This is a genomic window from Sinomonas soli, from assembly GCF_054782415.1.
The window spans coordinates 273603-331273 of sequence record NZ_BAAGSN010000004.1 but is presented as its reverse complement, the minus strand read 5'-3'; the positions used below and the strand labels follow the sequence as shown (position 1 = coordinate 331273).

Genomic DNA, 57671 nt, shown 5'->3' with positions numbered 1-57671 from the left:
GTTGTTCGGGTACCACGCGAAGTACTGCTCGGCGAAGTCATAGTGGGTTCCCTGTGCGAAGGCCGTCGCGGTGTCGAGCACCGCGCCGGCGTCCCAGCCGGGCGGCACGCGGACGGCCAGCCCGATGACCGCGGGGACGAGCGTGAGGACCAGCAGGCCGACGGCCGCCAGCGCCCACCGGCCCCGGCGGGGCACCCGGTCCAGCACAGCGGCGCACCAGGCGGCGGCGCGATGGAGCAGCGGGGTGAGCGCGAGGAGGCCGGCGGCGGCGGCAACGACGAGCGGGGTGCTGTAGGGGACGAGGGTGGGCGGCGGGTCCGCCACCACGTTGACGAGGACGAGCAGGACCAGCGCGGACAGGACCGTGGCGACGACGACTGCCCCCCGCGGCCTGCGCTCGTCCTCCGGAGCCGTCGCCTCCTGCGGCTCAGCCGTGGACCGCAGCATCGAACCTCCGGCTGACGAGCGGGACGAGGGACTTGATGTAGGTCCGCGAGACGTGGTCCCTGTCGAAGTAGACGTGCGCGCCGCCGATCACCGCGTAGCACGTGGTCCCGGGACAGAACTGGTCGGACAGGTCCAGGACGCCGAGGCGCCGGTCGTGCAGGGCACGGACGCCCTCGGCCAGCGGGTCCGGAGGGAGCGCCGCCGAGCGCGGGTTCGAGCACCTGCGCGGGTCGTCGGGGTTCTGGGCGACGCAGTCCGGGGTGGCGTGGTCGAGGGTGAGCGGGGTATCGCGGATCACGAGCACGCGGGAGCCGGCGGCAGCCCAGGGCACGAAGCGGCGGCTGACGGCGGAGCGGTACTGGTCCAGCTGCGGCCGGCCGGTGCCGTCGTCGATGGTCTCGCCGCTGCCGAAGGTCGAGGCGATGACAAGGTTGGGCCGTTCCGCGGTGATCCGCGCGGCGAGGTCGCGGCTCCACGTCATGCACTTCTGCTGCAGTCCCGGGTTGTCCGAGGGGACGCCCATGAAGGCCACGCGCTTGGCGTCGACGAGGGGGCACCCACCGACGAGGCTCTCGTAGAGGACCCAGTGCCGCTGCCGGGCGAGTTCGTGGATGGCCGCCTTCCACTGTTCGGCGTGGGAGTCGCCGATCAGCCAGACGGTCTCGGAGGCGGGCCTGCCCTGGGTGAAGTCGCAGCGCAGGAGGGCCCGCTGCTGGCCGGCCATCACGGGGTTGGGCGCCGGGCTGCATTCCGGGGCGTTGAACCAGGGCGCCTCGCTGTCACCCACGTTGGCGACCTCCGCGGGGCCGAAGGGATCGGCGCACCCCTGGGGATCGGCGAGGCTCGCCGCGCCGAAGCAGGCTCCGCTCGCCAGCAGGGCCGCGCGGTGCTCCTGGGCGGTCTGCTCGGCAGCGGCCGCACCGGTCAGGGAGAGCCCGGCGACGGCCACGGCGCTCATCGCGGCGACTGTCGCGAGCAGGACCTTCCGCGGCGACGAGGAGCGCAGCAGCCGGGTCCTGCCCGGGTCCTCGACGAAGCGCTTGGTGACCGCCGCGAGCAGGAGCGAGAGGACGACGATCCCCAGCCGATCGGCGGTGCCGAGGTCCCGTGCCAGGGCCGACGGGGCGAGGATGATGAGCGGCCAGTGCCAGAGGTAGAGCGAGTAGGAGATGTCCCCCACATACTGGACCGGCCGGTTCTCGAGGAGGCGCACGGGCGACCATCCGGGCCGCTCGGGCCCGGACGCGATGATGAGCACCGTCCCGGCCACCGGGACCGCGGCCAGATAGCCGGGGAAGAGGGTCGTCTCGTTGAACGCGAGCGCCGAGACCGTGAGGAGGCCGAGTCCCGCCGTCTGGAGGATCCCCCTCACCGGCATCGGCAGCGGTGCCGCGCCGCGCTCGCGGAGGCGGTGGCCGACGACGGCGATGAGGCCTCCGGCCGCGAACTCCCAGGCGCGCCCGGGGGTCACGAAGTACGCGGGGCTGCGGTCGGTCATGGTGTACCAGATGCAGAACGCGAAGGAGGCGGCCCCCACGAGGGAGAACGCCAGCGTGAGGCTGCGGTGGTGGCGGATGCGGAACCTCGTCGCCAGGGCCCAGGCCGCGAGGAGGAGGAGGGGCCACAGCAGGTAGAACTGTTCCTCCACCGACAGCGACCAGTAGTGCTGGACTGTCGAGGCCCCCTCGCTGTGGGCCGAGTAGTCGACCGACTTCGCCGCCAGCACCCAGTTCTCCGCGTAGAAGGCCGCCGCGATCGTCTCCTGGGCGATGACGGCCCAGCGGTTGAACGGCAGCCAGACGTAGGCCGCCGCCAGGGCCACGAGCCCGACCAGCAGCGCCGCGGGGAGCAGCCTCTTGGCGCGGCGGGCGTAGAACGAGCCCAATCGGACCGTCCCCGTCCGGCGTACCTCCGCCAGGAGGTGGTTGCTGATGAGGTAGCCGGAGATGACGAAGAAGATGTCGACGCCGACGTAGCCGCCGGGGAGGTGCCGCGGCCACACGTGGTTCACGACGACGGCCGCCACCGCCAGGGCCCGGAGGGCCTGGATGTCCTTCCGGACCGGGCGTGGGGCGGCGGGGGCCGCGGCTGCCGGCTCTGCGGAGCGCCGCTCCCCCGGCTCGGTCTGGGTCACGGCGGGCGCTACTTGCCGGTGCGCGCGAGGTACGCGCAGCGGGCGAGTCCGGGCATGACCGTCTGGATGGCCCACTTGATGGAGGTGGGCGACGCGGCGACGAGCGCGAGGAAGTCCTGGTCCGTGTTCAGCAGGAGGGTCGACCCGCGCCGCTGGGCGGGGATGCCGGACAGCACCTTCCCTTCGGCGATGTCCTTGTGCTCGTCGGGGCGGACGCCGACGACGACGACGTCGGCCACGAGCTCGGCGGCCCGGTTGGCGTCGAGGTAAACCGTCTTGGGTCCGGCGGGCTGCCCATTCGGCTGGCCGTCGGCCACGATCTTCGCGAGGGCGGGCGCGGGCTTGAGACCGAAGTCGGCGAGCACGCGCATGGCATTGGAGTCCGGGGTGTGGACCTCGAAGGAGGCCCCGGGCACGGAGCGCGCCTCCAGGCACAGCACCGTGGCGCCCGCGAGGTCCTTGTACGCTCCCGCGGCGTCGCGGATGGCGCCCTCGGTCTCGGTCACGAGCGACCGGCCGGCGTCCTTGCGGCCCAGCGCCTGGGCGACCGTCGTCGTCGTCGTCCGCCAGTCCGTGTCCTTCGGGCGGCCGGGCCACGCGACCGTGGGCGCGATCTTGGTCAGCTGGGTGTAGATGTCCGCCGTCTCGGTGGCGTCCTTGCCGAAGGCCGCGTTGACCGCGAGGATCAGGTCGGGCTTGATGTCCTGCAGGTCGCCCCAGGGCACGCCCGCGTCGTCGTGGTAGTTGCGGGGCAGGAGGGCGTCGAGCTGGCTCACGGCCTTGGAGAACCAGGGCGGCGTCCCGTAGCCGCGCAGCGCCTCCACCGGGTAGCCGGCCGGCAGCACGCCGAGTTCGACGCAGACGTCCGCGCTCGACCACCCGAGGGTGGCGACGATGCGCGGCTCCTTGTCGATCGTGGTGGACCCGAGGGCGTGCCTGATGGTCGTGGGGAAGGAGTTGTCCTCGACCGCGGTCCGGTCGGCGCTCTTCTTGTCGAGGCACCCGGTCAGGAGGAAGGGCAGCGACACGCCGCCCGCCAAGAACGCCCGTCGGCTCCAAGAGCTGGTCGACGTCGTCTGGGGCTTCGGCATCCGCTTCCTCATCCTTCATTCCTCGAGCGCCGGAAGGGCCGGCGCACCCAGTCAATGGTAGCGGTCAGGGCTTGACGAATTTGACGATCACGTGACCGGGGCCGCTCCAGCGCCCCTCCTCCGCGAACCCGCGGCTGCGGAGGAACTCCTCCTCCTGGGGCTTCTCCACGGGCCGGATCGCGAAGACGACCTTCTGCCGGTCCACGAGCGCCGATCGGCTCTCGAGCGGGAACCTCTGGTTGAAGATCAGGCCCCACTGTGCGGCGCTGATGCCGCGCGTGAGGTCCACGAGCCCCTCGAAGGGCCTTGGGTAGGCGGCGATGAACAGGTCCTCGCCCGCCGCGACCGCGAAGGACTCCCCCGGCCGGGCGTGGTCCCGGATCGTGTCGGCGACGAAGCGGAAGTCGTCGGAGGGGCTCCGGGCGAACTCCGTCCGCTGTCCGGCGATGGCCAGGAGCGCGCCGCCGGCGAGCGTCAGCGCGGCGGCCCCCGCAACCCAGCGGGCGGCCGCGGGCCGGTTGAGGGACACTGCTCCGTTGGCGGCGAGCAGGCACAACCCGGGCGCGGTGAAGGTGAGGTAGCGCGGAAGGTAGTAGGAGCTGCCCATCAGCGCCGAGCCGACCAGGAGGACGGCGAGCGGGACGGTGATGAGCGCCAGGCCGAGCACGGTCGAGAACGAGCGCGGGCGGCGGACCACGCCCCAGACCGCGAGAGCCAGGACGGCAACGGCGGTCATCACCATGCCGGCGACGAGCGGCGCCGAGGCCGCCGGGACGATGCCGGTGTCGGTCCACATCGCCGCGTGCGAGAAGTACTGCAGGAAGATGATCTCGCGGCCCACATGCCAGTCGAGGGGCGGGATCCACGCGACCTGGAACGTCTGGTGCGAGGCGGCGGCCGCGACCCAGGCCGCCACGCCGGCGGCCGGGACGCTCGCCAGCGCCACCCTCCACCAGTGGGGGCGGAGGCGCCGGTCGGCGACTGCCGCGAGCACCGCGACGGGGGCGAGCAGGATGCAGTAGAAGGACAGGCCGGTGGACACCAGGAGCGCGGCGCCGAAGCCCGCGGCGGCGCGCCACCGTCCGCTCTCCCGGAGGGCGCCCAGGGCCGCGATGCAGAGGGATGTGCCGAGGACCGTGAGGGCGTACGAGCGCGCGTCCGTCGCCGCGAACTGGAACCTCGGCAGCAGGACCAGCACGACGGCCGCGGCGAGCCCCGTCCGCGGGCCGCCGAGCCGCCGGGCGGCCACGGCGAGGGCGGCGGCCGCCGCGGCACCCGCGGCGATGCTCGGTGCCCGCAGGCTCAGCTCGCTCACGCCCACCGCGTCGGTCAGCGACTTGACGAGCATGTAGTAGAGGCCGTGGACGACGTCGACCTTGCCGAGCATGAAGAACAGCTCGGGCCAGGAGCGGCGGACGGCGCTGGCGGTCGCCGCCTCGTCGGTCCACAGGCTGGGGACCCAGGAGGCCGGCACGAGGGTGACGAGGGCGAGGGCTGCGGCCGCCAGCGGGAGGAGCAGGCGCCCGCGCGGGGAACCGTGGGTCCCCTCGACGGCGCGGCCACGGGTCCCCCGCAGGGGGCCTGCGTGGCTCACGCCTCCGTGCCCGCGGACTCCGAGCTGCGGCGGCGGAGCTCCTTGACGACCTCGTGCACCTCGCCGTCCATGATCACCCTGCCGTGCTCGAGCAGCACTCCGCGCTCGCAGATGGTCGAGACGAGGTCGAGGTCGTGGCTCACCACGAACAGGGTCTTGCCCGCCGCGGCGAGCTCCTTGATCTTGGAGATGCACTTGCGCTGGAAGGGCTCGTCGCCCACGGCGAGGATCTCGTCGATGAGGAAGACCTCGGGATCCGTGTGGACCGCGATGCTGAAGGCGAGGCGCAGGTACATGCCGGAGGAGTAGAACTTGACCTCGGTGTCGATGAACTCGCCGATCTCGGAGAACTCGACGATCGAGTCGAACATCGCGTCGATCTGCTGCTCCGACATGCCCAGGATCGCGCCGTTGAGGTAGACGTTGTCGCGCCCGCTGAGGTCGTGGTGGAAGCCTGCGCCCACCTCGATGAGCCCGGCGACGCGGCCGCGGGTGCGCACCGAGCCGGCGTCCGGCTGGAGCACGCCGGAGATGAGCTTGAGGAGGGTCGACTTGCCCGAGCCGTTCAGGCCCATCAGGGCGACGGTCTCGCCCTCCTCCACGTGGAGGGAGACGTCCTTGAGCGCGTCGAACTTCTTCGAGATGTCCCCGCGGCGGCCGCGGAGGACCCACATGACCGCTTCCTTGAGGGAGCGGGTGTGGCGGAGCACGAACTCCTTGCGCACTCCCTGGACGGTGATGGCGGTCTGCATCGTGACGGTGTGCTCAGCCATTCACAGCTCCTGCGCGAACTTGACCGACAGGCGCGAGAACGTGAACTGCCCCACGAGGAGGATGGCCACCGTCACGACGCCCGCGAGGGGGAACCACAGCTCGAACAGCCCCGGCACAGTGGCGGTCGACGGCGCGGCGAGCTGCGCGCCGTCGAGCGTCGGGCGCCAGAACGCCCAGTGGAACACCTCGACGGCGACGGTCATGGGATTGAGCTGGTACAGCGGGAAGAACGGCCCGAGCACCCGCTCGACCTGGCTCCAGAGATAGAGGACGGGAGAGGCCCACGTGACCATCATGATCAGCAGGTCCACGAGGTTCTCCGAATCGCGGAAGTAGACGTTGATGGCACCGAAGAACAGCCCGAGGCCGATGGCGAGCACTGCCAGCATGACGAAGGCCGCGATCAGGGCGAGCACCGACCACAGGGTCGGCAGCCAGCCGAAGAACAGGCAGACCACCAGGAGGATGAGGACCTGGGGCAGGAAGTGCGCCGCGGACACCCACACGCTCGCCACCGGGAACAGCTCGCGGGGCAGGTAGATCTTCCGGATGAGGTCCCGGTTGTTCACGATCGACCGCGTGGCATTGCCCAGGGCCTCGGTGAAGAAGTTCACGAGGACGATGCCGGCGAACAGGTAGATCGGGTAGTTCGGCGTGGAGCCCTGCGCGTTGAGGAAGAGCCCCAGGGCGATGTAGAACACCAGGAACTGCATGCCCGGGCGCATGTAGGACCAGACGATGCCGAGGACCGACCCGCGGTAGCGGACCTTGATCTCCTTGCGGACCAGGAGCTTGAGCAGGAAGCGGTTCCGGTAGACGTCCTTGAGGCCGCCGCTGCGCCCGGGCTGGGTCAGGCCCGCTTCGACGTCAGTGCTTGCCACGGTTCCTTCCTCCATCGCTGCGGGTGTGCTCGGCGAACGTGGCGCGCCAGGCGTCCATGCTCGTCACGCGTGCCGCCGCCTCACGGTAGCGGGCGGCGAGGGCGTCCCAGTCGCGCCACAGCCCGGCGTGCACCGCGGCGGACTTCGCGATCCCGGGCTTGAGCAGCTCCGGGCGCCGGCGGTACCAGGACGAGGCCGTGCCCTCCGCGTTGGTGATGACCACGGAGTCGTAGTTCGCCAGCCGCCACCACTTGTTGTCCTTGTGGGCGAGGTGGGCCTGCGGGTGCTCGGCCGCCTCGGGCGCCACCGCGCGGGTCAGCTGCCGGGCGAAGGCCTTGGCGGCCCACGGGATCAGCTCCTTCTTGGTGGGCGAGCCGGCCGCGTCGATCCCGCGGGGCGCCTCTGCGCTGTGCGGCGCGGGGAACTCGTCGACGTCGTCGCGGAACTGCGCCTCGCTGTACTGGGAGCGGAGCGCGACGGCGTTGGGCAGCTTCGAGGGCAGGTCGGCGTGGAGCACGTCGGGCCCGCGCTGGACGTCGGCAAGGGCGATCGACCGCAGTGCCTCCGCGTAGTACTGCATGGAGAACAGGTGCTTGACGTCGACCTGGAACGACTCCCGCAGGACGCGGCCGCCGTGGGCGAAGGGACTGTGCAGCAGCGCGGCGACCAGCCGGTTGCGGGCGTAGAAGTAGGCCTGCCAGCCGATGTCGTCCTGCTTGTCCTCCCACGAGACGTGCCAGAGGCCCGCTCCGGGGAGGGAGACCGTGGGGAATCCGGCCTTCTTGGCCCGCAGCCCGTACTCGATGTCGTCCCACTTGATGAACAGCGGCAGCGAGAGGCCGACCTCGCGGATCACGGCGGTCGGGATGAGGCACATCCACCAGCCGTTGTAGTCCGCGTCCGCCCGGCGGTGCAGCCAGGGGGTCTGGCGGAGGTTCGAGTCGACGAAGTCGTGCCGCAGGCGCATGTCGACCCGGGGGATCTCCGGGGTGATGCGGTACGGATCGACGACTTCGGCGTAGGCGTGCAGGATGGTGCGCGCGTGGAGGTCGAACATGTGGCCGCCGACCAGCGTGGGCTTCTTGCAGTGGTCGGCGAAGGTCACGAGCCGCACGATGCTCTCGGGCTCCACGACGACGTCGTCGTCCAGCAGGAGGACGTAGTCGTAGCCGCCCTCGACCGCCTCGAACATGCCGCGGGCGAACCCGCCGGAGCCACCGAGGTTGGACTGCTCGATCACGCGCAGGCGGCCGCCCAGCGCAGCCTCGACGGCGGCGAACTCGGGATGGTCGCGCACGTGGTCGGTGCCCTGGTCGACGATGAGGATCTCGCTGATCCGCTCGAGCACCTCGGGGTGGGCGGCGAACTGCTTCGCGTTCTCGATGCAGTATCCGGGCTTGTTCAGGGTCGTGATCTCGACCATCACCGACCCGCGCCGGGCGCTGTCCCCGGTGTGGGCCTGCCCCGGGCGGGCGTCCCAGTGGGCGCGGACGAGCTCGACGCCGTCGCGGCTCGCGTTCAGGTCGAACCAGTACCAGCCTCCGTCGCCGAACGGGGAGAGGTCGAGCTCGAACTCCGCCCGCTGGCGGCCGTCGACGGCGCGGGAGGCCACCCGCTGCAGGTGGCCCCTGGCGTTGGAGCGGTACACGACGACGGTGCCGCGCCCTTCGGTCTCGACCACGAGGCGCACGCGGCGGACCGCGGTCCACCTGCGCCAGTAGCTCGCCGGGAAGGCGTTGAAGTAGGTGCCGAACGAGACGTGCTGGCCGGGCCGCACCGCCATCGACTCCCGGGAGAGGAAGTCCTCGTAGTGCGCCTCGGTGGGCTGGGACGAGACGAGGTTGAGCTTCTCGTCTGGCTTCCGCGGCTTCCGGTACAGGGTGTCGTCCTCCACGAGCCGGACGCCGTGCGACGAGCCGGCGTCCACGTAGAGGGGGACCACGTCCTCCTGCCCGGTGGCGGGCAGGACGACACGCTGGATCTCCTGCCACTCGGACGCGGCGTCGGGCGAGCCGGCAGCGACAGCGGTCTCCGCCGTCGTCACTCGTCCACTCCCCCGCTCACGAGGGCCTGGCCGCCCTCGAAGTGCGGCTTGATCCTGTTCTCGTACATCGACAGCGCCGAGCCGATGGCCATGTGCATGTCGAGGTACTTGTAGGTGCCGAGCCGGCCGCCGAAGAGGACGTTGTCCTCGGCCTTGGCCAGGTCGCGGTAGGCGAGCAGCTTCGCGCGGTCGGCCTCGGTGTTGATCGGGTAGTAGGGCTCGTCGCCCTTCTCCGCGAAGCGCGAGAACTCGCGCATGATGACCGTCTTCTCGGTCTGGTAGTTGCGCTCGGGGTGGAAGTGGCGCGGCTCGATGATCCGGGTGTACGGCACCTCGGCGTCGTTGTAGTTCACCACCGACGTCCCCTGGAAGTCGCCCGTGGGGAGGACCTCCTCCTCGAAGTCGATCGTGCGCCAGGACAGGTCGCCCTCGGCGTAGTCGAAGTAGCGGTCCACGGGGCCGGTGTAGACGACCGGGATGTTGCCGACCACGCTGCCCTTGCTGATGGGCTGCGACTCGTCGAAGAAGTCCGTGCTGAGCCGGACGTCGATGTTGGGGTGGTCCGCCATCCGCTCGATCCACGCGGTGTAGCCCTGGGTCGGGAGCCCCTCGTAGGTGTCGTTGAAGTACCGGTTGTCGTAGGTGTAGCGCACCGGCAGGCGGGAGATGATCCCGGCGGGCAGATCCTTCGGGTCGGTCTGCCACTGCTTGCCGGTGTAGTGCTTGATGAAGGCCTCGTACAGCGGGCGCCCGATGAGCTGGATGCCCTTGTCATTGAGGTTCTGCGGGTCGGTGCCCGCGAGCTCGCCCGCCTGCTCGGCGATGAGGGCTCGTGCCTCGGCCGGGGTGTAGTTGGCCCGGAAGAACTGGTTGATCGTGCCGAGGTTGATCGGCAGCGGGAAGACCTCGCCCTTGTGGACCCCGTACACGCGGTGCACGTAGTCGGTGAAGGTCGTGAAGCGGTTGACGTACTCCCAGACCTTCTCGTTGGAGGTGTGGAAGAGGTGGGCGCCGTAGCGGTGGACCTCGATCCCCGTCTGCTCCTCGGTCTCGCTGTACGCGTTGCCGCCGATGTGGTGCCGCCGGTCGATCACGGTGACCTTGAGGCCCAGCTCGCTGGCTGCCCTCTCGGCCACGGTGAGCCCGAAGAATCCGGATCCGACAACGACGAGGTCTGCAGTCAAGGTGTCTCCCTGTGAGAAAAGCCGAGCGCCGCCGCGCGTGGGGCAGCGACCCGAGATGTCCGGGGTTCAGATTACCCGAGCGGCTCCGGCTTCCCTGAATCGCTCCCGGCCGGGGGTTGTCCACAACGGCCATCCTGCCCGTGGTGGCGCCGCCGGCCAGCCGCCTAGCGTTGATGGACGGCGGTGCCGACGGGGGGAGGGCCATGGAACTGCACTGCACACTCATCTCGCCGGACGCCGGCAGCGCCCGGGCGGGGTGCGTGCGGCGGGAACTGGTGGTCCACGCCGCCGACGGTTCCCCGGCCGCCGAGGTCGCCGCGGCCCTGGAGGCCGCCTACGGCAGCGGCGACTGCACCGTGGAGGGCGTCCCGCTGGCCCTGCTCGTGGTGGGCAGGGCTCCGCTGACCAGCGGTGCGGTCATCGTTGCCTCCGGCGCTGACCGCGTCCCCAGCCGGGCAGCGCCTCCCCCGCTCTCGCTCGTGGTGCACACGGGGCCCGCGGCCGGCACGGTGGTGCCGCTCGGGCGGGGCACGCTCAGGCTCGGCCGCGCCCCGGGCGGCGGAGGCCCCCGCCTGGCCCTGCCCGATCCCGAGCTCTCCCGCGAGCACGCCCTGATCGAGGTGACGGACGCCGCGGCCGCCGTCAGCGACCTCGGCAGCGCCAACGGCGTCTGGGTCGGCGGCCGGCGGGTCCAGCGCGCGGAACTCCGCGCGGGCCTGGCCTTCCGGCTGGGATCGTGCACGTGCACCCTCGTGTTCGGGGCCGAGGAGGCCCTCCTCGATGCCGCCGCCGGCTCCGGCCCGGGCGCTCCCCTGCGGGTGGTCCGCCACACGCCGCCGCCGCGTCGGGCGGCGATCATCACGATGGCCGTGCTCCCCCTGGGCGTGGGGGTGGCGCTGGCGCTGGCGACCGGCCTGTGGATGTTCCTGGCGTTCACGGCCGTCTCCGCCGTCTCGGTCCTCGTCCCGCTCATCGAGGGGCGGTCCGCGCGCCGTGACTTCGAGCGGCGGCTCGCGGCAGCCGCCGACGACGACGGCGCACGCCGGCGAGCGAGGGCACCCGATCTGGGGCTCCTCGCGAGGTCCTCCGGCCCCGCGCGCGTCCGCGACGGCAGCGACGCGGACCCCGCGGGCACGCCGGTCCACGTGCGCCTCGGCACCGCCGACCAGCCGGCGGACGTCGCGATCCAACCCGAAGGAGCGCGTGCCGAGCCGCCCCTGCTCGCAGCCGCCCCCTTCACGGCCCCGCTCCGAGGAGTCCTCGCGCTCGACGGCGGCGCGGAGTCCGTCAATGGCCTCATGCGCTCGCTCCTCCTCCAGCTCGCCCGGCTGCCGGCCGCGGCAGACCTGGGCGTCGCCGTGGTCGGCGGCGCGGACGAGCTGCGGCTGGCGGCGCGGTTCCTCCCGCGGCTCAGGTTCCTCCCTGCGGGCCTCCCGCGGGGCTGCCCAGACGCCGCCCTTCCGGGCTGCCTCCGTGGAATCCTCCTCGTCCTTCCGGGCACCCCCGCGGAAGCCTGCGCGGCCTCCGTCGAGGCGGCGCATGGTCGGGGCTGGCCCGTGGTCGCCCCCGTGGACAGCCTGCCCGTGCCCCCGGACGCCACCGTCCGCCTCGGCGGCAGCAGCTCGGCCCTCAGCCGCGGCGGGACCACGGCCTGCTTCCTCCCCGACCTCATGACGGCCGAGGCCTTCGAGAACGCCGCGCGGCGCGCCGGCCGGTCGGCCCAGGAGACGGAGCCGGCCGGGATCCCGGACCGGTGCGGGCTCGACGCACTCGTGCCGCTCGGCTCGGCCGGGATCGCTGCGGCGTGGGACAGGACCGCGCAGGAGCCCGGCGTCACGGTCCCCCTCGGATGCTCCGCGGCGGCCACGGTCATGCTCGACCTCGTGGCCCACGGCCCGCACCTGCTCGTGGCGGGCACCACCGGGTCGGGCAAGTCGGAGTTCCTGCGCACCCTCGTCGCCGCAGCGGCCGCGACGCACTCGCCGACTCGCCTCACCTTCCTGCTCGTGGACTTCAAGGGCGGCTCGGGCCTCGCTCCGCTCGCCGGGCTCCCGCACTGCGTGGGGCTCGTCACCGATCTCGCCGAGGGCGGCATGGACCGCACGATCGCGTCGCTGCGGGCGGAGCTCACACGACGCGAGCGGCTGCTGGGCAGCGTGGGTGCGGCAGACGTGGTCGACTACGTGCGCCTCGGCGGCGACCTGCCCCGGCTCGTCCTGGTCGTGGACGAGTTCAGGGTGCTCGTGGACGAGGCGCCGGCCGCGCTCGCAGAGCTCATGCGCATCGCGACGGTCGGCCGGTCGCTGGGCATGCACCTCGTCATGGCCACGCAGCGCCCGCAGGGTGCCCTCTCCGCGGACATCCGCGCGAACGTGACCACGAGCATTGCCCTGCGGATGCAGCACGACGCCGAGTCCTCGGACGTCCTGGGGTCACCGCTGGCCGCCCGCATCCCCATCGGACTCCCGGGCAGGGCCTACATGGCCATCGGGGGCGATGATCCTCTGGCGTTCCAGTCCGCGTCACTCGGGCTTTCCACCGCGCGCCCCGCCGCCGTGCGCGTGACCGATGCCGGCCGCTGGTCTGGCGCCGGGCACGGCGCCGCCCGGGAGGCCCGACCGGCGCCGGCCGAGGCCGCGGCGCCCCTCGTCGAGGCCGCGCGCCGCGCGTGGGCTGCGGCCGGCTGTGCCCCTGTCATGAAGCCGGTGGCCGCTTCCCTGCCGCCGCGGCTGACGGTCGAAGAAGCGGCTGCGTGGTCCGCGAGCCTCGCACCGGTGTCCCCGGACACGGCGCCGCCGCCGGGCGCCGGACCCCACGCTGTCCACCGCCTCATCCACCTCGGCCTCGTCGATGTCCCGCACGAGCAGCGGGTCGCCCGGCTGGACTGGGATCCCGGGCCGGACGGGCATCTCGCGCTCGTCGGGCCGTCGGCGGCAGGAACGGCGGACGCCCTCGCGGCGGTCGTCGCCCAGCTGGCCGACGGGGACGCCATCCGCCACCTGTACCTCCTCGACGGGGACGGCTCCCTCGGCCCATGGCGCGGCCATCCGCGGGTAGGGGCGCATGTCAGCCTGGACGACCTGCGGCGGGCCGCGCGCGTCATCGCGAGGCTCGACGAGGAGTGCGCCCGCCGCCTCGTCCCGGGGACCGGCGGGCCCCCGCCGGTCCCGCTCGCCATCGTCGTCTCGGGGTGGGGGGCCTGGGTCTCGGCCCTGCGGCAGAGCCCGCAGGCCTGGGCGGAGGAAGGACTGGGCGACCTCGTCAGGAACGGCCGCGCGGTCGGCCTGAGCGTCGTCGCGGCCGGCGAGCGCGAGCTGGTCGGGTCACGGCCGTTCGCGGGCATGGCCGCGCGGCTCTTCTTTCCGAGCGGGGCCACCGAGGAGGCCCGCCTGTCATGGCCGCGCCTTCCCGCCATGCCGGCGCTCGCGGGCCGGGCCGCCGCTGCGGGCACCCTCGTGGCCGGAGGTGCGCCCTTGGCAGCGCAGTGCTGCACGACCGGCGCTGCGGCCGCGGGCGCCGGAGACCCCGGGCCCCCAGACCCGTGGCGGCGGCGCGGCCGTGGCGAGCCGGCCCCCTTCCGCATCGATCCGCTGCCCGCACACGCGCCGGCGGCCCTGGTCGCCGAGCTGGCCGGTCCCCCAGCCGCGCCGGCGATTGCGGCAGCTGCAGGCCGCCTGCCCCTCGTCGTGGGGCTGGCCGGCGACGAGCCGGCGCCGCTGTCACTCCGCCTCGCGTCCGGCGAGGTGCTCCTCGTGCTCGGCGCCCCGGGCTCCGGCAAGAGCACACTGCTCGCCGCACTGCCGACGATGAACCCGACGGTGGACTTCGTCGCCACGGATCCGCAGTCCCGGGCCCGGGACTGGCAGGCCGCGCTCGACCGACACACCGCGGCCGGTCCCGGGGGCGCCCCGGCGGAGCGGACCGTGCTCCTCGTCGATGACGCGGACCAGCTGGATGCGGCAGAGAACCGGCTGCTCTCGCGGCTGCTCGAGACCGGTGCAAGGATCGTTGCCACCGCGGGCTACAGCGCCAGCCTCTACGCCCGGTGCCCGCTGGCGCTCACGGTGCGCGGGTCCGGGACGGGAATCCTCATCGCGCCGCGCACCGCGGGCGACGGCGACGTCCTCGGGGTCCGGGTGGAAGCGCCGGGACGTCTCCCGCCGCCCGGCCGCGGTGTGGCCTTCATCGACGGTCGGCAGACGGACGTGCAGCTCGGGGTGGACGGACCGCGTTCCGAGGCCGCCGCTCCGTAGCCGGGCGCGGGCCGGCCGCCCCCCGGGCCCTCAGCCCCTCCCGGCGCCCGTGCCGCCCGCGTCGGGAGTGTCGGTCTCCGGGCCGTCCGCCCTGCCCCCACCGTCCGGGCGGCGGCCGCTTCCCTGCGTGAGGGCGAGGACGCGCTTGTCGAAGAGTAGGAAGAGCGCCGCGACGGCCGGCACCACGATGGCCAGTCCGAGGACGACGACGCCGCCGGTGAGCGTCGGCACCCCGATGACCAGCGCGAACAGCTGCGCCACGAGCGCGGCCGACCGGGGCCAGCGGCGCCCCCGCCACAGGAAGACCCCGGCGGACGCCAGCCAGGCGCCGAACGCAGCCAGGAGCACGAGGGTGAACGCAGCCCCGCCGGGGGACGTCTCGGCGTTGCCCGCCAGGAGCTCTACGGCGTAGAAGACCGCGAATCCGACGAGGACCGCCGCCTCGAGCAGCACGATGGCCACGAGCATGGCAAGGGTCCACGGGCGCTGCCGCGGGGGGACTTCTGGCGTAGGCACATCCGCACGATACCCGAGGCGGCCGCCCCCGTGGCCCGCCTCCTCCGGTCCCGACCTGCCGCCGCCCCCGAGGGACCGGAAACGGTGTGACGCATCCCTCTCCCCCGGGGCCCGAATCCTGCCCCGGACCCCTTGTTTACACCCAGTTAACGTGACAACCTTAATGAAGTTGACCGCGGGGCCCCACAGGCCCCTTTGCTTTGGACGACCTCGTGAATGTTTTCACAAGCCTTTTCGTCCCCCCAAGAACGGAGTTGCTCTACCACCATGGACTGGCGTGACCGCGCGGCCTGCCTCGACAAGGATCCCGAACTCTTCTTTCCTGTCGGGAACACCGGGCCTGCCCTCCTGCAGATCGAAGAAGCCAAGAGCGTCTGCCGTCGCTGCCCCGTCGTGGACACCTGCCTCCAGTGGGCCCTCGAATCCGGCCAGGATGCCGGGGTCTGGGGCGGCATGAGCGAGGACGAGCGCCGGGCACTCAAGCGGCGCGCGGCGCGCGCCCGCCGGGCCTCCTGACCGAGCAGGCCCAGACCGAGCAGGCGCAGGCTCACACGGTCGATTTCCCGCCGCCCGCAGCGCTCCCCTCCACGGGGACGCAGCGGGCGGCATTTCTATGCCCTGCCGCCGTCCGGCCTCCTGGGAGACCCGATCCGGTCAGGCCTGATCGAGCCTCAGGACGATCTTCACCACGGTTCCGCCGCCAGCACGCTCGTGCCAGGAGATCGTCCCGGCGAGCTCACTCGTGACGAGGGTCCGCACGATCTGCAGGCCCAGCCCCTCATGCCGGCTCTGGCCGGGCGGGAGTCCGATGCCGTCGTCCTCCACCGTGACCTCGAGCTCCTCGACGCCCGCCTCGTCCCGGCGGCGGTCGGCTGTGAGCCACACCGTGCCCGAACGGTCCGCAAGCCCGTGCTCCACCGCGTTGGTCACCAGCTCGTTGATCACCAGGGCCAGCGGCGTGGCGAAGTCGCTGGGCAGGTCCCCGAAGTCGCCCTTCCGCTCGGTGGCCACGTGCTGGCCTTCGGTGGCGACCTCGGCCGAGAGGCGGAACTGGCGGCCTATCAGCTCATCGAAGTCGACGGTCTGGGTCAGCCCCTGCGACAGCGTCTCGTGGACGAGCGCGATGGTCGCGACGCGACGCATGGCCTGCTCGAGACCCTGCTTGGCCTCCTCGCTCTTCATCCGGCGCGACTGCATGCGCAGGAGGGCGGCCACCGTCTGCAGGTTGTTCTTCACCCGGTGGTGGATCTCGCGGATGGTGGCGTCCTTGGTGACCAGTTCCATCTCCCGGCGGCGCAGCTCGGATACGTCCCGGCACAGGACGAGCGCCCCGAAGCGCTCGTGCTCGTCGCGCAGCGGGATGGCCCGCAAGGACAGGCTCACCCCGCGCGACTCGATCTCGCTGCGCCACGGCATGCGCCCGGTGACGACGAGCGGGAGCGTCTCGTCGACGAGCCGCCTGTCCTTGAGCAGCCCCGTCGCGACCTCAGCGAGCGAGCGTCCCTCCAATGAATCGACGCCCCCGAGGCGCCGGAACGCGGAGACCCCGTTGGGGCTCGCATACTGGACGATGCCGTCGGCGTCGAGCCGGATGAGGCCGTCGCCCACGCGCGGGGCGCCGCGCCGGGAGCCGGTCGGCGAGGCGAAGTCCGGCCAGAGGCCCAGGGTCCCCATGCGCAGCAGGTCGTAGGCGCACTGGCGGTACGTGAGCTCGAGCCGGCTCGGCATGCGCGAGCTCGAGAGGTCGAGGTGGGAGGTCACCACGGCCAGCGTCCGGCCGTTGCGCACGAACGGCACGGCTTCGACGCGCAGGGCCATCTCGGAGTTGAAGTTGGTCTCGTGGTGGCGCTCGATCGTCTGGGTGTTCCACGCGCGGTCAACCAGCGGCTTGAGGTCGGAGCGGATACGCTCCCCCACGAAGTCGCTGTGGAAGACCGTATGCGTGGTCGAAGGCCGCACGTGGGCGAGGGCGATGTAGCCGTCCTCGGGGTGGGGGAACCAGAGTGCGAGGTCGGCGAAGGCAAGGTCGGCCACGAGCTGCCAGTCCCCCACGAGCAGGTGCAGCCACTCGGCGTCCCCTGGACCGAGGTCGGCGTGCTCCCTGATCGGGTCCGTGAAGATGGCCACTCGCACTGCCTCGTTTCCCGCCTTCGTCAGCGCCCGGGACGCCCGCCTGCCGGGCTCCCGCCGGCCGCGGGGACGAGAGGGCCGCGAGGGCGGTGCCCTCGCGGCCTCCCGCGTCAGCGCCCTAGGAGCGCACGATCGACCGCAGCAGCCTCAATGCTACCGAGAGCGAGGCGATGTCGTCGCGCTCGAGGGAGTTGACCTCGGCGAACATCGCCGCGGCCCGGTTGAGCTGCTCGCGGTTCTCCCCCTCCCACACGGCCAGCCGGGCCTCGGGTGCGAGCGTGTCCGGCGCGGCGTCCATGATCGAGCGTGTGAAGTCGGCCACCGTGCTGTAGAGGTCGTCGCGCAGCGCGGCCCGGGCGAGCGCCTCCCAGCGGTCCCGGCGCGGCAGCGCCGTGATGCGCTCGAGGAGCCCGTCGACCCGGAACCGGTCGAAGACCGTGTAGTACACGCCTGCGACCTGCTCGATCGAGGCGCCGCTGGTCTGGGCGATGCGGGCCACGTCCAGCAGCGCGTAGCTCTCGAACAGCTCCGCCCACCGGTGGGCGAGCGATTCGGGCAGCCCCCACGAGCGAGCCCGGTCCAGCCACGCGGCGACCCGCTCGGCGTCCTGTCCCCGCAGGTAGTCGAGCAGCCGGGCGCGCAGCGTCGCGAGCGGCGCGCCGTAGTCCTGGACCACCTGGGCGATGGGCGCCCCGGTGGCCCCCTGGTGGATGAGCCAGCGGACGGCCCGGTCCAGGAGCCGGCGGATGTCCAAGTGGATGGCGGTCCAGTGCTCGGTGGGGAACGAGGCCGGGAGCGCGTTGAGCGCCTCGGTCATCTCGTCGAGCCGGTACACCTCACGCAGGGCGACGAACGCCTTCGCGACGGCGGCCGGCGTCGCGCTCGTCTCCTCGATGGTGCGGAAGGCGAACGTGATGCCGCCGAGGTTGATCATGTCGTTCGCCACCACGGTGGCGATGATCTCGCGGCGCAGCGGGTGGCTGTCGAGGTCCGTGTCGAAGCGTTCGGCCAGCTCGACCGGAAAGTACTCGCGCAGGGTGCTGCGGAACCAGGGGTCGTCGGCGAGGTCGCTGTCGCGCAGCGCCTCGGTCAGCTCGATCTTGGCGTAGGCGACGAGGACCGACAGCTCGGGGGCGGTGAGCCCCTGCCCCTGCTCGAGCCGCTTGTGCAGCTGCGCGGTGCTCGGCAGCGACTCGAGCGAGCGGTTGAGGTCGGCTTCCTCCTCGAGCCAGTCCATGAGGCGCTCGAAGCTCGGGCTCCACTCGACGACCCGTGCGCGGTCGTTGACGAGCAGGATGTTCTGGTCGATGTTGTCCGCGAGGACCAGGCGGCCCACCTCGTCCGTCATCGTGGCGAGGAACGCGGCCCGCTCCTCGGCGGCCAGCTTCCCGGCGGCGACCATGCGGTCCACGAAGATCTTGATGTTGACCTCATGGTCGGACGTGTCGACGCCGGCCGAGTTGTCGATCGCGTCGGTGTTGATGATGACGCCCTGCAGCGCCGCCTCGATCCGGCCCTGCTGCGTGAAGCCCAGGTTGCCGCCCTCGCCGACGACCTTGACCCGCAGGTCGCGCCCGTCCACACGGATCGCGTCGTTCGCCTTGTCGCCCACCTCGGCGTTCGTCTCGGCGCTGGACTTGACGTACGTGCCGATCCCGCCGTTGTAGAACAGGTCCACCGGGGCGAGCAGCACCGCCCGGAGCATCTCGGGGACGCTCAGCTGCGTGGTCCCCTCCGGCAGGCCGAGCGCCTGGCGCACCTCCTCGGAGACGGGGATCCACTTGGCCGTGCGCGGGTAGACCCCGCCGCCGGCGCTGATCAGCTCGCGGTCGTAGTCGTCCCAGGACGAGCGCGGAAGGTCGAAGAGGCGCCGCCTCTCCGCGTAGGAGGCCGCGGCGTCGGGCGTCGGGTCGAGGAAGATGTGGCGGTGGTCGAAGGCCGCCACGAGACGGATGTGCTCCGAGAGGAGCATGCCGTTGCCGAAGACGTCGCCCGACATGTCGCCGACGCCGACCACGGTGAAGTCCTCGGTCTGGGTGTCAACGTCGATCTCGCTGAAGTGCCGCTTGACCGACTCCCACGCGCCCCGGGCCGTGATGCCCATGGCCTTGTGGTCGTAGCCGACCGACCCGCCGGAGGCGAAGGCGTCGCCGAGCCAGAACCCGTACTCCTGGGAAAGGCCGTTGGCGATGTCGGAGAAGCTCGCGGTGCCCTTGTCGGCCGCGACGACGAGGTAGGAGTCGTCATCGTCGTGGCGCACGACGCCGGCCGGCGGCACGACCTTCTCGGTCACCGCCGCTCCGTCCCCGGCCGTGCCCGGGGCGGCCTCGCTGACCCGGTTGTCCGTGATGTCGAGCAGGCCGCGGATGAAGGTCTTGTAGCTCTCCACGCCCTCGGCGAGCCACGCCGCCCTGTCCTGGGCCGGGTCCGGGAGCCGCTTCGCGTAGAAGCCGCCCTTGGCGCCCGTGGGCACGATGACCGCGTTCTTGACGACCTGGGCCTTGACGAGGCCGAGGATCTCGGTGCGGAAGTCCTCGCGCCGGTCCGACCAGCGCAGGCCGCCGCGGGCCACCTTGCCGAAGCGGAGGTGGACGCCCTCGACGCGCGGGGAGTACACCCAGATCTCGTAGGCGGGCCGGGGCGAGGGGAGCCCCCCGATCAGGCCAGGGCTGAACTTGAAGCTCAGGTACGGGCGGTCCAGATAGTAGTTGGTGCGCAGCGTGGACTCGATGAGGTTGATGAACGCGCGCAGGAGTCGGTCCGCGTCCAGCGTCGGGACCTGCTCGAGGGCGGCCGCGAGCTCTTCCTTCACCTGGCCGCTGCGCCGCTCGCGCTCCTCGTCGGCGAGCTCCGGGTCGAAGCGGGCCTCGAAGAGCCCCACGAGGCGCCGGGTGACCTCGGCGTTCCCCAGCAGGGTATCCGCGATGAAGCCGAACGAGTTCGAGTTCCCGATCTGGCGCATGTACTTCGCGTAGGCGCGCAGCATCTGCGTCTGGCGGGAGCGGAGGCCCTCCCTCAGCACGAGGCGGTCGAGGCTGTCCGACTCGGTCTCGCCCGCGAGCGCCTGGCCGAACGACTCGGCCAGGAGGGCGCCGGTGGAGACCGGGTCGATCCCGGCGGGGTACTTCAGCCCGAGGTCGTAGAGGAAGAATTCGCGGCTGTCACCGGTCTCGATCTCGAACGGGCGCTCGTCGAGGACCTCGAGGCCGAGGTTGTGGAAGTACGGCAGGATCTGGCTGAGGCTCCTGGGCTCGAAGAGGTAGAGCTTGACCCGGGCATCCTCCTCGAGGGCCTCGCCGTCGCCTTGCGGCAGGTACACGTGGACGGCCGGGCGCTCGCCGGTGGCCGCCCCGGGCTCGGCGGACACTGCGCCTCGTGCCGCCGCGTAGTCCTCGAAGCGCGTGATGTCCTCGAGCGCGTCCTCGATGGTGAAGTCCACCCGGTAGGAGGCCGGGAACGCCTCGCCCCAGACCGCCGCGAGGTGCTCGGCCGCTTCGAGGGGCCGGTTCTCGTGCAGGACCTGGGCGATGCCCTCGCTCCAGGAGCGGGTCGCCGTGACGAGGCGCTGCTCGAGCGCGTCCCTGTCGACGGCGCGCAGGTCGGCCCCGCTGCTCTCCTTCGGCAGGCGGATGCGGAAGTACAGCCGCGCCAGCGCCGAATCGCTCATCTGCGAGTCGTAGTCGATCGAGTTGGAGTGGAACTCCTTCCCGAGCTCCTGTTCGATGCGGCGGCGCACTGCAGTGTTGTACCGGTCCTTGGGCAGGTACACGACCGCGTTCATGAACCGTCCGTAGATGTCCGGACGGAGGAACAGCCGGGTCCGGCGGCGCTCCTGCAGCCGGTGGATCCTCGTGACGGTGTCCAGCAGGGTCTGCGTGTCGATCTGCATGAGCTCGTCGCGCGGGTACGTCTCGAGGATGGCGAGGAGGTCCTTGCCCGAGTGGGAGTCGGCGGGGAAGCCCGAGCTCCGCATGACCTTCTCGATCTTGTCCTTCACGATCGGGACGGTCCGCGCCGACTGCGTGTACGCGCTCGAGGCGAAGAGCCCGATGAACCGGCGCTCGCCGTCGACCTTCCCGGCCGCGTCGAAGCGCTTGATGCCGATGTAGTCGAGGTAGGCCGGACGGTGGACGGTGCTGCGGGAGTTCGCCTTGGTGATCACGAGCGCCTTGCGCTCGCGGGCGTGCTCCTGTCCCTCGGCCGTGAGGTGCTGGAGCGCGTGCCCGGCGTCGCCCCGGAGCAGCCCGAGCCCGCTGCCCTCGACCAGCTCGAGGACGTCCTCGCCGTCGACCGTCGTGAGGTCGTACTCGCGGTAGCCGAGGAAGGTGAAGTTGCCGGCGTCGAGCCAGCGGAGGAGATCCTGGGTGGGGACGAGGTCCGGGATGTCCTCGGCGCCGACGACCGACCCCAGGCCCTCGGCGATCTCTAGCGCCTTGGACCGCATGGCCTGCCAGTCCTCCACCGCCGCGCGCACGTCGCCGAGGACGCGGCGGACCCCGTCGACGAGCTCGGTCTTGGTGGCCGCGGAGGCCCGGTTCGTCTCGATGGCGATCCACGACTCGATGTGGGTCGCGTTGTCGCCGTCGGCGACGAGCGCGCTCAGCAGGGGCATCGTGGCCGTGTCGCCGCTCGTCATGCCCCACTGCGCGGGCACGCGCTGGACGGCGACGAGGCCGCCGTCGCTCTTGCGGCGGGTCACGACGAACATGGGGTGCACGACGAGGTGGATGGGCGTGCCCTGGCGCACGAGCTCCGCGCTGACCGAGTCGACCAGGAAGGGCATGTCGTCCGTGACGATGTAGACCACGCTGCGGCCGCCCTCGTCGACGACGGCGATGTTGGCGGTGCCCGTCTCTCGGCCCTCGGCGACGGCCCAGTGCTCGCGGGCCCGGTCCGCGAGGGCTTCGCCCGGGTACGCCTGCCGGTCTTCTTCGGCCAGGTGCTCGTAGTAGTCCGCGAGGAACTTCGTTTCCTGGTCCGCTGACGGGAACGGGGTCTGCTGGGCAGTACCTGTCGACACTCTGGCTCGCCTCCGGTGCATGTGGCTGCCACCTCGCAGCCCTCTGACTCGAGCCTAGCGCGGCACCGGCGCCCCAGCTTTGGCACGCCGGACAGCGAATCTTCGGTTTCGCTGTCGAGGTGCACACACGATCTCGGCGATGCTGTGCCGCATCGCAGACTCGGGCGCGGCCTCCAGGAGCACCTGCCCCGCGAGCAGCGCCGCATCGGCGGCCTCCGCGTCGTGCGGCACCATGGCTCCGATGGGGACGCCGGGGCCGAAGCGCTCCCAGGCCTCGCGCAGCGCGCGGTCCGGGGGCCGGCCCACCGCGGAGGCCCGGAGCCGGTTGAACACGACCGTCGGCGCCACGCCCGGCACGGCCTGCTCCAGCTCGGCCAGCGCGCGCACCAGGCGCGGCATGCCGATGGAGTCGGCCGCTCCGACCGCGAGGACGCGGTCAGCCAGTTCGAGCGCGCGCAGGGTTGTCCCGTTGCGGCGCGGCGCCATCGTGTCGAAGCTGAGCTCCTCATCGGCCTCGAGGCAGAACCCGGTGTCGACGACGACGAACTCGGCGAGCTCCCGGCAGCGCTCGAGCACGGACCCGAAGGCTGCCGCGCGCAGCTCGGGCCAGCGGTCGGCCCGGGTGAGCCCCGTGAGCACGCGGAGCACCCCTGCGCCCGTGACGACGGGACTCGCGACGCGCTCGAGCGGACCCCGCTCGAGCAGACCCTGGTCAGCGAGCCTGCAGGCCTGGGCGAGGCCGGCCGAATCGTCGAGGAGGCCCAGCACCCCCGCCACTGATGGGCCGTACGTGTCGGCGTCGACGAGGACCACGCTGCGGCCGTCCGCGGCGAGCTCGGCCGCGCAGTTGACGGCGATCGTGGTCCGCCCGGGTGAGCCGATCGGGCCCCAGACGGCGATGACTGTGCCGAGCTCCCCCGGCTCGGGCCCATCCTCCGGTTGCTCCGCCTCGGCCTCGACGGTGGGCCGCGCCCCTGCGAGGCCGAAGGAGGAGGAGCGCCGGTCGGCCGAGTGCGCCGCGGCGGCGTCGACCGCCTCGCCGATCAGGCGTGCGAGTTCCTGGGGCGGAACAGACTCGGAGGCGGCGAGCACCCCGAGTCCCGCGAGCCGGGCGCGCTCAGCGTCGTCGTCCGTGAGCCCCACGAGGGCTACCCCGACCGTCCCGAGCCGGTCGACGAGCGTTGCGGTGACCTCCTGGGTCCCGCCGGCGATCACCGCCGCCCGGGCCAGGCCCGTCTGGCAGGCGGCGACGAGCTCGGCCAGCTCGGAGCAGCGGCGCACCACGGTCACCGGCCCGTGCAGGCGCTCGAGGGATCCCACGAGTTCGGCCTGGCCCGCCCCGACGGTGACGACGGGGATGCTCATCGGGTGCCGCCCCCCGGGTTCCACACGAGCGAGACCTTCGCGCTGTTCGCCTGCGCACCGAGGACCTGGGCGAGTTTCGCGTCGTCGACGAGCACGAGGACGTTCGTCTCGCGGCTTGCGCCGAGGGCCGAGGAGGCCGTCTCGAGGTGGGCGATCTCGGCGCCGGCCACGAGGCGCTTGGGCTCGGAGAAGCCGTTCCTGCCGTCCGGCAGCGCCACCCAGACGTCGACGCGTGATCCCGCGGCCGCTTCAGCAGGCAGCGGCTGGGCCACGCTGATGGAGACGGGCTTGCGGTCGACGGCGTGCGGCTCGCCGAGGCTCGAGGCGGGCACGAGGTCGCCCCTGGCGACCCGCTGCAGCGCCACCTTGCCCTCCGGCAGCCGCTCCGGCGTGAGGTACCGCCCCTCGGCGTCCCCCAACCGGACGTCGACGCGGACGAGCCGGCTCGGGTCGACGGTCTGTCCGACGGCGATGTCCTCCTTCGCGGCGTAGGCTCCGACCGTGCTCTGGGCAGAGTCGACCAGCGCCACCACCCCGGCGACCGAGGCCACCACGAGCAGGAGCCCGACCAGCAGCCGCGGGTCCTTCCATGACGGCTTCGCCAGCCGGGCCCCCGGCGCCCCCTCGGCTGCAGCAGGCATTGCTCTCCCCCTCCAGTTCGCAGGCCGCTCGCCGGCCCCTCGGCGCCATTCTCGCCGCGACCCGCCCCGGACCCAAGTCACAGCGCATCACCTCGCACCAAACTGTGGATAAGTGCCCGTCCCCGCTGCCAGGGAGGTCACCGGGTGGCAGAATGGATCCATGCCCCGCTTCCTGACGCTCGCAGATGTCTGCGAGCAGCTCCAGATCAGCGCAGCCCAGGCGTATGCCCTCGTGCGCAGCGGCGAGCTCAAGGCCATCCAGGTCGGCGGCCGCGGGCAGTGGCGCGTCGAGGACGTCAAGCTCGAGGAGTACATCCAGGAGAGCTACGCCAAGGCGGAGCGGATGCTCGCGGAGAATCGGCGGGGCAACCCGGGCGCCTGACCGCGTCGATGGGCGGTGGGCCGTCGGCTGCCGCCCGCGGTGGGCAGCGCGCGAGACCGGCGGATCCGCAGACGCCGCACTAGCCGCCCGAGCGGATGGCGATGAGCCGCCCGAAGGGCACCGCCCGCAGCCCGCGGGACTCTCCCCGATCCGGGGCCCGCAGGGGTGCGACCTCGACGTAGTCGGCGCCGACGGTGTCCAGCGTGCCCGTGACCGTGAGGGACTCGCCGGTCCCGGCATCCACGAAGCAGGCCACCGGCGATCGGTCCCGGGCAATCGCCCGGAGGCCCGAGCCGAGGGACAGAGCCCTCCGGACCGCTGAACGCTCCCCGACGGCGCCGCGGCCGAGCCCCTCGACGGTCACGATGCCCTCGTGCGGCACGAGCACCGAATGGGGACCGGAGTCCAGGACGAGCCAGGTGGCGGCGACCTGCGCGAGGTGCCCCCTGAACCGGAGTCCACCTCTGAGCAGGAGCGCGACGGGCGCCGCACCCTGGCCCCGCAGCCGTTCGGCGAGGCCCACCCCGGCCGCCTCCGCCCGCGCCAGATCGGCCACCTGCGACTCGAGCTCCAGCTCCCCAGCGGATGCAAGCTGGCCCTCGAGGTCCGAAAACAAGTTCTCCCAGCGCATGGCGCTCACCCTACAGCTCCTCCGCCCCGTCAACGTCGCCCGGACGCCCACTGGACAAATAGTGGAATCTGCGGTCAAACTTTTTCTAAACACATCAAACCGCATGAAACGGCATCAAAGAGGTTCAAGACCACACGGACCGAGGGGGGTCTCATGGAGAACACACGACGGCAGCAGCTGGCGGCGGACGGCCTCGTGGCCGGAGCCGTGCTGGCGCTGGGGGCGGTGCTGGTCACTGCGGGCAGTGCGCTGGCCCGAGATCTCGCGCCCGGCGCCTCCGGCCCCTGGCTCCGGATCACCCCCCACCCAGTCGATGCCCTCCCCACCGTCGACGTCCTCCTCGGCCTCATCGCGAGCCTGGTCGGCCTGGCGGTTGTGGCCTGGTGGCTCCTGTCCATGAGCCTGGCCATCGCGTCGGCCATCCTGGCCGCGGCCGGTGCGGGGACGGCATCCCGACGGGCCGGGAGCTTCGCCCCCGCGTTCATGCGGCGGCTGGCGCTCGCGATGCTGGGACTGGGCCTCGTCGCGGTCCCCGCCGCCCACGCCGACGGCCTCCCGGACCCGGCCTGGCAGCCTGGCCACGCCAACGCGGCGTCCGCAGCGGTCCCGGGACGCTCGACACCTGCATCCGCGCCTCCCGCACCCGCCGCATCGCCCACGGCGGCGCTGCCCGCCCCCGCCGCGCAGGGCCCCTTATCTTCGCCCGCGGCATCACCGGGGGCCGCTCCATCCGCCGGGTCGTCACGGGTGGCTGCACCATCGGCAGCGGCGGCCGGGCCGGTCTCGGAGGCAGGCTGGGTCCCCGCCGCGCCGCCCACGGATCCCGGCACCCTCGCGCCGCGGCCCCGGAGGGCACCCGTGCGGGCCTCGGAGGTGGAGGTCCGCCCCGGCGACAGCCTGTGGGCCATCGTGGCGCGCCAGCTCGGACCCGGGGCGAGCGACCTCGACATCGCGGCAGCGTGGCCCTCGTGGTACCAGGCGAACGCCGGAACCATCGGCGGCAACCCCGATCTGATCCGCCCGGGCCAGATCCTCGTTCCCCCTCGCTGAGACCCTGCACTGCACGCGAGGGCCATCCCCCGCCGCTCCGCGCCCCTGGCCGAACGGGGCGACCCTCCCTGGCCGTACGCGCCTGGCGCCGGCCCCGACCGAAGGACTCCACACGCCATGACTCAACGCACCCTGCCCCAGATCGTCCAGACCGGGCCGCGCACCGCTGACGTGCTGCGCCTCCACCGCGCCCGCCCCGACGGCGCCGCCGGACAGCCGCGGAGCTCGGGCACATCTGCGCTCGCCGCCGAGCCCCTGCAGTCTCCCCCCAGGCGGCTGCATGCCGTCCCGGGAGCGCACGAGGGCGAGGAAGCGCGCAAGGTCGCCGCCGCCATCACCCGCGCCACGATGGAGGTCCTCGCGGGGACGCGGCCCGTCCAGCAGCTCGCCCCCTGGCTGCACCGCGACCTGCTGGCCTCCGTCCAGCTTCGGGCCGACCTCAGCCGCGCAGCGCGGGAGGGGTCTTCCGGTCCCTCGGCTCGCGCGCACCGGGCCGCCTCGATCAGGTCCTCCCACGCTCGCCCCGTCGGGCCGGGCCTCTACGAGGCCGCCGTCGTCGTCGCGGATGCGGTGCGGTGCCGGGCAGTCGCCCTGCGCCTCGAGGCCGCGGGCGGCTCGCGCTGGCAGGTCACTGCGCTGGAGATCGGCTGAGCTCAGCACGCACGGACGAGGCCGGCGGCCCACCCCCAGGGGACGGGCCGCCGGCCTCTTCCGTCAGGCCGCGGCGGTCTCAGCGCTTGGAGCGGCGCCCCGGCGCATTCTTGGACGACGGCCGCGAGCCGCCCTTCTTCTGTGCGGGCTTCTGCCCGGCGGAGCCGGAGCCGCCGCCGTTCTCCGCTGCCCGCGCCCGCGTCTGCTCGACGTGCGTCTCGGTCGTTCCGTCCTCCGCCGGGGCAGTGTACTCGAGCCGGGCGGGCTGGACTGGGGCCTCGGCCTGTTCCGTCTGCTCGATCTCGAGGTTGAACAGGAAGGCGACGGACTCCTCGCGGATGCCCTCCATCATCGTCTGGAACATCGCGAAGCCCTCGCGCTGGTACTCCACCAGAGGGTCCCGCTGGGCCATCGCGCGCAGGCCGATGCCCTCCTTGAGGTAGTCCATCTCGTAGAGGTGCTCCTGCCACTTCCGCCCGATCACGGACAGGACCACTCGGCGCTCGACGTCGCGCATGGCCTCCGGACCGAGCTGCGCCTCGCGCTCGGCGTAGATGAGCTTGGCGTCCGAGATGACCTCGTCCTTGAGCATCTCCACCGTGACCCGGGGCTTGCCGCCGGCCTCGTCGATGACGTCCTGGGGCGTGATCGAGATGGGGAAGATGGTGCGGAGGTTGGACCACAGGGCGTGGAAGTCCCAGTCGTCGCCGTTGCCCTCGGCGGTGGCCGACTCGATCATCGCGGTGAGCGTGTCCTCGAGGAAGAACTGCACCTTCTCGTGCAGGTCGTCCCCCTCGAGGATCCGTCGCCGGTCGCCGTAGATGGCCTCGCGCTGGCGGTTGAGCACGTCGTCGTACTTGAGGACGTTCTTGCGCTGCTCGGCGTTGCGCCCCTCGACCTGCGCCTGGGCGGACTGGATCGCCCGGGAGACCATCTTCGACTCGAGGGCCGTGTCGTCCGGAAGGCTCGAGGCCATGAGCCGCTCGGCGCCGCCCGTGCCGAAGAGGCGCATGAGGTCGTCCGTGAGGGAGAGGTAGAACCGCGACTCGCCGGGGTCGCCCTGACGGCCGGAGCGGCCACGGAGCTGGTTGTCGATGCGGCGGGACTCGTGGCGCTCGGTGCCCAGCACGTAGAGGCCTCCGAGGGCGAGGACCTCCTCGTGCTCGGCCTTGACGGCCTCGTGGGCGGCCTGCAGCGCGGCCGGCCAGGCGGCCTCGTACTCGGCCGAGTTCTCCTCGGGATCCAGCCCCTGCGCGGCGAGGTCGGCGACCGCCATGAACTCGGCGTTGCCTCCGAGCATGATGTCGGTGCCGCGACCGGCCATGTTGGTCGCCACCGTGACGGCTCCCTTGCGGCCGGCCTGGGCCACGATCGCGGCCTCGCGGGCATGGTTCTTGGCGTTGAGCACCTCGTGGCGGACGCCGGCCTTCGCGAGCGCCTTCGAGAGGTACTCGCTCTTCTCGACGCTCGTCGTGCCGACGAGGACGGGCTGCCCCTTGGCGTTCCTGCGCGAGATGTCCTTGACGACGGCGTCGAACTTGACGACCTCGTTCTTGTACACCAGGTCGGACTGGTCGATGCGCGCCATCGGCTTGTTCGTCGGGATCGGCACGACGCCGAGCTTGTACGTGCTCATGAACTCTGCGGCCTCGGTCTCGGCCGTGCCCGTCATGCCGGAGAGCTTCTCATAGAGCCGGAAGTAGTTCTGGAGGGTGATCGTGGCGAGGGTCTGGTTCTCGGCCTTGATCTCCACCCCCTCCTTGGCCTCGATGGCCTGGTGCATGCCCTCGTTGTAGCGGCGTCCGGGCAGGATGCGGCCGGTGTGCTCGTCGACGATGAGGACCTCGCCGTCGAGGACCACGTAGTCCTTGTCCCGCTTGAAGAGTTCCTTGGCCTTGATGGCGTTGTTCAGGAAGCCGATGAGCGGGGTGTTCGTGGACTCGTACAGGTTGTGGATGCCGAGGTAGTCCTCCACCTTCTCGATGCCGGGCTCGAGGACGCCGACGGTGCGCTTCTTCTCGTCGACCTCGTAGTCGTCCTCGCCGAGCCGCAGGACGAGCTTGGCGAACTCCGAGTACCAGCGGTTCGCATCCCCCTGCGCCGGGCCCGAGATGATGAGCGGCGTGCGGGCCTCGTCGATGAGGATGGAGTCCACCTCATCCACGATCGCAAAATGGTGTCCGCGTTGGACGAGCTCGCCCTTGTCCCACGCCATGTTGTCGCGGAGGTAGTCGAAGCCGAACTCGTTGTTCGTGCCGTAGGTGATGCCGGCGTCGTACTGCTTCTTGCGCTCGGCCGGATCCATGTTGGCCAGGATGCAGCCGCTCGAGATGCCCAGGAAGCGGTAGACGCGCCCCATGAGCTCGGACTGGTACTCGGCGAGGTAGTCGTTCACGGTGATGACGTGGACGCCGTTGCCCGACAGTGCGTTGAGGTATGCGGGGGCGGTCGCGACGAGGGTCTTGCCCTCGCCGGTCTTCATCTCGGCGATGTTGCCGAGGTGGAGAGCGGCGCCGCCCATGAGCTGGACGTCGAAGTGGCGCATCCCGAGGGTGCGGCCGGCGGCCTCGCGCACCGCGGCGAAGGCCTCCGGCAGCAGATCGTCGAGCTTCTCGCCGTCGGTGTGGCGCTCGCGCAGCCGGTCCGTCTCCGCACGCAGCTCGGCGTCGGTGAAGGCCTTGAACTCGTCCTCGAGCGCATTGATGGCGTCCGCGTAGACGCGCAGCTGCTTGAGCGTCCGGCGGTCGCCGGTGCGCAGGAGTTTCTCGAGAAGGTTTGCCACGTGGCGTTCGCTCCCTTGTCAATGGCGTGTGCAGCAGTGATCGTGCGCTGCGGCGGGATTCAGTCTACGGGAGACACGCGCGGAACCCCGTGCAGGTTCCGCGCTCCGCGGACGGGCCCCACAGCGCGGGCGAGCGCCGGGGCGAGGCTGCCCCGGTCCACCACACGCACATCGTCGAGGCCCAGCCAGTCTGCCATCAGCCGCAGTTCGTCCGCGAGCTCGGCAGCGGTGTCCGCCGGGGCTCCCGGCTCGGCGTGCGCCGCCTGGACGAGCAGGACACCGGCGCTCCGGTCCGCCTTCAGGTCGACGCGGGCGGCCATCGCATCGCGCAGGAGGAAGGGCAGCACGTAGTAGCCGTACTCGCGGCGCTCGGCCGGGGTGTAGATCTCGAGGCGGTAGCGGAAGCCGAACAGGCGCTCGAGGCGGCGCCGCTCGAACACGAGCGAGTCGAAGGGGCTCAGCAGCGCCCGGCCCGTCGCGGCGCGGGGTATGGGACGCCCGGCGGCAAGGAAGGTCCTGCCCTCCCATTCCTCGACGCGGACCTCGTCGAGGCTGCCCTCGGCGGCCAGGGTGGCGAGCGCCGATTCCGTGGCGCGGACGGGGAGGCGGAAGTAGTCCGCGAAGCAGCGCGCGGTGCCGATGCCGTGTGCCTGGACGGCGCTGCGGACGAGCTCGAGGATGGCTGCCTCCCGGTCCTGTCCGTCCGGGCGCGCGAGGCCGCGGGGCAGCACGTCCTCGGTCAGGGCGTACCGGCGCTCGAACGCGCTCGACCGGCCCGCGGAGGCGACCGTGCCGAGTTCGAAGAGGTGGCTGACGACGCGCTGGACCGCACTCCAGTTCCATCCCCACTGGTCGCGGCGGCGCTCTTCGACGTGGCCCAGCCGGTCCGCGAGCTGCGCGGCGGTGAGCGGCCTGCTCGAGCCGAGGACGGAGAGGATGCGGGCGGTGAGGTCCTCGCGGGCAACGGCGTCCATGTCGCCCGCGCCCACCCAGGCCCGCCGCTGCCAGAGGCGCAGCGCGTCGAAGTGCTCGGGCCGGATGAAGCTCGCCTCGTGGGCCCAGTACTCGAGCATGCGGCGGGGGCTCCGGGTCGAAAGCCGGTCGAGCGCCTCCCGGTCATACGGTCCCAGGCGCGAGAAGAACGGCAGGTAGTGGCTCCGGACCAGCACGTTGACCGAGTCGATCTGGACCAGCTGGAGGGCCTCGAAGACGCGGACGAGCGCGCGGGTGGAGGCGGGGGCGGAGGGACGCGGACGGTGGAGGCCCTGGGCGGAGAGCGCGACCCGGCGCGCCTGCGCGAGGGTGAGCCGCGCCGTCATGCGTCCCGGGCGCCGGCCGATTCGGCCCGGCGCGCCGCAGCGGCGGCCCTCATGAGGACCGCCGCTGCCGGGGATGCCGCGGCCGGGAGCGCGGCCGCGCGCGCTGGCTCAGGGGACAACGGCACCCGCGTCGTCGGAGCGGTACGCGAGGATCTTCTCCTCGACCTTGGCAGCCCCCGGCTCGCAGGCCTGGTCGAGGCTGATCACGCCGTAGGTCCATCCACGGCGGCGGTAGACCACAGAGGGGGTGTTCGTGTCCGCGTCGATGAACAGGTAGAAGTCGTGGCCCACGAGCTCCATGTTGTCCACCGCGTCGTCGAGCGTGAGCGTTGCGGCGGGGAAGACCTTGCGGCGGATCAGGACGGGCGAGTCGCCGGCGGGGATGTCGTTCTCGACCTCGTAGGGCGACGGGGTGTCGGTCTCCGAGGGGACCTCGAGGGCGTGCTCGGCGTAGATCGGCGTACTCCCGCTCACCACCGGGAGGGCGGCGGTGGCGGCGTTGACTCCGACAGGGTTGTGCTTGCCGTGGTGGACCTTGCGGCGGTCCTTGGCCCGCCGGAGCCGTTCAAGGAGTTTCCCGTAGGCGAGGTCGAAGGCCGCGAACTTGTCCGGAGCGGTGGCCTCGGCCCGGATCACCGGTCCGCGCCCGGTGACCGTGAGCTCGACGGTGAGCTGGTCTCCCCCGGTCTTGGCGCTGCTCTGCTTGGAGCACTTCGCGTCGACGCGCTGGACCTTGTCAGCCAGCGCACCGATCTTCTCGAGCTTCTCGCCTGCGTACTCGCGGAAGCGATCCGACACAGTCAGGTTGCGACCGCTGATGTTGAACTCCATGGTGCCCTCCAGATACTTCTGAGTTCAGCCGTATACCGGCGTCCAGAGGCTCCGTCGTCAGACAGTCGAGCCCCTTTCCTGAGCCGCTATCGACAGGTCCTTCTGGCTAAAGGACCCATCACCGACGTTAGTGGATCGTCACGGTTTATTCATCCCCCGTTGGCATCCTCCCGCTGTGTGTCCGCTGGGAGCGTAGCCGCCTTCGGGCCGGGGCCGGCCTCGGGCAGCGGCACGTGGGCGATGGCCACGAGTCCGACGACGACGGCCCCGGCGGCCTCGAGGGCGTGGGCCGCCTCCCTGGCGGTCGCGCCGGTGGTCAGGACATCGTCGACGACGAGGCAGCGGCGCCCGCGCAGGGACCGGACCGTGCGGCCGCCGGCCGGGATCCGGGCGCCACGTCCCCGCACGGTGAGCCGCCGCCGGGCGGCGAGAGACCCGGAGACGCGGGCGCGGCGCTGGGAGCGGCCGAGTCCCTTCTGGGACCCTCCGCCGGCGGAGGCCGCCGCGCGCAGGGCCTGCGCGAGCCGCTCGCGGGTCCCGCGGCGGCGGGGGGCGAGCGCCTCGACCCACAGGGTCCCGGGCGGGAGGCGTCCGGCGCGCCGGACTCGGGCGAGCAGCACCTGCAGCGGGTCGAAGCCCCGGCGCAGGAACGCCCCGCCGCTGGTGGGGACGGGCACGAGGAGCAGGCCGCCGTCGGTGCCCGGCCGAGCGTTCCCCGCCGCGGCGGCCAGGCCGCGTCCGAGCGCGGCGGCGAGCTCTGCGGCGAGGACCGCGCTGCCGTGCCGTTTGAAGGCCAGAAGCGTGAGTGAGAGCTCGTTGCGGTAGGGCCCGGCGGACACGGCGGGGAGCAGGACCCGGCCGCCCGCCTCGATGAGCGCCGGGGCATGCTCCTCGACGCGGGCGGGCCCGGCGGTGAGGCGGCGGACCTGCCTCGCGCAGGCGCCGCAGAGCTCCCTGTCAGGGGCGCCGCAGGCGGCACAGTCGACCGGGACGAGGAGTCCGAGCAGGTCCCTCGCCGCGCCGGCCGCGCCTTCGAGCAGCCGCAGCGCCGGGTGCGCGGGACGGCCCGTGTGCCGTCCGGCCGTGGCCGGCCCTGGCCGCGGCCCACGGGCCGCCGTGGCGGGCGGGCGTGCGGACGCTCGATCGGCAGGGGCAGGATCCATGCCCCCAGCCTTGCCCGACTGCGTGTCCGGGAGCCAGCGTCGGGGCCTCCATGTGGACGCCGGTGCGCTGTGCCATCCGGCGGCGGCCCCCGCTATCCGGCGAAGGAGAGGCCCTCGACGCCCTTGCCCAGCTCGGTCCACGTGGTCCGGACGAGGGCGAAGACCCCTGCCGGTGTCTGGGCGTAGATCTCCTGGTCGCCGTTGCCGGCCGAGATCGCCTCGATCCCCGGCAGCTGCGGGAGCTGCCGGGGGTCTCCGCCCTTGAGGGAGACCAGCTCGGGAGCCACCGGATCGTTCGCGGACACCCCGGAGACGAGGATCGTGGTGTCGTCGACCCAGACGGCCCGGCGGGGGCTCTTCTCGGTCGTCGACAGCGTGATGGGCGTGGAGAGCTCGCGCGGCGTGCCGTCGGCGGCCCGCTGCACGCCGGCGACCTGGAGCGCCGTGGAGTCTCCCTGGCTCGAGAGGACGAGGGCGCGGGTGCCGTCCCGCGAGACGCGCAGGTCCTCGACCGTCCGGCCCGCGAGCCACGGGGCCGTCAGCGTCGCCTTGGGCACGGGCGCTCCCTCAGCGACCCCGGCCGGCTTGTAGGCGACCGCCTCGGTCGCCCCGCCGCCGCCCGGGCCGGCAGTCCATACCCAGTCGAAGGGGTCGATCGAGGGCGGGCTGAAGCGGGTCCGCGAGTCGAGGAGCCGGGGCGCCTGGTTCTGCACGATGGAATAGAGGCCCTTCTCGCCGAGGAAGGCGTAGACATGCTGCGACGCCGACGCGGCGGGATCGTGGGGCGCGAGCGAGGCCACGCTGCGCAGCCCGTCGATCCTGGCGGCCTGGCGGCTGGCGTACTGGACGAGCTCGCCGCCGGCGATGCCCACCTGCCAGGCCGGGACCTTGGGGTCGACGACGGGCTCGGGGACCGATTTGCCCGTGGTCGGGTCCTCGAGGGTCACATCGGCCTGGTTCGACCGCAGTGTCACATCCACGACGGAGCTGATCCCCGAGAAGGTCCGCACCAGCTGGTAGCGCATGCGCTGCCGGTCCGTGAACGAGGCATCCCGGAGCTCGGGCGTCAGGTCGACTTGGGCGGTGTTGTCCACGATCGGCACCGACTCGCGTTCGAGCCGGATCCCCTGCGGGAACGCACTCGCGACCGCCGAGCGCAGATAGGGCGCCGGCCCCGCGATGAGGGCGCTCACGAGCGACTTCGCGACCCCGGAGTTGTCGATGAACCAGCGCACGTCCGGCACGAGCGTCGTGAAGGAGGGGTCGTAGAAGTACAGGGAGAAGGGCCTGTAGAGCGCCTTGAACGTCTCCTCGGGGATGGCCGTGCCGTCCGGCAGGTTGGACAGGCGCCACTGGCCGTCCACCTGGGAGAGGGTGACGTCGATGTGCTCCTTGGTGCCCGGCGGGAACGGTGTCGTGATGCCCTGCGAGTCCACCGAGTACGCGAGGTCGAATTCGTAGCGGTACTGGTTCTCCTTCCCCGTCGCCACCACGGTCGCGCTGCCGCGGTAGACGAGGGTCCGGTCGCTGGGCTTCCAGGACACCGCCTGCGCGGGGGCGAGGAACTGCCGCGCCACCGTGAAGTCGTTCTGGTAGCCGCTGCCGGCGTTGAAGAACCCGTCGATCATGGCCTGCGGGCTGGCCCCGTCGCGGGGGCCGGGCGGGATGATCTGGGGCGCGTTGCCAAGGGTCACGGCGCTGTCGCGGCTCTTGCCGACCGTGCCGGTCGTGGGGATCTGGGCACACCCCGCCAGCGTGGCGAGCGCGAGCAGCGCCGCGAGGACCGCGGCCGGTATCGAACGGCGCATCACCGCTGTTCCCCTTCCGTGGCGGCCCCGCCCGGTGGCGGCGCGTCCGACGACGGCGGGGTCCCGCCGTCGTCCGCGGCCGCGCCGCCCGCGGCGTGGAACGAGCCCAGCACGACGCCGCGCGTCGACTGCTCCTCGACCAGCACCACGTCGCCGTCGGCAGGCTGGAGCGCGACCGGGGACTCGACGATCTCCTGGCCCGCGCGCAGCGGAAGCGTCAGGCGGAAGCACGAGCCCTGACCGGGCTTCCCCCACGCCTGCAGCCAGCCGTTGTGCAGCTTGACGTCCTCGGTGGCGATGGACAGGCCCAGCCCGGAGCCGCCCGTGGTGCGGGCGCGGGCCGGGTCGGCGCGCCAGAAGCGGTCGAAGACGCGGGCAGCCTCCGACGGCGACATGCCGATGCCGTGGTCCCGCACGGACACCCCGACGGAATCGGCGTTCGCGGCGAGGAAGATCTCCACCGGGCGTCCCTCGCCGTGCTCGAGGGCGTTGAGCAGCAGGTTGCGCAGGACGCGCTCGATCCGCCGGCCGTCCATCTCGACGACGATGCTGGGAGAGCGCGTGTAGAGGCGTACCTCGGAGCCGCAGGCCGCGGCGATCGGCGCCGCAGTCTCGATGACGGTGCGGACCACCAGGACCAGGTCCTGCGGCTCGGCGTCGAGCACTGCGGCGCCCGCGTCGAAGCGGGAGATCTCGAGCAGGTCGTTCAGCAGGGCTTGGAACCGCTCCACCTGGTTGTAGAGCAGCTCGGCGGATCGCTTGGTGACCGGGTTGAACGTGTCCCGCGCGTCGAAGAGCACCTCGGCGGCCATCCGCACGGTGGTCAGCGGGGTGCGGAGCTCGTGGCTGACGTCGGAGACGAACCGCTGCTGCATGCGGGAGAGGTTCGCGAGGGCCGTGATCTGCTCCTGCAGGTTCGCGGCCATGTGGTTGAACGATGCGCCGAGGCGCGCCACCTCGTCCTCGCCCTCGACGGCCATGCGCTCCTCGAGCTGGCCGGAGGCGAGCTTCTCCGACACGGCCGCGGCATGGCTCACCGGGGACACGACGCCGCGGGTCACGATCCACGTGATCGCGCCGATGAGCAGGAGCAGGAAGATGCCGCCGAACCACAGCACGTTCTGCATGTCGTCGAGGGTCTGCTGTGCGGTCTCGATGTCGTAGATGAGGTACAGCTCGTACACGGTGCCGCCGAAGCTGACCTTGTTGCCCACGGCGATGGCCGGGTGGACGCGGTTGTCCACGGTCAGCGGGATGGACTGCCAGTACTGCTCCTGCTGGGAGTGCTGGACGGCGTCCCGCAGGGTCTGCGGGATGTCGTTCTCCGTCCGCAGGTAGGAGGCGCGGGAGTCCACCCAGCGGTTGCGCGGCTGGTCCTGGTTCGGCACAGCCAGGAACACGTACTGCCGCGGCGTGCCGGATTCTCGGTTCTCGAGCTGGTTGAGGGTGTCGTTGACCAGCTTGAGCACGCCCTGCTGGTCGGTGACCTGGGCGCCGTCGAACGTCTCCTGGACCTGCTGGACCGACTGGCGGGTCTGCACCTCGGCCTGTGCGAGGCGCTCCTGGAAGAGGTTGTTGGCGATCTGGTTCGACAGGTAGGCGCCGACCGCCAGGAAGGAGACGAACGTCAGCAGGAGCGTGACGAGCACCGTGCGGAACTGGAGGGAACGCCGCCAGCGGCGGGCGAACCCTCCCCTCGCCGCGAGGATGGTGGGCCCGATGTTCCGCAGCCCGCGGACCCCGGCGCGGAACGCGCGGATGCCGAGGACGCGGGCGCGCTTGGCCGTGATCCGCACCCGGTCCCCCACCTTGCGCCGCGTCGCCCAGCGGCGGGCGAGTCCGCGGGCCAGGCGCAGCCGCGAGCCGGCCCGGGCCGCGCCGGCCTGGGCCGCTTCCCCGCCTGGCGTGCGGCCCTGGGGGGCGTCGCCGGCCGGGGAATCCGTCCCGCCCGGGGTGGGCCCGCCAGCGGCCGGCCGCTGGGCAGCACCGTGCTCGGCGCCGGGCGTCTGCTGCGTCCCGGGTGGCGTGCGGTGGTCCTGCTCGATGTCCATCGGTCTCGATCTGGCGCGCGGTGCGTGCCCTGTGCTAGCTCCCGGCCTTGTACCCGACGCCGCGCACGGTGAGGATCACCTCGGGGGCCTCGGGGTCGCGCTCGATCTTCGAGCGCAGGCGCTGGACGTGGACGTTGACGAGCCTCGTGTCGGCGGCGTGGCGGTAGCCCCACACCTGCTCGAGCAGCAGCTCGCGGGTGAAGACCTGCCAGGGCTTGCGGGCGAGGGCCACGAGGAGGTCGAACTCGAGCGGGGTCAGGGAGATGTACTCGTCGCCGCGCCGGACGGTGTGCCCGGCGACGTCGATCGTGACTTCGCCGATACGCAGCGTCTCGGGCGCCTTGGTCTCGCCGGGGCGCAGCCGCGCGCGGACCCGGGCCACGAGTTCGGCCGGCTTGAAGGGCTTGGGCACGTAGTCGTCCGCGCCCGACTCGAGGCCCCGCACCACGTCCGAGGTGTCCGACTTCGCCGTGAGCATGACGATCGGCACGTCCGACTCCGAGCGGATCTGCCGGCACACCTCGATCCCGTCGAGCCCCGGCAGCATGAGGTCGAGGAGGATGAGGTCCGGCTTCTGGGCCCGGAACACGTCGGGGGCCTGGGCGCCGTCCGCGCAGAAGACGGGATCGAACCCGTCGTTGCGCAGGACGATGCCGATCATCTCGGCCAGGGCCTCGTCGTCGTCGACGACCAGAATGCGTGCCTTCATGCCTTCCACTCTCCCCCAACTGCGCGATCTCGCGTTCCCTCCGGGCCGTTGAGGGCCCGGGCATGCGTTTGGTCCATTCTAGGCGGCGCGCCCGCCGCGCCCGTCGCCGGGGCGGCACCGGCGTTTCCAGCGCCGTCCCAGCGAAGCCCACTAGGCTGCGCCCTGTGCCTCCCCTGACCACTGCGCTCGCCTCGTTCGTGCTCGATCCCGCGGCGGCCCTCCTGGCGCTAGCGGCCGGGGCGCTGTACGGGGTCGGCATGGCCAGGGCACGGCGCCGCGGGATCGCGTGGCCGCTGTGGCGCGCGCTGTGCTTCTACGTGCTCGGCCTCGGGGCGTACCTCGTGCTCGCGTGCGAGTTCACCGGCGCGTACGGGTCCTCGCTGCGCTGGGCGTTCACGCTGAAGATCGCGCTCATGTTCTTCGTCGTCCCGCTCTTCGCGGGGCTCGGACGGCCCGTGGGCCTCGCACAGGCCACGCTCGGCGACGCGGGGCGGGCACGGCTCGGGAGCCTCATGCAGAGCCCGGCCGTGAGGATCCTCGGCAACGCCTTCGTGGCCCCGATCATCGGGATGGTGCTCTTCGGCACGTTCCTCACCCCGCTGCTGGCGCTCTACCGTTCGCAGCCGGTGGTGAGCGGGGCCCTGAGCGTCCTCGTGCCCCTCGTCGGCCTCGTCCTCGCGCTGCCGCTGACGGAGGCCGAGTCGTTCGAACGCTCCAGCGCGTTCATCGTCCTGGAGTTCGTCTACGTCTTCATCGAGCTCCTCGCGGACGCGATCCCGGGGATCTTCCTCCGCCTGGCCCCCACCGTGCTCGACGGTGTCTCGGCGTGGCCGGCCGGCGCGGCCGCCTGGTTCCCGACCCCGCTGCGGGACCAGCAGCTTGCCGGCGACCTCCTGTGGTTCATCGCCGAGGCGGTCGACATCCCGGTCATCATCCTCATGTTCGTGCGCTTCTCGCGCAGCGACCGCCGGGAGGCGAGGTCCTTCGACCAGCTCACCGACGAGGAGATGGACGCCCTCGCCGAGGAGCACCTGCGCCGCGGGAACGGTTGAGCGGTTCCCGGAGGGCTCAGCCGAGGGCGATCTGGTTGACCGCGTCGGCGGCCTTGACCGCCGCGGTCAGGAGCGCGGTCGCCTCGGCAGGCCTGAGGGCGGCGAGGCCGCCCACCGGGGTGAGCCGGACGGCGTCGAGCGCAGAGAGCGGGAGGCCGAGCTGGCGCCACGGCCGCAGGACGCGCTCGGCAAGCTCGCGGGTGCGGGGCCGGGCCGCGGCGTCGTGCGGGACCGCCCCGAGCCACACTCCCGCGCCCGCCTCGACGGCGCCGGCCAGCTCCTCCCACTGCGGCACCGTCAGGTCCGCGACAGGCAGCGACACGGCGTCGGCGCCGGCGTCGAGCACCCGCCCGATCGGCGCCTCCCACGCCGGGAGATTCACGACGACGGTCTCCGCGCCCGCCGCGTGCAGCGCCTCGGCGGCCCAGCCCCAGGCAAGGCGGGCCTCCTCCGCGGGCACCGACCGCAGTGTCCGGTAGCCGCTCGCCGTCGGCAGGAGCCCGGCCAGGACGCGGGCAGCGTCCGGCTCGTCCAGCTGCACGGTGAGGCGCGCCCCCGGGACCGCGCGCCCGACGCGGTCGAGGAACGGGGCGAGCCCTGCGGCGAGGGACTGCGCGACATCCCGCCGGGCGCCGTGGTCGACGAGGACGCGTTCGCCGGAGGGCAGGTAGAGGCCTGCCATGAGGCTCAGCGGGCCCAGCACGCGAACATGGAGGGCCTCCGCGCTGCTCTCCTCGTCCCCCGCCACGTCCGCGAGGACGTTCAGATCCGTGGACAGGGCGGAGGCCGCGCGGGCCGCGTCGAGCCCGGGCTGGGGCACGAGGCGCCAGCCGTGGGGCTGGACGTCGGCGTGCAGGTCGGCGAGGATCGAGGCCGTCCTGCCGACCGGGTCGGAGCCGACGCCGCGGTCCGGCAGTTCGGCCAGGACGGGCAAGTGGGGCGCCCCGAGTTCGCCGCGGATCGCCTTCGCTGCCTCGAGCGGATCGGTGCCCGGCCAGTCGCCGAGGGCCGTGGCTGTGACCTGGCCGGTCACGCGCCCGCGTCCGCGGGCGCCTGGCCCGGGGTGCCCTGGCCGTGGTCCTCGGCGATCGCCTGATGGTGCCGGATGACCTCGCTGATGATGAAGTTCAGGAACTTCTCGGCGAAGGCCGGGTCGAGCTGTGCCTCCTCGGCCAGGCGGCGGAGGCGGGCGATCTGGGCGGCCTCGCGGTCCGGGTCGGCCGGCGGCAGGTGGTGCTGGGCCTTGAGGAACCCGACCCGCTGGGTGACCTTGAAGCGCTCGGCCAGCAGGTACACGAGGGTCGCATCGAAGTTGTCGATGCTTGACCGGATCGAGAGGAGCTCAGCCATCACGGCGGGGTCGACGTGGCCCGTCAGCGAACTGGCGCTCGGGTCATACTCCGGCGGGGTCGCTGTCATCTCGACGTCGGTGTCAGGTCGCTGCTCGGTCATGCTGCCCAGTCTATGGGGCGGCGCCGACGGCCCGTTTCCGTGACGGGAGCGGCCCCCCGCCCGTGTCCGGGTGGGGGGCCGCAGGCCATGCCGGAGGTCGCTCCGGCCGGTTCAGCTCTCGAGGAGGGCCCGGTGCGCGCGGCGCCGCTCGGCCTGCTCCATGGGGTCCGGAACCGGGAGCGAGGCGATGAGCCGCTTCGTGTAGTCGTGCTGGGGGGCACCCATGACCTGGCTGCCGATCCCCTGCTCGACCATGCGCCCCTTGTACAGCACGCCGACCCAGTGGCTGAGCTGGTCCACCACGGCGAGGTCGTGGCTGATGAACAGCGCCGCGAAGCCCAGTTCGGCCTGGATCTCGCGGAACAGCTCGAGGACCTTCGCCTGCACCGACACGTCGAGGGCCGAGGTGGGCTCGTCCGCGACCAGCAGCTTCGGCTCGAGCGCGAGGGCCCGGGCGAGGGAGGCCCGCTGGCGCTGGCCGCCGGAGAGCTCGTGCGGGTAGCGGGCGGCGTACGCCGCCGGCAGCTGCACTGATTCGAGCAACTCGCCCACGCGGCGCCGCACCTGCGCGGAATCGAGGTCCAGATGGACGATCAGCGGCTCCGCGATGCACTCGCCGATGGTGAGCTGCGGATTGAAGGACGCCGCCGGGTCCTGGAACACGAAGCCGATGTCCTTGCGGACCGGCTTGAAGGCCCGCTCCTTGAACCCGACCATCTCGTGCCCGAGGACCTTCAGGCTCCCGCCGGTGGCCCGGTTGAGTCCGGCGATCGCCCGGCCGATCGTCGTCTTGCCCGATCCGGACTCCCCGACGAGCCCGAACACCTCGCCGGCGCGCACCGTGAAGGACACGTCCTGGACGGCGCGGAACGGCGGCGTGCCGAGGCGGCCGGGATAGGTGATGTCGAGCCCCTTGGCCTCGACGAGGACCTCCCCGTCCTGCCGCAGGCGCTCGGTCGCCCCCTCGGAGGCCGATTCCCGCCCGAGGTGCGGCACGGCGTCGAGCAGGCGGCGCGTGTAGTCCTCGCGCGGGCTGGCGAAGAGCGTGCGCACCGGTGCCTCCTCGACCACCTCGCCCTGGTACATCACCACGACGCGGTCCGCGAGGTCGGCCACGACGCCCATGTTGTGGGTGATGAGCACGATCGAGGTCCCGTACAGGTCCCGCAGGTCGCGCAGGAGCTCGAGGATCTCGGCCTGGACGGTGACGTCGAGCGCCGTCGTCGGCTCGTCGGCCACGATGAGCTCGGGGTCGAGCGCGAGCGCTGCCGCGATGACCACCCTCTGCTTCTGGCCGCCCGAGAACTGGTGCGGGTAGTAGTCGACCCGCTTCTCCGGATCGGGGATGCCGACCTTGCGCAGGGCCTCGACCGCCCGCTCCTTGGCCTCCTTCCGGGTGACCTTCTTCCCGTCGCGGCCGTGGTGCGCCCGGATGCCCTCGGCGATCTGCCAGCCGACCGTGAAGACGGGGTTGAGCGCCGTGGAGGGCTCCTGGAACACCATCGCCACGTCGCGGCCCCGCAGTTCGCGGAGCTTGCCCGCGCTGAGGCTGACCACATTGTGCCCGTTGATCACGACCGCGCCGGAGCTCGTCGCGGTCTCGGGGAGGAGGCCGAGGATGGTCTTGGCCGTGACGGTCTTGCCCGAGCCGGATTCGCCGACGACGGCGACGACCTCGCCGGCGCGGACGTCGAGGCTGACACCGCGCACCGCGTTGACCGCCCCCGCGTCGGTGGCGAACGTCACCTCGAGGTCGTCGATGTCCAGGACCGTGGCCGAGGGCGCCGCCGCGGGTGCCACGTCGAGTTGCTCACTCATGCTGGGCTTCCTTCCGAGACGGCGGGCGCGGCGCTCTTGGCGCCCTTGGCCGCGCTCTTCTTCTTTCCGCGGGTGCGGATCCGCGCGTCGGCGAGGTCGTTCATGCTCTCGCCCACGAGGGTCAGGCCGAGGACCGTCAGGACGATGGCGAGGCCGGGGAAGACTCCGGTCCACCAGATCCCCGCCGTCACGTCGGACGTCGCCTTGCTCAGGTCGTAGCCCCACTCGGCGGCGCTCGTGGGCTCGATCCCGAACCCGAGGAAGCCCAGACCGGCCAGCGTCAGGATGGCCTCCGAGGCGTTGAGCGTGAAGATCAGCGGGATGCTGCGGGTCGCGTTGCGGAACACGTGCCGCGCCATGATCCTCGTGCTCGAGGCGCCGATCACCTTGGCGGACTCCACGAACGGCTCGGCCTTGAGGCGGATCGCCTCAGCGCGCACCACGCGGAAGTACTGCGGGATGAAGACGACCGTGATCGAGATCGCGGCGGCCATGATGCCGCCCCAGAGGCTGGACTGGCCGTGGCTGATGACGATCGACATGACGATCGCCACGAGCAGCGAGGGGAACGCGTACACGGCGTCGGCGACGACCACGAGGATCCTGTCGAGCCACCCGCCGACGTACCCGGACACGAGGCCGAGGGCCACGCCCACGAAGATGGACAGGATCACAGCCACGATGATCACCAGGATGGCCGTCTGGGTGCCCCACACGACGCGGGAGAACACGTCGTACCCGCCGACGGTCGTGCCCCAGAGGTGCTTGGCACTGGGCGGGTCCTGGGTGGGGAAGTTGCCGCCGGCATCGGCCAGCTGCGAGTAGCCGTAGGGGGCGATGAGCGGCGCGAAGACCGCGCAGAGGAGGAAGATGCCGGTGAGGACCAGGCCCGCGATGAGCATGGTGCGCTGGACGCCCACGCTCATCCGCACCTGGGCGAGGACGGGGATCCTGGTCCAGAGCGGGTCCTTACGCTCGATCTGCGGTGCTTCTGCGACGGAGGAAGGGGTCGGGGTGGGGGCCGTCATCAGTACCTCACTCTCGGGTCGATGAGGGCGGCGATGACGTCCACGATGAAGTTGGTCACCGCGACGATCACCGCCAGGAGAACGACGATGCCCTGCACCGCGACGAAGTCACGGGCGGTCAGGTACTGCGCCAGCTGGAAGCCGAGGCCCTTCCACTCGAAGGTCGTCTCGGTGAGGACCGCGCCGCCGAGCAGGAGGGCGATCTGCAGGCCCATCACGGTGATGATGGGGATGAGCGCGGGCTTGTAAGCGTGCTTGGTGACGAGCCGGAACTCGCTCACGCCCCGCGAGCGGCCGGCCTCGACGTAGTCCTTGCCGAGGGTGCCGATGAGGTTGGTCCGCACGAGCCGCAGGAACACGCCGGCCGTGAGGAGCCCGAGGGCGAGGCCCGGGAGGATCGCGTGCTGCTCGACGTCCCAGAAGGCGGCCATGTTGCCGCTCCGGAGCGCGTCGAGCCAGTAGATGCCGGTCGGGGCCGACAGCTGGGTGAGCGCGAGCTCGGTCGTCGTCGTCGCCCGCCCGGCGATGGGCGTCCAGCCGAGCCAGACGCCGAAGACGAGCTTGAGCAGGAGCCCGGCGAAGAAGACCGGCGTGGCGTAGAACAGGATCGCGAGGACCCGGAGCACGGCGTCGGAGCCCTTGTCCCGCCGGTGCGCGGCAACCATGCCGAGGGGGATGCCGACGATGAGTGCGACGACGACGGCGTTGATCGCCAGCTCGAGCGTCGCGGAGCCGAACGTCGCGAGCATGTCCGTCACGGCGCGGTTGTCGGAGATCGTGCGGCCGAAGTTGCCGGTGAAGATCTGGCCCAGGTACTCGAAGTACTGGACCATGATGGGCCGGTCGTAGCCGGCCTCGTGGATGCGCTGCTGGAGCTGGTCCGCCGGGAGGCGGCCGCCGAGCGCGGCGGTGATGGGGTCTCCTGTGATCCTCATGAGGAAGAAGACCATGGTCACGAGGATGAGGATGGTCGGGATGATCAGCAGGAAGCGGATCATCAGGTAGGTCAGGAGGCCGCCGCCCTTGGTTTTGGCGACGGGCTCTGGGACACCCGCGGCTTCTGGGGGCGCCTCGGTGAATGCAGTCATGGTGGGGGTTCCTCCGCACCGCAGCGGCGGGATGCCGGTTGTGCATCCCGCCGCCGCGTTGGTCTAGCTGTGGTCCGTGCCGGCTACTTGCTCAGGACGCCGAGGCGGAACTTGAAGGACGGGTCGAGCGTCGAGTCGACGCCCTTGACCGACTTCCCGGACACGGCGACCTGCGAGCCCTGCAGCAGCGGCAGGGTCGAGAGGTCCTTGGCGACATCGTCCTGGATCTGCCCGAGCTGCTGGGAGCGGGAGCTCTTGTCCGGGTTGGTGGCCTCCTTGGAGATGAGGTCCTGGACGGCCGTGTTGGTGTAGTGGTTCTTCAGGAAGTTGTTCGCGGTGAAGAACGGCGTGAGGTAGTTGTCCGGGTCGGAGAAGTCCGGGAACCACCCAAGCTGGTACATCGGGTACACGTCCTTGGTGCGGTCCTTGGCGTAGGTGACCCACTCCGTGGACTGGAGGTTAACCTTGAACAGGCCGCCGGCCTCGAGCTGCTGCTTCACGAGGGCGTACTCATCGCCCGAGGACGTCCCGTAGTGGTCCGGGTTGTACTGCAGGTTCAGCGTCACCGGGCTCGTGATGCCGGCGTCGGTGAGGGCCTTCTTGGCCTTGTCCGCGCTGGGCTTGCCGTTGCCGTCGCCGTACATCGACTTCAGCGGGGTCGTGGCCCCGAGGAAGCCGTCCGGGATGTAGGAGTACAGGGGGCTGTAGGTGCCCTTGTAGACCTGGGAGGCGATCGCGTCGCGGTCAACGAGGTCGGCCATGGCCTGGCGCACGGCCAGGGACTTGGCGGGGTCGGCCTCGGGGGTCTTGGCGCCGAAGGGCATCGTGTCGAAGTTGAACACGATGTAGCGGATCTCGCCGCCGGGGCCCTTGTGGATGGCGACCTTGTTGTCCTTGGACAGGCTGTCGACGTCCGTGGCGGTCAGGGAGCGCCAGGCGACGTCGATGTTGCCCTGCTGGACATCGAGCTTGAGGTTGTTCGAGTCGGAGTAGTACTTGAGGTTGACCGTGTCCGTGGCCGGCTTGCCGAGGAGGCCCTGGTAGTCGGGGTTCGCCTTGAAGGACACGAGCTGGTTCTTCTGGTACGAGGAAATCGTGTACGGGCCGGCGAAGGCCTTCTTCGAGATGATGTCCTCGTCGTTCATGACCTTGTCGGCCGGGAAGACCTTGTGGTCGACGATCGGCCCGACCGGGCCGGTGAGCACCTGCGGGAACGTCTGGTCGTTGCCCTTCTTGAGGTGGAACACGACCGTTGTGGCGTCCTTGGCGTCGACGCTCGCGAGATTGTCAAGGAGCGAGGCGGGGCCGTTGGGGTCGTTGATCTTGACCTGCCGGTCGAAGGAGAACTTCACGTCGGCGGAGTCAAGCGTGTCGCCATTGGCCCACTTGAGCCCGCTCTTGAGCTTGACCGTGTACTCGGTCGGCGAGGTGAACGAGGCCGACTCCGCGATGTCCGGCTGCGGCTCGGCGCTGCCGGGCTTGGAGTTGAGCAGGAAGGGGTAGATCTGGTTCATGACCATGAACGACCCGTTGTCGTAGGACCCTGCGGGATCGAGGAAGGTGACCTTGTCGGTGGTGCCGACCGTGATGGGCCCACTCGAGGCTGAGCTGTTCGAGGAGGATCCTCCGGAAGGCCCCGTGCACGCCGTCAGCGTGAGCAGGGTGACGCCGGCGAGCGCGATCGCGCTCCGCACAGCAAATCTGGTCTGAGACATCAATGACCTTTTCTTGTCGAAAGTGGCCGTGCCCTCCCCACGCGGGCACGCGCGGGCGTGACCCAAGGCACAGTCCTGATGCCATCGATTCAATCACTAATTCCGTGAAGTGAAGGACTTGTTTGAATCAATCGAGACCTAACAGTGACCTTTGTCCCCTCGGGGCTACCCTGGCGGCGCCGCGGACGACGGCGGAACTCGCAGCGCGCCGTCGTCCGCGGAGGGTGCCTCCCCTACTGCGTGAAGGGGACGCGCTGCCAGCTGAGCACGGGGCGGCCCCTCCCGGCGTCGCCGTCGGCGGCGACGTCGACCTTGAGGTAGTCGGTCGCATGCGAGGAGCCGTCGACCGTGATGCGCGTCAGGTTGTCGGCCGAGCCCTTGACTCCGTAGCGCGCGAGCCAGGTGGAGCCGGAGGCGAGCGGGCGGTCGCTGTTGTAGACGTGGCTGTCGCCGTTGAACAGGTACACCTCGCCGTCGAAGGCCGAGGCCTCGTCCACGAGGGCCTGCACGAGCGGCGTGAAGGCGCTGATGTCCTGGGGCGTCGGCGTGTAGGTCGGGTCGAACATGTCCGCCTGCTGGGCGATCACCACCGTGCGGTCGTGGCGCTGCTTCGCCTGGGCGAAGGTCTGCCTGACCTCGGCGATGTCCGCGGCTGTGCGGGAGCGCACCTCCGCGGCCTGCTCGGGGGTCTCGGCGGTCTTGCCGAGGCCCGTCCACGGCTGGGAGGAGTTGTTGCTGCCCGGGACGTTGATCGCAGCGAAGGCCACGCGGTTCCTCGTGAAGGACACGTTCTCGGGCACGCCGAGGGCGGCCTGGCTCGTCACCGGCATGGTCGCGCCGAGGGTCTTGCCCGGGGTGCTGAAGAACACCTCGCGGATCTTCGCGAGTCGCTCGAGCGGGTTGTAGGCGCCGTTGTTGGCCCGGTGGCAGTCGGTCCACTCGTTGTCGCCGGGCGTGTACACGAGCGGATGCGTGAAAGCGTCGAAGTCAGCCCGGATCTGGGAGAAGTACTCGTCCGAGCACGCCGTGGAGCCGTTCTTGATGTCGCCGACGTGGATCACGAAGTCGAGCGAGGTGTCGGCGTTCAGCTGGGCGACCTGGGAGGGGAAGTCCGCTGCCGCGGCCGCGCCGTAGGGGGTGTCGCCGATGACGGCGAAGCTGAAGGCGGGCTTGGTCCCGGCGCTCGGCGTGGTGTCGGCGGCCCATGCGGCCGAGGCCACGGGGGCGAGGCCTGGGGTGGGGAGGCCTGCCGAAGGCAGGGCGGCCGCGGCGACGGCTGCCAGGGCGACGGCTGCCGCTGCTGCTGCAAGGCGGCCGCGCCGACGGGCAGCCTGCGGGCGGGCAGCGTGTGGATGGGCAGCGCGCGGACGGTCGTTGTGGGCGGGCATGGCGCTTCTTCCTCTGCGTGGGGCTGGACAGCGGCAGGCTAGCCGGCCTAGGTGCAGGAGGGGCGTCACGCAGGTGTACGGCGGGAGAACAGCGCCAGCACGTCAGCGCAGGGCGCACTTCAGGGGCGTCAGCCCACGCGGTCCAGCGCGCGGGCGGTGTCGATGGTGGCCTGGCCGAGGACGCGGGTGCCCTGGTACAGGACCACCGTCTGTCCGGGGGCCACCCCGCGCAGGGGCGTGTCGAGGGTGACCTCGAGGACCGGGCCCGGCACGCCGTTGGCCGCCTCCCCGGCCCCGTCCCCCGCCGCGGCGGCCGGTTCGAGCCGGGCGCGGGCCGGCACCGGGTCGCCGTGCGCCCGGACCTGGGCCTCGCAGACGAACTCCTCGCCGGCCTCGGCGCCGGTCGGCGGCAGGCCCGCCCAGGAGAGGCGGATTCCGCGGATCCGCTCGACGGCGAGGAGCTTCTCGGGCCCCACCACGACCATGGCGTCCTTGGGCCGGATCTCGAGGACGAAGCGCGGCTTCCCGTCCGGTGCCGGGCGGCCCAGTCGCAGTCCCCGGCGCTGCCCCACGGTGAAGGCGTTCGCGCCGGTGTGCTCGCCGACCTTGGCGCCGGTCTCGTCGACGATGACGCCGGGCTCCATCTCAATCTGCTCCGCGAGCCAGCCGCGCGTGTCGCCGTCGGAGATGAAGCAGATGTCGTGGCTGTCCGGCTTCTTCGCGACGGAGAGGCCGCGCCGGGTCGCCTCCGCGCGGACCTCGGCCTTGCTCGGGGTGTCCGCGAGCGGGAAGAGGCAGTGCTCGAGCTGCTCGGCGGTGAGGACCCCGAGCACGTAGGACTGGTCCTTGGCCCAGTCCGCGGCGCGGTGCAGCTCCGGGCTGCCGTCCGCGGTCCGGATGACCTTGGCGTAGTGGCCCGTGCAGACGGCGTCGAAGCCGAGGGCGAGAGCCTTCTCGAGGAGGGCGGCGAACTTGATCCGCTCGTTGCAGCGCATGCAGGGATTCGGGGTGCGGCCCGCGGCGTACTCGGCCACGAAGTCGTCCACCACGTCCGCCTTGAACCGCTCGGAGAAGTCCCAGACGTAGAACGGGATGCCCAGCCTGTCGCAGGCCCGCCACGCGTCGTTCGAGTCCTCGATCGTGCAGCAGCCGCGGGAGCCGGTGCGCAGGGTCCCCGGCATGCGGTTGAGGGCCAGATGGACCCCGACGACGTCATGCCCCGCCTCGACGGCGCGGGCGGCGGCGACGGCCGAATCCACTCCCCCGCTCATGGCTGCCAGAACTCGCACCGGTCTATTCTAGCGTCGAGGGCGGCCCGGCCGCCCCGATCCTCGGCGGCAGGGAGGGCACATGGAGCATCCGATCGTCATCGCCGGCGGGGGCCTCGCGGCGGGGAGCGCGGCGAAGACGCTGCGCCAGGAAGGCTACGGCGGCCCCGTGCGGATTGTGGCCGGGGAGCGGCGCGCCCCCTACCTGCGTCCCCCGCTGTCGAAGGAGTTCCTCAAGGGCACCGGGACCGAGGCAGAGCTCGAGGTCAATCCGCGGCCGTGGTACGACGAGAACGACGTCGAGCTGCTGCTGGGTGAACGGGCCGTCCAGATCATCCCGGCTGCCCGCATGGTCCGGCTCGAGAACGACGCCCTCCTGCCGTATTCGAAGCTGCTCATCGCCACCGGCGCCCAGCCGCGCCGGCTCGACGTCCCGGGCACAAAGCTCGAGGGCGTCCACAGCCTCCGCCGGTTCGAGGACTCGCTCGCGCTGCGCGGCGCCCTCTCGGGCGGGGGCGGGCGCGTGGCGGTGGTCGGCACGGGGTGGATCGGCCTCGAGGTCGCGGCGGCGGCGCGGGAGTACGGGAACGAGGTCACCGTGCTGGGCCGCCACACCACCGTGCTCCGGCAGCTCGAGCCTGCCCTCGGAGACGTGTTCCGCCGTGCCCTCGAGGCCGAGGGCGTGGCCTTCCGGCTCGGCTGCCATCCGGTGGAGTTCGTCCGATCCCCCCACGGCGAGGGCGTGGGCGCGGTGGTGCTGAACACCGGCGAGCGGATCGCGGCGGAGACAGTGGTGGTGGCCGTCGGCGTGGAGCCGGAGACTCATCTGGCCGAGGAGGCCCGCATCCCGGTGCGCAACGGCATCGTCACCGACGCGTCGCTGCGCACCCGGACACCGGACGTCTACGCTGCCGGAGACGTGGCGAGCTCGCTCCAGCCCTTCACGGGCGAGCATGTGCGCAGCGAGCACTGGTCCAATGCGCTCAACGGCGGGAAGGTCGCGGCACGGTCGATGCTGGGCCAGGAGGCCACGCTGGACCTCGCCCCGTACTTCTACACGGACCAGGCGGGGCTCAGCATGGAGTACTCGGGCTACTGGCAGCTCGTGCACGGCGCCCAGCTTGTGCTGCGGGGCTCGATCGCGACCGCGGAGGCGGCCAAGGAGGGCTTCGTGGCCCTGTGGGTGCGCGACGGGGCCCTCGTGGGCGGGATGAACGTCAACGTCCCGCGGCAGCAGAAGGCCATCAAGGCGCTCATCGCCTCGCGGGCCCGCCTCGATCCGCGCCGGCTCGCGGACCCGTCCGTCCCGCTCGCCGAGCTCGCCGCGACCTAGCCGCCTTCACACTGGAGGTGTCACCTCCTGAGGGTCACCTCTTGCGGGTCGGACGAATCCGACCGGCTTTCTCGCGCCCGGTTCGGCGTGTCGGCTCTGCTGACGGCGTTTCGGGCTGCGGCGTGTCCGAAAGCAGGTCGGTTCCGCCCCTCAGGGCGATCGTTGCCGGCGGTGGCCGGGCCAGCGGGACGGTGGGGAACGCGCACGACGCCGGCACTCGCCGTCGGCCGCCCGGCTCGCCTCAGCACCCCCCGGAAGTGACCTTCAGAGGGTGACCCCCAGGAGATGACCCCCAGAAGGGGGGGTCAGCGGCGGGCGCGGGTGCTTGCCGTCTCGATGCGGCTCTCGTGCCCGGCCATGCCCGCGGCCCGGGCCTGCTCCACGGCGGGACCGATCGCCTTCAGGAGGGCGTCGACATCGGCCTCCGTCGAGTTCCAGCCGAGGCTGAACCTCTGCGATCCGCGTGCCTCCTCCTCCGAGCGCCCCATGGCGAGCAGCACATGGGAGGGCCGCGGTACCCCGGCCGTGCAGGCGGAGCCCGTCGACGTGGCGATCCCCGCCATGTCGAGCAGGAACAGCAGCGAGTCCCCCTCGCACCCGGGGAAGGTCACGTGCGCGATTCCGGGGAGCCTCGTGCGGAGGCCGTCTCCGTCGGGGCTGCCGCCGATCGGGGGGCCGCTCACGACGGCGCCGGGCACCTCGCGTTCGATGCCCGCCAGCAGCCTGTCGCGCAGCCCCGCGAGGCGCCGGGCCTCCTCGGGGAGGCGGGCGACGGCGTCGTGCGCGGCCACAGCGAAGGCGGCGCCGCCGGCGGCGTCGAGCGTGCCGGAGCGCAGGCCGCGCTGCTGGCCGCCGCCGTGCAGGAGCGGCGTGGGAGCTGCGTCACGGCGGACCGCGAGCGCCCCGATCCCCACGGGGGCGCCGAGCTTGTGGCCGCTCACCGCGAGGGTGGCCAGCCCGGAGCCGGCGAAGTCCACGGGCAGGTGCCCGAACGCCTGGACCGCGTCGGAGTGGACGGGCACCCCGTGGGCCGCGGCGAGGCGGGCGGCCTCCTGGACCGGCTGGACCGTCCCCACCTCGTTGTTGGCCCACATGAGCGCCACGAGCGCCACGGACCCGGGATCCCTCTCGAGCTCGGCGCGGAGCGCGTCCAGGCTCGTGACGCCGTCCCGGTCACACGGCAGCCACACGGCCTCCGCGCCCTCATGCGCCTCGAGCCACTCGACGGTGTCCGCCACGGCGTGGTGCTCCACGCTCGAGCACAGGATCCGCCGACGCCGCGGGTCCTCGGCGCGCCGGACCCAGTACAGGCCCTTGAGCGCCAGGTTGTCCGACTCGGTCCCTCCGGAGGTGAAGACGATCTCAGTCGGGTGGGCCCCGAGGGAGGCGGCCAGCGACTCGCGGGCGTCCTCGAGCACGCGGCGGCCGGCCTGCCCCGCGGCATGGAGGGAGGACGGGTTGCCGCCGCGGGCGATCTGGCCCGTGTAGGCCGCCAGCGCTGCGGGAGTCACAGGCGTGGTGGCCGCGTGGTCGAGGTAGACAGGCACCTCTCCACTGTAGGCGCCGCCTGCGCTGTGCGCCGCCCGAGCAGGGGCCCTCCCACGCCAGCCGGTGCCGGGCGTCAGCGCGGCGTCATGGGGTGCGGGGGACGATCCGGGCGCAGCACGCGTGCGCGCCCGCCCCGGGCTCCGCCGGCTCGACCGCCTCGACCGAGTGCTCGGCATCCCCGCACCCGTCGAGCGCGCCGGAGAGCAGCGCACCGTTGAGGCTGCACACCACATCGCGGTGGCCGCGGGAGAGCCGGTGGAAGGGGCAGTTGCCCAGCTCGATGGATCCCGCGGCGCCCGGAACAGGGGCGTAGCCCGTGGCCTCCAGGACGGCGCCGATGCTGCCGTGCTCGGCCCCGAGGGCCTCCCCTGCCTCCCGCCCCACGGCCGCGAGCGCCTGGGCCATCGGGGTGCCGGCGGCCATCGACCTCTCGGCCGCTGCGGCGAGGAGGTCGCCGGCCAGCTCGTACGAGCGTTCGGGCACCGCGGCGACGATCTCGGTCACGGTCGCCACGTAGAACTTGGAGGGACGTCCGGACCCGGGGCCGCGGCGCTCGGACGGCTTGGCGAACGTGGCGGACAGGACGCCGTCGTCCACGAGCCGGTCCAGGTGCGCCGCCGCTGCCGCGCGGGAGAGCCCCAGGGCGTCGGCGGCCTCGTCGCGGCCCACGGGCCGCCCCGCACCGCGGACGTAGAGGTAGAGCGCACGACGCCGGTCCTCGCCGAGCGCTGCCAGGGCGCCGAGCCGCTGGCGCCAGGTGGGTCCTGCCATACGGCCCATCCTACATCCAAAAACGTGATCCATTGTTTTAGAGCGCCCACGGTTCTAAAATTCGAATCACCATTTATACCGAAGGAGAAGGCCATGTCAGCCACTTCAGCCCCGCACCACGGCCACCTGCGCGGATTCGGCAGCAGGAGCCGCGTGCGATCGCTCGCGCCCGCCGACCAGGCGTACCTCATGCTCCGCACCCTCTACGTCGTCGCCCCGATCCTGTTCGGGCTCGACAAGTTCTTCAACGTCCTCACCTACTGGCCGGACTATCTCGCCCCGGCCGCCACCGCGATCGTCCCCCTCAGTGCCCAGACCTTCATGCACATCGTGGGCGTGGTCGAGATCGTCGCGGGCCTGCTCGTGGCCTGGACCCCGCGCTGGGGTTCGCTGGTCGTGGCGCTCTGGCTCGCCGGCATCATCGTCAATCTCCTCCTGCTCGGGCACGGCTTCGACGTGGCCCTGCGGGACTTCGGACTGCTCGTCGGGGCGCTGGCCCTCAGCCGGCTCGCCCGCCGGGCCTGAGCACCGGGTCCGCCGTCGGGGCCGCGAGGACAGCCAGTGCCCGGGGGACCACACTGATGTCCACGGCCCCGGCGGCGACCCGCTCCCCGTCCGCGTAGACCACCATTCCCGGCGCGCCCAGGCGCACGCTCCGCACCGTGCTCAGCTCGACCGCCGGGTGCCCCACGTGCGCTCCCCGGAAGACCTTCGGGAAGACGGCGAGGAACGCGGGCACGGACAGGGGCCCGACCACGAGGAGGTCGAGCGCGCCGTCGTCCGCGCGGGCTGCCGGGGCCACGAGCATCCCGCCGCCGAGCGAGGGCCCGTTGGCCACCGAGACGAGCATGGCGAGCCGGCGGCCGGACGCGCCGTCGGCAGCGAGGTCGAACGGGATGGGCCGGAACGAGACGAGTTCGCGCAGCACGGCGAGGACGTACCTGGCCCGGCCGCGCGGCCAGCGCCAGCCATTGGCGCGCTCGTTGACCCGCGCGTCGAAGCCCGCCGAGGCCACCGCGACATAGTGCCGCTGGCCGCCGGGCCACTCGATGCGCCCGAGGTCGAGGCGGCGCGGGCCAGCCTCGAGGGCAGCGAGGAGCGCCTCGACGGCGCCTGCCACCGAGTCGAGCGGCACTCCCAGCAGGCGCGCGACGTCGTTCCCGGTCCCCGCCGGGACCACCCCGAGGGGCACGCCCGTGCCCGCAAGCACATTGGCGACGAGGTTGACGACGCCGTCGCCGCCCACCGCGACCACCGCGTCGGAGTCCGGCAGCGCCTGCACGACGGCCGCCGCGAGCTCGGAGGCGCTCCCCCGGCGCAGCTCGGTCACCGCCACCCCGCGGGAGCGCAGGGCAGCCGCCGCCTCGCGGCCGCGGCGGTCCCCCAGCCCTGCATGGGCGGCCGGGTTCACGGCGAGGGTAATCCTGGCGGGAGAGTCCTCGGGAAGGGGCATGTGCGCGATTATCGCAGGGCTCCGGGCGCGGGCCGGGACGGCGTGCCCTGCCCGCGCCCCTACGATGGACCCATGCCCGCGCACGTGCCGTCCCACTACGAGGTACTCGGCGTGCCGGTCACCGCGAGCGAGGCCGAGATCCGGCGCGCCTACCGCCGCGCCGCGCGGGCCCACCATCCCGACCACGGCGGCGACGTCGGCGAGTTCCGCCGGGTCACCCTGGCCTTCGAGGTCCTCGCGGACCCGCGGGCCCGCGAGGCCTACGACCGCAGCTACTTCACGTCCTCCCCCCAGCGCGAGGCCGGCCGCGCCGCGGCAGGTGCCGGCCCGGCGTCGTCCGCCCCGGCCGGGTCCCCGACCGGCGGGTTCACCGCGCGGCCAGCGCCGAGGACGCCGGGCCAGCGCAACCCCGCCGCCGAGCCGGCGGTCTACATCCCGCCGTTCGAGCCGGGCACGGCGCCGCTCCTTCCGGCGGCGGTCGCCGCGCGGCCCGAGCACGGCGCGCCCCGCCGGCGCGGCCTGTTCGGGGCCGAGGCGCGGATCCAGCGCGAGGAGCGCACGGCGGCCCTCATTCGCCGCCGCATCCTGGGCACCATCCCCTCGGCACGGCTGCTCAACGGCCTGCGCGCTCCCCGGGACGCGTCCCATGTGGCGCACGCCGTCCTCGCCGGCTACCGGCTCGCCCTCGTCGACTCGATGCTCGTGCCGCGGGGGAACTACGCATGGGACGGCGCGCACCTGGTCCACGGCGCCAGGACGGTCGCCCCGCCGCGGCTCGCCGAGCAGGTGCGCGACTTCCAGGAGGTGTTCGGCGAGCTCAACGTCCAGGGCTTCATCCTCGTCCAGACCCCGGACGAGAACCCCCACGAGCCCGTCATCGACGTCCGCCGCGGCGCGGGCGGCCTCGTCGAGCCGCTCAATGCCTCCAAGTTCGTCCGCGAGCTCACGTTCTTCCTCTCGTCCGGCCCGCAGCCCAACGTCGTCCTCGTCCCGGCCCTCGCCCGGCTGCTCACCGGCCTGCACTGACCGGCCCTGGACGGGCCGCGCCCCGGGCGCGCCTAGGATGGAGGGCGTGTTCCGCATCCTCTTCTACACGCCCGAGATCCCGGGCAACACCGGCAACGCCATCCGGCTCTCCGCCGTGACCGGCTCGCACCTGCACCTCGTCGAGCCGCTCGGGTTCAACTTCGAGGACGCGAACCTGCGCCGCGCGGGCCTCGACTACCACGACCTCGCCCACGTCACCGTCCATGCGACGCTCGAGGACGCGTTCGCGGCGCTGCTGCCCGCGCGGGTCTTCGCATTCACCTCGCACGGGGACACCCCGTTCGCGGACGTGGCCTACGCTCCGGGCGATGTGCTCTTCTTCGGCCCCGAGTCCGTGGGGCTGCCCCAGGAGGTGCTCGACGATCCCCGGGTCACGGCCCGCGTCCGGCTGCCGATGCTCCCGTCGAGGCGCTCGCTCAACCTCGCCAACTCCGCGTCGATCGCGGTCTACGAGGCGTGGCGGCAGAACGGGTTCGCGGGCGCCCAGCTCTGAGCCTTCAGAAGCCCGCGATCGTCTCCGGGTTGTTGACCGAGACCACATGGAACTCCTCGGCCGACGCGCCCGCGGGCAGGCCGGCCTCGAGCGCCGACGCGCGCATGCGCGAGCGGACCGACTCCTCCATCGCCGCCACGTCCGGATGCTGGCTGATGTGGATCTGGAGGGCGGCGATCTTCGTGTCCACGAAACCGCTCACGTCCGTGCAGTGGTTGGTGCGCTCCGCGGGCCCCGCGTACAGCCACAGCCAGGGCAGCCGGTAGGCGTCCAGGCCCGCCTCGGCGAGCTCGGGGTACGCGTACGGGTTCTCGAGCGCCGGGTACACCGCGCGCGTGACCGCCTCGCCGCACGCCAGGTGGTCCGGGTGGGACTTCTGGATCCGGTCCCAGTTCCGCTCGGGGTGCATCGCGAGCACGACGTCGGGGCGCACCCGCCGCACGAGCTCGACGACGTCCCGCATCACCTCGTGCGTGGGCTCGAGGTAGCCGTCCCGGTAGCCGAGGAAGTGCACGTCGGTGACGCCGACGAGGGCGGCGGCGCCGCGCTGCTCCTCGTGGCGCATCGCCACGATGCCCGCGCGGTGCTCCGGCTCGAAGCCGCCCGCGTCGCCGTCGGTCATGATGCAGTAGTGCACCTCGACCCCCGCCGCCGTCCAGGCGGCGACGGTGCCGGAGACGCCGAAGTCGAGGTCGTCCGGGTGGGCGCCGAATGCGACGACCCGGCGAACCCGGTGGCGCGACGGGTCGAACGGCCCCGGCTTCCTTGCGCCGCCGCGCGTGGCCCCAGTCATCTCGGCAGGGGCCATCAGCCGCGGCGCCGCTTGATCTCGGCGGTCGCCTGCGGAAGCACCTCGAACAGGTCGCCGACCACGCCGAAGTCGGCGATCTCGAAGACGGGCGACTCGGGGTCGGAGTTGACCGCGACGATGACCTTGGCGGTCTGCATGCCCGCCTTCTGCTGCACGGCCCCGGAGATGCCGGCGGAGATGTACAGCTGCGGCGAGACAGTCTTGCCCGTCTGGCCGACCTGCAGGTCGTGGCTCACCCACCCTGCATCGGCTGCGGCACGCGAGGCACCGACCGCGCCGCCGAGGGCGTCGGCCAGCTCCTCCACGGGCCCGAAGTCGCCGTCGGTCCCGCGGCCGCCGGCCACGACGACGCGGGCCTCGGTGAGGTCCGGGCGGCCCGAGCTGGCCTTGGCGGCCCGGCCCGTGACCCGCCCGGAGCGCGCGAGCGCGCCAGCGGGGACGGCCACGGGAGTGACGGAGGCGTCGCCGGGTGCCGGCGTGCCGGTGGCCCCGAGGTCGAGGTTGGCCTTGAGCGTCAGGACCGAGACGGGGCTGGTGGCCCGGGCGCGGTCCTCGTAGGAGCCCGCGAGGACGGACTTGTGGGCCGTGCCGTCGGGCTCGAGGCCGACCACGTCGGTGATCACGCCGGCGCCGAGCCGGACGCCCAGCCGGGCCGCGGTCTCCCGGCCGGCCGGCGAGTTGTCGAGCAGCACGGTGCCCACCGGCCGGCCTTGCGCATCCGAGGCCGAGACGACCTCGGAGAGCCACGCGGCGGTGGGCCCGACGAGGTACCCGGACAGGTCGGCCCTGTCGGGGACGTACGCGGCGGCCGCACCGTTCTCGCGCAGCTCGGCGAGGAGGGCCTCTCCGACGGGGGCGGTCGCGGCCACCGACACCGTGCCGAGGAGGCGCCCGGCGGACAGGAGCTCGAGCTGGGACTTCTTCAGGGACTCCCCGACGCCGTCGAGGACCACCAGGACATTCGCTTCAGTCATTGCCTTCTCCCTCAGATGAGCTTCTGCGCGGCCAGGAAGTCGACGAGCTTGACGCCCGCGTCGCCCTCGTCGGTGATGATCGTGCCGGCGGCGCGCGGCGGGCGCGGCTGGGCCGACTCGACGGCCGTGAGGGAACCCGCGGCGCCGACCTGGCCGGCGTCGAGCCCGACCTCGGCGAGCGAGAGCGTGGCGACCTTCTTCTTCTTGGCCGCGAGGATCCCCTTGAAGTTGGGGTAGCGCGGCTCGTTGGCCTGGTCGGTGACGGACACGAGGGCGGGCAGCTCGGCCTCGACAGTCTCGGTCACGCCGTCGCCATCGCGCTGGATCGTCACGGTGCTGCCCGAGACCTCGAGCGAGGACGCAAAGGTCAGCTGAGGCAGGCCCAGGCGCTCGGCGAGCTGGGCGGGCACGAGGGACGTCTCGCCGTCGGTCGAGGCCATGCCCGTGATGACGAGGTCCACGTCGCCGAGGGTGCGGACCGCGGCAGCCAGGGCGAGGGAGGTGGCCCACGCGTCCGAGCCCGCGAGCGCCTCGTCGCTGAGGTGCACCCCCGAGCTGGCGCCGATCTGCAGGGCCTTCTTGAGCGCGTTGGCGGCATCGGGGCCGCCCATGGTCAGCGCGACGACCTCGTTGCCGCCCTTGTCGCCGCCGCGGGCGTCCGTGAGCTGCAGCGCGGCCTCGAGGGCATACTCGTCCAGCTCGGAGAGGATGCTCTCGGAGCGGTCGAGGGTGCGCTCAGGGCCGATGTGACGGTCGAATTGCGCATCAGGGACGTGCTTGACCAGCACGACGATCTTGAGGGTGTCTCCCACGGTCCAAGGCCTTCCATGCTCGCGTACGTGCCGCGGGCGGGGACCGTCCGTGGCAGGTGCGCCCGGATCGCCCGCGGGCGCGACTGCGCCGCGCGCGGCGTGCATGCCGGGCACGCCCTAGCTAATCACACGCGCCGCCGAATCCGCTGCCCCAGCCCGGGTCTGTGTC

45 protein-coding genes (1 of these 45 only partly in view) are annotated in these 57671 nt (G+C 72.2%); 10 read left to right on the top strand and 35 right to left on the bottom strand.

The genetic code is table 11. The annotated features are described in order from the left end of the window. From ACYVKZ_RS04835 to glf, 8 genes are all read right to left on the bottom strand, one after another. Positions 1 to 447 carry the start of a glycosyltransferase family protein gene (locus ACYVKZ_RS04835; RefSeq protein WP_460990932.1) on the bottom strand. 1179 nt of this gene lie to the left of the window's left edge, so only the first 447 of its 1626 coding nucleotides appear in the window; the start codon lies at positions 445 to 447; the stop codon falls past the left edge of the window. Beyond that, entirely contained in the window at positions 428 to 2581 is a 2154-nt protein-coding gene (locus ACYVKZ_RS04830) for an acyltransferase family protein (RefSeq protein WP_460990931.1), read from the bottom strand. Before ACYVKZ_RS04830 ends, ACYVKZ_RS04835 begins: the two co-directional genes overlap by 20 nt. A gap of 8 nt (positions 2582 to 2589) precedes the next feature. Continuing rightward, the gene (locus tag ACYVKZ_RS04825; RefSeq protein WP_460990930.1) at positions 2590 to 3609 is read right to left on the bottom strand and encodes an ABC transporter substrate-binding protein; all 1020 of its coding nucleotides are present in this window, start codon (positions 3607 to 3609) and stop codon (positions 2590 to 2592) included. Between the two features lie 127 nt (positions 3610 to 3736). Next, positions 3737 to 5266: a hypothetical protein gene (locus tag ACYVKZ_RS04820; protein ID WP_460990929.1), complete on the bottom strand. Its 1530-nt coding sequence runs from the start codon at positions 5264 to 5266 to the stop codon at positions 3737 to 3739. Next, positions 5263 to 6018, bottom strand: coding sequence for an ABC transporter ATP-binding protein (locus ACYVKZ_RS04815; protein ID WP_460990969.1), 756 nt, complete (start codon positions 6016 to 6018; stop codon positions 5263 to 5265). The genes ACYVKZ_RS04820 and ACYVKZ_RS04815 overlap by 4 nt, the downstream gene beginning before the upstream one ends. 21 nt (positions 6019 to 6039) lie before the next feature. Next, on the bottom strand, positions 6040 to 6936 hold the full coding sequence (locus tag ACYVKZ_RS04810; protein WP_373457943.1) for an ABC transporter permease: 897 nt from the start codon (positions 6934 to 6936) through the stop codon (positions 6040 to 6042). After that, a complete protein-coding gene (locus ACYVKZ_RS04805) occupies positions 6908 to 8965 on the bottom strand; it encodes a glycosyltransferase (RefSeq protein ID WP_460990928.1) in 2058 nt (685 codons plus the stop codon). Before ACYVKZ_RS04805 ends, ACYVKZ_RS04810 begins: the two co-directional genes overlap by 29 nt. Then, entirely contained in the window at positions 8962 to 10149 is a 1188-nt protein-coding gene (gene glf, locus ACYVKZ_RS04800; protein ID WP_460990927.1) for a UDP-galactopyranose mutase, read from the bottom strand. Before glf ends, ACYVKZ_RS04805 begins: the two co-directional genes overlap by 4 nt. Positions 10150 to 10352: 203 nt before the next feature. On the opposite strand from glf, the gene ACYVKZ_RS04795 reads away from it, so the two are divergent. After that, complete coding sequence (locus ACYVKZ_RS04795; protein ID WP_460990926.1) at positions 10353 to 14402, top strand: FtsK/SpoIIIE domain-containing protein; 4050 nt, start codon at positions 10353 to 10355, stop codon at positions 14400 to 14402. Between the two features lie 30 nt (positions 14403 to 14432). On the opposite strand, the gene ACYVKZ_RS04790 is transcribed toward ACYVKZ_RS04795, so the two are convergent. Further along, a complete protein-coding gene (locus tag ACYVKZ_RS04790; RefSeq protein WP_460990925.1) occupies positions 14433 to 14918 on the bottom strand; it encodes a hypothetical protein in 486 nt (161 codons plus the stop codon). A gap of 267 nt (positions 14919 to 15185) precedes the next feature. Between ACYVKZ_RS04790 and ACYVKZ_RS04785 the strand changes: the two genes are divergently transcribed. Beyond that, positions 15186 to 15434, top strand: coding sequence for a WhiB family transcriptional regulator (locus tag ACYVKZ_RS04785; RefSeq protein ID WP_066498767.1), 249 nt, complete (start codon positions 15186 to 15188; stop codon positions 15432 to 15434). A 138-nt stretch (positions 15435 to 15572) separates the two neighbouring features. Here ACYVKZ_RS04785 and ACYVKZ_RS04780 read toward each other — a convergent pair whose 3' ends face one another. From ACYVKZ_RS04780 to ACYVKZ_RS04765, 4 genes are all read right to left on the bottom strand, one after another. Continuing rightward, positions 15573 to 17045 (bottom strand): sensor histidine kinase, encoded by a 1473-nt coding sequence (locus ACYVKZ_RS04780; protein ID WP_460990924.1) that lies wholly within the window; start codon positions 17043 to 17045, stop codon positions 15573 to 15575. Between the two features lie 121 nt (positions 17046 to 17166). Continuing rightward, on the bottom strand, positions 17167 to 22068 hold the full coding sequence (locus tag ACYVKZ_RS04775) for an NAD-glutamate dehydrogenase (RefSeq protein WP_460990923.1): 4902 nt from the start codon (positions 22066 to 22068) through the stop codon (positions 17167 to 17169). A gap of 54 nt (positions 22069 to 22122) precedes the next feature. Further along, positions 22123 to 23433, bottom strand: coding sequence for an AAA family ATPase (locus ACYVKZ_RS04770; protein ID WP_460990922.1), 1311 nt, complete (start codon positions 23431 to 23433; stop codon positions 22123 to 22125). Further along, positions 23430 to 24074, bottom strand: a complete 645-nt coding sequence (locus ACYVKZ_RS04765) for a hypothetical protein (protein WP_460990921.1) — start codon at positions 24072 to 24074, stop codon at positions 23430 to 23432. The genes ACYVKZ_RS04770 and ACYVKZ_RS04765 overlap by 4 nt, the downstream gene beginning before the upstream one ends. A gap of 160 nt (positions 24075 to 24234) precedes the next feature. Here ACYVKZ_RS04765 and ACYVKZ_RS04760 point away from each other — a divergent pair, with 160 nt between their 5' ends. Further along, on the top strand, positions 24235 to 24456 hold the full coding sequence (locus tag ACYVKZ_RS04760) for a helix-turn-helix domain-containing protein (protein ID WP_307003935.1): 222 nt from the start codon (positions 24235 to 24237) through the stop codon (positions 24454 to 24456). A gap of 79 nt (positions 24457 to 24535) precedes the next feature. Here the strand turns inward: ACYVKZ_RS04760 and ACYVKZ_RS04755 are convergent, their stop codons facing one another. Then, the gene (locus tag ACYVKZ_RS04755) at positions 24536 to 25096 is read right to left on the bottom strand and encodes a hypothetical protein (protein WP_460990920.1); all 561 of its coding nucleotides are present in this window, start codon (positions 25094 to 25096) and stop codon (positions 24536 to 24538) included. A 144-nt stretch (positions 25097 to 25240) separates the two neighbouring features. Here ACYVKZ_RS04755 and ACYVKZ_RS04750 point away from each other — a divergent pair, with 144 nt between their 5' ends. Further along, on the top strand, positions 25241 to 26137 hold the full coding sequence (locus tag ACYVKZ_RS04750) for a LysM peptidoglycan-binding domain-containing protein (RefSeq protein ID WP_460990919.1): 897 nt from the start codon (positions 25241 to 25243) through the stop codon (positions 26135 to 26137). A gap of 117 nt (positions 26138 to 26254) precedes the next feature. After that, positions 26255 to 26788 (top strand): Rv3235 family protein, encoded by a 534-nt coding sequence (locus ACYVKZ_RS04745; protein WP_460990918.1) that lies wholly within the window; start codon positions 26255 to 26257, stop codon positions 26786 to 26788. 79 nt (positions 26789 to 26867) lie between these two features. Here ACYVKZ_RS04745 and secA read toward each other — a convergent pair whose 3' ends face one another. The 7 genes from secA to mtrA all read right to left on the bottom strand — a co-directional run bounded on the left by secA (position 26868) and on the right by mtrA (position 37451). Continuing rightward, on the bottom strand, positions 26868 to 29570 hold the full coding sequence (gene secA, locus ACYVKZ_RS04740; RefSeq protein ID WP_460990917.1) for a preprotein translocase subunit SecA: 2703 nt from the start codon (positions 29568 to 29570) through the stop codon (positions 26868 to 26870). A gap of 59 nt (positions 29571 to 29629) precedes the next feature. Beyond that, positions 29630 to 30889 carry a winged helix-turn-helix domain-containing protein gene (locus ACYVKZ_RS04735; protein WP_460990916.1) on the bottom strand — a complete coding sequence of 420 codons (1260 nt, stop codon included), beginning with the start codon at positions 30887 to 30889 and terminating at the stop codon, positions 29630 to 29632. Between the two features lie 108 nt (positions 30890 to 30997). After that, the gene (hpf, locus tag ACYVKZ_RS04730) at positions 30998 to 31720 is read right to left on the bottom strand and encodes a ribosome hibernation-promoting factor, HPF/YfiA family (RefSeq protein WP_460990915.1); all 723 of its coding nucleotides are present in this window, start codon (positions 31718 to 31720) and stop codon (positions 30998 to 31000) included. 149 nt (positions 31721 to 31869) lie between these two features. After that, positions 31870 to 32883, bottom strand: a complete 1014-nt coding sequence (locus ACYVKZ_RS04725; RefSeq protein WP_460990914.1) for a ComF family protein — start codon at positions 32881 to 32883, stop codon at positions 31870 to 31872. Positions 32884 to 32975: 92 nt separating this feature from the next. Further along, on the bottom strand, positions 32976 to 34691 hold the full coding sequence (locus ACYVKZ_RS04720) for an LpqB family beta-propeller domain-containing protein (protein ID WP_460990913.1): 1716 nt from the start codon (positions 34689 to 34691) through the stop codon (positions 32976 to 32978). After that, positions 34691 to 36742, bottom strand: a complete 2052-nt coding sequence (mtrB, locus tag ACYVKZ_RS04715) for an MtrAB system histidine kinase MtrB (RefSeq protein ID WP_460990912.1) — start codon at positions 36740 to 36742, stop codon at positions 34691 to 34693. The genes ACYVKZ_RS04720 and mtrB overlap by 1 nt, the downstream gene beginning before the upstream one ends. Before the next feature lie 34 nt (positions 36743 to 36776). Further along, positions 36777 to 37451 carry an MtrAB system response regulator MtrA gene (mtrA, locus tag ACYVKZ_RS04710; protein ID WP_307003949.1) on the bottom strand — a complete coding sequence of 225 codons (675 nt, stop codon included), beginning with the start codon at positions 37449 to 37451 and terminating at the stop codon, positions 36777 to 36779. A 164-nt stretch (positions 37452 to 37615) separates the two neighbouring features. Here mtrA and ACYVKZ_RS04705 point away from each other — a divergent pair, with 164 nt between their 5' ends. After that, entirely contained in the window at positions 37616 to 38503 is an 888-nt protein-coding gene (locus tag ACYVKZ_RS04705; RefSeq protein WP_460990909.1) for a cytochrome c oxidase assembly protein, read from the top strand. 16 nt (positions 38504 to 38519) lie between these two features. Here the strand turns inward: ACYVKZ_RS04705 and ACYVKZ_RS04700 are convergent, their stop codons facing one another. The 8 genes from ACYVKZ_RS04700 to mnmA form a co-directional block, all read right to left on the bottom strand. Beyond that, complete coding sequence (locus ACYVKZ_RS04700; RefSeq protein WP_460990907.1) at positions 38520 to 39536, bottom strand: uroporphyrinogen decarboxylase/cobalamine-independent methonine synthase family protein; 1017 nt, start codon at positions 39534 to 39536, stop codon at positions 38520 to 38522. Next, positions 39533 to 39955 carry a chorismate mutase gene (locus tag ACYVKZ_RS04695; protein WP_460990905.1) on the bottom strand — a complete coding sequence of 141 codons (423 nt, stop codon included), beginning with the start codon at positions 39953 to 39955 and terminating at the stop codon, positions 39533 to 39535. Before ACYVKZ_RS04695 ends, ACYVKZ_RS04700 begins: the two co-directional genes overlap by 4 nt. A gap of 111 nt (positions 39956 to 40066) precedes the next feature. Then, a complete protein-coding gene (locus ACYVKZ_RS04690; RefSeq protein WP_460990903.1) occupies positions 40067 to 41773 on the bottom strand; it encodes a dipeptide ABC transporter ATP-binding protein in 1707 nt (568 codons plus the stop codon). Continuing rightward, positions 41770 to 42801 carry an ABC transporter permease gene (locus ACYVKZ_RS04685; RefSeq protein ID WP_460990901.1) on the bottom strand — a complete coding sequence of 344 codons (1032 nt, stop codon included), beginning with the start codon at positions 42799 to 42801 and terminating at the stop codon, positions 41770 to 41772. Before ACYVKZ_RS04685 ends, ACYVKZ_RS04690 begins: the two co-directional genes overlap by 4 nt. Continuing rightward, on the bottom strand, positions 42801 to 43889 hold the full coding sequence (locus tag ACYVKZ_RS04680) for an ABC transporter permease (protein ID WP_307003957.1): 1089 nt from the start codon (positions 43887 to 43889) through the stop codon (positions 42801 to 42803). The genes ACYVKZ_RS04685 and ACYVKZ_RS04680 overlap by 1 nt, the downstream gene beginning before the upstream one ends. Positions 43890 to 43972: 83 nt before the next feature. Continuing rightward, the gene (locus tag ACYVKZ_RS04675; protein ID WP_460990899.1) at positions 43973 to 45604 is read right to left on the bottom strand and encodes an ABC transporter substrate-binding protein; all 1632 of its coding nucleotides are present in this window, start codon (positions 45602 to 45604) and stop codon (positions 43973 to 43975) included. 233 nt (positions 45605 to 45837) lie between these two features. After that, positions 45838 to 46992, bottom strand: coding sequence for a hypothetical protein (locus tag ACYVKZ_RS04670; RefSeq protein WP_460990897.1), 1155 nt, complete (start codon positions 46990 to 46992; stop codon positions 45838 to 45840). Between the two features lie 128 nt (positions 46993 to 47120). Beyond that, positions 47121 to 48281: a tRNA 2-thiouridine(34) synthase MnmA gene (mnmA, locus tag ACYVKZ_RS04665; RefSeq protein WP_460990895.1), complete on the bottom strand. Its 1161-nt coding sequence runs from the start codon at positions 48279 to 48281 to the stop codon at positions 47121 to 47123. A gap of 61 nt (positions 48282 to 48342) precedes the next feature. Here mnmA and ACYVKZ_RS04660 point away from each other — a divergent pair, with 61 nt between their 5' ends. Further along, the gene (locus ACYVKZ_RS04660; protein ID WP_460990894.1) at positions 48343 to 49593 is read left to right on the top strand and encodes an NAD(P)/FAD-dependent oxidoreductase; all 1251 of its coding nucleotides are present in this window, start codon (positions 48343 to 48345) and stop codon (positions 49591 to 49593) included. A 305-nt stretch (positions 49594 to 49898) separates the two neighbouring features. On the opposite strand, the gene ACYVKZ_RS04655 is transcribed toward ACYVKZ_RS04660, so the two are convergent. After that, positions 49899 to 51140, bottom strand: coding sequence for a cysteine desulfurase family protein (locus ACYVKZ_RS04655; protein WP_460990892.1), 1242 nt, complete (start codon positions 51138 to 51140; stop codon positions 49899 to 49901). Positions 51141 to 51225: 85 nt separating this feature from the next. Next, positions 51226 to 51912 carry a helix-turn-helix transcriptional regulator gene (locus ACYVKZ_RS04650; protein ID WP_460990890.1) on the bottom strand — a complete coding sequence of 229 codons (687 nt, stop codon included), beginning with the start codon at positions 51910 to 51912 and terminating at the stop codon, positions 51226 to 51228. A gap of 93 nt (positions 51913 to 52005) precedes the next feature. Here ACYVKZ_RS04650 and ACYVKZ_RS04645 point away from each other — a divergent pair, with 93 nt between their 5' ends. Continuing rightward, on the top strand, positions 52006 to 52437 hold the full coding sequence (locus tag ACYVKZ_RS04645; RefSeq protein WP_460990889.1) for a hypothetical protein: 432 nt from the start codon (positions 52006 to 52008) through the stop codon (positions 52435 to 52437). Here ACYVKZ_RS04645 and ACYVKZ_RS04640 read toward each other — a convergent pair. Beyond that, positions 52412 to 53365 (bottom strand): diacylglycerol/lipid kinase family protein, encoded by a 954-nt coding sequence (locus ACYVKZ_RS04640; RefSeq protein ID WP_460990887.1) that lies wholly within the window; start codon positions 53363 to 53365, stop codon positions 52412 to 52414. The genes ACYVKZ_RS04645 and ACYVKZ_RS04640 overlap by 26 nt on opposite strands. Positions 53366 to 53437: 72 nt before the next feature. On the opposite strand from ACYVKZ_RS04640, the gene ACYVKZ_RS04635 reads away from it, so the two are divergent. Next, complete coding sequence (locus tag ACYVKZ_RS04635; RefSeq protein ID WP_460990885.1) at positions 53438 to 54391, top strand: J domain-containing protein; 954 nt, start codon at positions 53438 to 53440, stop codon at positions 54389 to 54391. Positions 54392 to 54437: 46 nt separating this feature from the next. Continuing rightward, positions 54438 to 54905: a tRNA (cytidine(34)-2'-O)-methyltransferase gene (locus ACYVKZ_RS04630; protein ID WP_310076944.1), complete on the top strand. Its 468-nt coding sequence runs from the start codon at positions 54438 to 54440 to the stop codon at positions 54903 to 54905. Positions 54906 to 54909: 4 nt separating this feature from the next. Here ACYVKZ_RS04630 and ACYVKZ_RS04625 read toward each other — a convergent pair whose 3' ends face one another. From ACYVKZ_RS04625 to ACYVKZ_RS04615, 3 genes are read right to left on the bottom strand one after another with little or no spacing between them, the layout of a single operon-like run. Then, positions 54910 to 55698, bottom strand: coding sequence for a PIG-L deacetylase family protein (locus tag ACYVKZ_RS04625; protein ID WP_460990882.1), 789 nt, complete (start codon positions 55696 to 55698; stop codon positions 54910 to 54912). A gap of 14 nt (positions 55699 to 55712) precedes the next feature. Continuing rightward, entirely contained in the window at positions 55713 to 56690 is a 978-nt protein-coding gene (locus tag ACYVKZ_RS04620) for an electron transfer flavoprotein subunit alpha/FixB family protein (RefSeq protein WP_460990880.1), read from the bottom strand. Between the two features lie 11 nt (positions 56691 to 56701). After that, positions 56702 to 57502: an electron transfer flavoprotein subunit beta/FixA family protein gene (locus ACYVKZ_RS04615; RefSeq protein WP_460990878.1), complete on the bottom strand. Its 801-nt coding sequence runs from the start codon at positions 57500 to 57502 to the stop codon at positions 56702 to 56704. Between the last annotated feature and the right edge of the window lie 169 nt (positions 57503 to 57671).

Bases quoted from the DNA above. Each gene is read 5' to 3' on its own strand.
- ACYVKZ_RS04750 (WP_460990919.1), top strand. From the start codon at position 25,241: ATGGAGAACACACGACGGCAGCAGCTGGCGGCGGACGGCCTCGTGGCC.
- mtrB (WP_460990912.1), bottom strand. From the start codon at position 36,742: ATGGACATCGAGCAGGACCACCGCACGCCACCCGGGACGCAGCAGACG.
- ACYVKZ_RS04640 (WP_460990887.1), bottom strand. From the start codon at position 53,365: ATGCCCCTTCCCGAGGACTCTCCCGCCAGGATTACCCTCGCCGTGAAC.
- hpf (WP_460990915.1), bottom strand. From the start codon at position 31,720: ATGGAGTTCAACATCAGCGGTCGCAACCTGACTGTGTCGGATCGCTTC.
- ACYVKZ_RS04675 (WP_460990899.1), bottom strand. From the start codon at position 45,604: ATGTCTCAGACCAGATTTGCTGTGCGGAGCGCGATCGCGCTCGCCGGC.
- ACYVKZ_RS04685 (WP_460990901.1), bottom strand. From the start codon at position 42,801: ATGACGGCCCCCACCCCGACCCCTTCCTCCGTCGCAGAAGCACCGCAG.
- ACYVKZ_RS04645 (WP_460990889.1), top strand. From the start codon at position 52,006: ATGTCAGCCACTTCAGCCCCGCACCACGGCCACCTGCGCGGATTCGGC.
- ACYVKZ_RS04670 (WP_460990897.1), bottom strand. From the start codon at position 46,992: ATGCCCGCCCACAACGACCGTCCGCGCGCTGCCCATCCACACGCTGCC.
- ACYVKZ_RS04620 (WP_460990880.1), bottom strand. From the start codon at position 56,690: ATGACTGAAGCGAATGTCCTGGTGGTCCTCGACGGCGTCGGGGAGTCC.
- ACYVKZ_RS04725 (WP_460990914.1), bottom strand. From the start codon at position 32,883: ATGGATCCTGCCCCTGCCGATCGAGCGTCCGCACGCCCGCCCGCCACG.
- ACYVKZ_RS04720 (WP_460990913.1), bottom strand. From the start codon at position 34,691: ATGCGCCGTTCGATACCGGCCGCGGTCCTCGCGGCGCTGCTCGCGCTC.
- ACYVKZ_RS04795 (WP_460990926.1), top strand. From the start codon at position 10,353: ATGGAACTGCACTGCACACTCATCTCGCCGGACGCCGGCAGCGCCCGG.
- ACYVKZ_RS04765 (WP_460990921.1), bottom strand. From the start codon at position 24,074: ATGCCTGCTGCAGCCGAGGGGGCGCCGGGGGCCCGGCTGGCGAAGCCG.
- ACYVKZ_RS04815 (WP_460990969.1), bottom strand. From the start codon at position 6,018: ATGCAGACCGCCATCACCGTCCAGGGAGTGCGCAAGGAGTTCGTGCTC.
- ACYVKZ_RS04680 (WP_307003957.1), bottom strand. From the start codon at position 43,889: ATGACTGCATTCACCGAGGCGCCCCCAGAAGCCGCGGGTGTCCCAGAG.
- ACYVKZ_RS04785 (WP_066498767.1), top strand. From the start codon at position 15,186: ATGGACTGGCGTGACCGCGCGGCCTGCCTCGACAAGGATCCCGAACTC.
- ACYVKZ_RS04625 (WP_460990882.1), bottom strand. From the start codon at position 55,698: ATGACTGGGGCCACGCGCGGCGGCGCAAGGAAGCCGGGGCCGTTCGAC.
- ACYVKZ_RS04635 (WP_460990885.1), top strand. From the start codon at position 53,438: ATGCCCGCGCACGTGCCGTCCCACTACGAGGTACTCGGCGTGCCGGTC.
- ACYVKZ_RS04745 (WP_460990918.1), top strand. From the start codon at position 26,255: ATGACTCAACGCACCCTGCCCCAGATCGTCCAGACCGGGCCGCGCACC.
- mtrA (WP_307003949.1), bottom strand. From the start codon at position 37,451: ATGAAGGCACGCATTCTGGTCGTCGACGACGACGAGGCCCTGGCCGAG.
- ACYVKZ_RS04735 (WP_460990916.1), bottom strand. From the start codon at position 30,889: ATGACGGCGCGGCTCACCCTCGCGCAGGCGCGCCGGGTCGCGCTCTCC.
- ACYVKZ_RS04810 (WP_373457943.1), bottom strand. From the start codon at position 6,936: ATGGAGGAAGGAACCGTGGCAAGCACTGACGTCGAAGCGGGCCTGACC.
- ACYVKZ_RS04695 (WP_460990905.1), bottom strand. From the start codon at position 39,955: ATGACCGAGCAGCGACCTGACACCGACGTCGAGATGACAGCGACCCCG.
- ACYVKZ_RS04660 (WP_460990894.1), top strand. From the start codon at position 48,343: ATGGAGCATCCGATCGTCATCGCCGGCGGGGGCCTCGCGGCGGGGAGC.
- ACYVKZ_RS04650 (WP_460990890.1), bottom strand. From the start codon at position 51,912: ATGGCAGGACCCACCTGGCGCCAGCGGCTCGGCGCCCTGGCAGCGCTC.
- ACYVKZ_RS04760 (WP_307003935.1), top strand. From the start codon at position 24,235: ATGCCCCGCTTCCTGACGCTCGCAGATGTCTGCGAGCAGCTCCAGATC.
- ACYVKZ_RS04690 (WP_460990903.1), bottom strand. From the start codon at position 41,773: ATGAGTGAGCAACTCGACGTGGCACCCGCGGCGGCGCCCTCGGCCACG.
- ACYVKZ_RS04770 (WP_460990922.1), bottom strand. From the start codon at position 23,433: ATGAGCATCCCCGTCGTCACCGTCGGGGCGGGCCAGGCCGAACTCGTG.